The organism is Streptomyces herbicida, from assembly GCF_032656585.1.
Taxonomy (GTDB): domain Bacteria; phylum Actinomycetota; class Actinomycetes; order Streptomycetales; family Streptomycetaceae; genus Streptomyces; species Streptomyces herbicida.
Genome location: NZ_JAUYWJ010000008.1, coordinates 112,768 through 169,188 on the forward strand (window position 1 = coordinate 112,768; position 56,421 = coordinate 169,188).

The 56,421-nt window shown below is 70.7% G+C and carries 49 protein-coding genes and 1 pseudogene (2 of these 50 cut by a window edge); 25 read left to right on the plus strand and 25 right to left on the minus strand.

Going from position 1 to position 56,421, the window contains the following annotated elements; genetic code table 11:
- Positions 1–399, plus strand: partial view of a methylated-DNA--[protein]-cysteine S-methyltransferase gene (locus tag Q8A52_RS18370; RefSeq protein WP_316753482.1) — the 3' portion only. Its footprint begins 156 nt before the window's first position; 399 of the gene's 555 nt are visible here — the last part of the coding sequence; its start codon lies off the left edge, out of view; the stop codon is at positions 397–399.
- Positions 400–416: 17 nt separating this feature from the next.
- On the opposite strand, the gene Q8A52_RS18375 is transcribed toward Q8A52_RS18370, so the two are convergent.
- On the minus strand, positions 417–845 hold the full coding sequence (locus tag Q8A52_RS18375) for a VOC family protein (protein ID WP_316753484.1): 429 nt from the start codon (positions 843–845) through the stop codon (positions 417–419).
- 102 nt (positions 846–947) lie between these two features.
- Between Q8A52_RS18375 and Q8A52_RS18380 the strand changes: the two genes are divergently transcribed.
- Together Q8A52_RS18380 and Q8A52_RS18385 are read left to right on the plus strand one after the other, a co-directional pair.
- Positions 948–1,853 (plus strand): pseudouridine-5'-phosphate glycosidase, encoded by a 906-nt coding sequence (locus Q8A52_RS18380; protein WP_316753920.1) that lies wholly within the window; start codon positions 948–950, stop codon positions 1,851–1,853.
- 47 nt (positions 1,854–1,900) lie between these two features.
- Positions 1,901–2,815 (plus strand): carbohydrate kinase family protein, encoded by a 915-nt coding sequence (locus Q8A52_RS18385; protein WP_316753486.1) that lies wholly within the window; start codon positions 1,901–1,903, stop codon positions 2,813–2,815.
- A 54-nt stretch (positions 2,816–2,869) separates the two neighbouring features.
- Here the strand turns inward: Q8A52_RS18385 and Q8A52_RS18390 are convergent, their stop codons facing one another.
- The gene (locus tag Q8A52_RS18390; RefSeq protein WP_316753488.1) at positions 2,870–3,664 is read right to left on the minus strand and encodes a methyltransferase; all 795 of its coding nucleotides are present in this window, start codon (positions 3,662–3,664) and stop codon (positions 2,870–2,872) included.
- 209 nt (positions 3,665–3,873) lie between these two features.
- Between Q8A52_RS18390 and Q8A52_RS18395 the strand changes: the two genes are divergently transcribed.
- Positions 3,874–5,001, plus strand: coding sequence for a magnesium and cobalt transport protein CorA (locus tag Q8A52_RS18395; protein WP_316753490.1), 1,128 nt, complete (start codon positions 3,874–3,876; stop codon positions 4,999–5,001).
- A 50-nt stretch (positions 5,002–5,051) separates the two neighbouring features.
- Here Q8A52_RS18395 and Q8A52_RS18400 read toward each other — a convergent pair whose 3' ends face one another.
- The 3 genes from Q8A52_RS18400 to Q8A52_RS18410 all read right to left on the minus strand — a co-directional run bounded on the left by Q8A52_RS18400 (position 5,052) and on the right by Q8A52_RS18410 (position 6,748).
- Complete coding sequence (locus Q8A52_RS18400; protein ID WP_316753492.1) at positions 5,052–5,486, minus strand: CBS domain-containing protein; 435 nt, start codon at positions 5,484–5,486, stop codon at positions 5,052–5,054.
- Between the two features lie 97 nt (positions 5,487–5,583).
- Positions 5,584–6,042, minus strand: a complete 459-nt coding sequence (locus tag Q8A52_RS18405) for a PPOX class F420-dependent oxidoreductase (protein ID WP_316753494.1) — start codon at positions 6,040–6,042, stop codon at positions 5,584–5,586.
- Positions 6,043–6,106: 64 nt separating this feature from the next.
- Positions 6,107–6,748: a nucleoside/nucleotide kinase family protein gene (locus Q8A52_RS18410; RefSeq protein WP_316753496.1), complete on the minus strand. Its 642-nt coding sequence runs from the start codon at positions 6,746–6,748 to the stop codon at positions 6,107–6,109.
- A 177-nt stretch (positions 6,749–6,925) separates the two neighbouring features.
- On the opposite strand from Q8A52_RS18410, the gene Q8A52_RS18415 reads away from it, so the two are divergent.
- The 3 genes from Q8A52_RS18415 (at position 6,926) to Q8A52_RS18425 (ending at position 9,973) form a co-directional block, all read left to right on the plus strand.
- Positions 6,926–7,624, plus strand: a complete 699-nt coding sequence (locus Q8A52_RS18415) for a DUF2293 domain-containing protein (protein ID WP_316753498.1) — start codon at positions 6,926–6,928, stop codon at positions 7,622–7,624.
- A 217-nt stretch (positions 7,625–7,841) separates the two neighbouring features.
- Positions 7,842–8,321 carry an anthrone oxygenase family protein gene (locus tag Q8A52_RS18420; RefSeq protein WP_316753500.1) on the plus strand — a complete coding sequence of 160 codons (480 nt, stop codon included), beginning with the start codon at positions 7,842–7,844 and terminating at the stop codon, positions 8,319–8,321.
- A 164-nt stretch (positions 8,322–8,485) separates the two neighbouring features.
- On the plus strand, positions 8,486–9,973 hold the full coding sequence (locus tag Q8A52_RS18425) for a glutamate synthase subunit beta (RefSeq protein ID WP_316753501.1): 1,488 nt from the start codon (positions 8,486–8,488) through the stop codon (positions 9,971–9,973).
- 59 nt (positions 9,974–10,032) lie between these two features.
- Here the strand turns inward: Q8A52_RS18425 and Q8A52_RS18430 are convergent, their stop codons facing one another.
- A complete protein-coding gene (locus Q8A52_RS18430; RefSeq protein WP_316753504.1) occupies positions 10,033–10,539 on the minus strand; it encodes a carboxymuconolactone decarboxylase family protein in 507 nt (168 codons plus the stop codon).
- Positions 10,540–10,586: 47 nt separating this feature from the next.
- On the opposite strand from Q8A52_RS18430, the gene pdxR reads away from it, so the two are divergent.
- Positions 10,587–12,023, plus strand: coding sequence for a MocR-like pyridoxine biosynthesis transcription factor PdxR (gene pdxR, locus Q8A52_RS18435; RefSeq protein ID WP_316753506.1), 1,437 nt, complete (start codon positions 10,587–10,589; stop codon positions 12,021–12,023).
- A 65-nt stretch (positions 12,024–12,088) separates the two neighbouring features.
- Here pdxR and Q8A52_RS18440 read toward each other — a convergent pair whose 3' ends face one another.
- The 3 genes from Q8A52_RS18440 to Q8A52_RS18450 form a co-directional block, all read right to left on the minus strand.
- Positions 12,089–12,829 (minus strand): SAM-dependent methyltransferase, encoded by a 741-nt coding sequence (locus Q8A52_RS18440; protein ID WP_408649214.1) that lies wholly within the window; start codon positions 12,827–12,829, stop codon positions 12,089–12,091.
- A gap of 81 nt (positions 12,830–12,910) precedes the next feature.
- Positions 12,911–13,186 carry a DUF397 domain-containing protein gene (locus Q8A52_RS18445; RefSeq protein ID WP_316753508.1) on the minus strand — a complete coding sequence of 92 codons (276 nt, stop codon included), beginning with the start codon at positions 13,184–13,186 and terminating at the stop codon, positions 12,911–12,913.
- On the minus strand, positions 13,187–14,047 hold the full coding sequence (locus Q8A52_RS18450) for a helix-turn-helix domain-containing protein (RefSeq protein ID WP_316753510.1): 861 nt from the start codon (positions 14,045–14,047) through the stop codon (positions 13,187–13,189).
- Between the two features lie 203 nt (positions 14,048–14,250).
- Between Q8A52_RS18450 and Q8A52_RS18455 the strand changes: the two genes are divergently transcribed.
- From Q8A52_RS18455 to Q8A52_RS18465, 3 genes are all read left to right on the plus strand, one after another.
- Complete coding sequence (locus tag Q8A52_RS18455; protein ID WP_316753512.1) at positions 14,251–14,901, plus strand: ATP-binding protein; 651 nt, start codon at positions 14,251–14,253, stop codon at positions 14,899–14,901.
- Positions 14,892–15,326, plus strand: a complete 435-nt coding sequence (locus Q8A52_RS18460) for a hypothetical protein (RefSeq protein ID WP_316753514.1) — start codon at positions 14,892–14,894, stop codon at positions 15,324–15,326. Before Q8A52_RS18455 ends, Q8A52_RS18460 begins: the two co-directional genes overlap by 10 nt.
- A gap of 239 nt (positions 15,327–15,565) precedes the next feature.
- A complete protein-coding gene (locus Q8A52_RS18465; RefSeq protein WP_316753921.1) occupies positions 15,566–17,428 on the plus strand; it encodes an ABC transporter ATP-binding protein in 1,863 nt (620 codons plus the stop codon).
- Positions 17,429–17,441: 13 nt separating this feature from the next.
- Here the strand turns inward: Q8A52_RS18465 and Q8A52_RS18470 are convergent, their stop codons facing one another.
- From Q8A52_RS18470 to Q8A52_RS18480, 3 genes are all read right to left on the minus strand, one after another.
- Complete coding sequence (locus Q8A52_RS18470; RefSeq protein WP_316753515.1) at positions 17,442–17,618, minus strand: hypothetical protein; 177 nt, start codon at positions 17,616–17,618, stop codon at positions 17,442–17,444.
- 164 nt (positions 17,619–17,782) lie between these two features.
- Positions 17,783–18,949 (minus strand): cytochrome P450 family protein, encoded by a 1,167-nt coding sequence (locus Q8A52_RS18475; RefSeq protein WP_316753517.1) that lies wholly within the window; start codon positions 18,947–18,949, stop codon positions 17,783–17,785.
- 21 nt (positions 18,950–18,970) lie between these two features.
- On the minus strand, positions 18,971–20,323 hold the full coding sequence (locus Q8A52_RS18480; RefSeq protein WP_316753519.1) for an amidohydrolase: 1,353 nt from the start codon (positions 20,321–20,323) through the stop codon (positions 18,971–18,973).
- Between the two features lie 136 nt (positions 20,324–20,459).
- Between Q8A52_RS18480 and Q8A52_RS18485 the strand changes: the two genes are divergently transcribed.
- On the plus strand, positions 20,460–21,410 hold the full coding sequence (locus tag Q8A52_RS18485) for an endonuclease/exonuclease/phosphatase family protein (RefSeq protein WP_316753521.1): 951 nt from the start codon (positions 20,460–20,462) through the stop codon (positions 21,408–21,410).
- Between the two features lie 87 nt (positions 21,411–21,497).
- On the opposite strand, the gene Q8A52_RS18490 is transcribed toward Q8A52_RS18485, so the two are convergent.
- From Q8A52_RS18490 to Q8A52_RS18500, 3 genes and pseudogenes are all read right to left on the minus strand, one after another.
- Positions 21,498–23,405: an FUSC family protein gene (locus Q8A52_RS18490; RefSeq protein WP_316753523.1), complete on the minus strand. Its 1,908-nt coding sequence runs from the start codon at positions 23,403–23,405 to the stop codon at positions 21,498–21,500.
- A gap of 634 nt (positions 23,406–24,039) precedes the next feature.
- Positions 24,040–24,771 (minus strand): DUF7873 family protein, encoded by a 732-nt coding sequence (locus Q8A52_RS18495; RefSeq protein ID WP_316753525.1) that lies wholly within the window; start codon positions 24,769–24,771, stop codon positions 24,040–24,042.
- Between the two features lie 41 nt (positions 24,772–24,812).
- Positions 24,813–25,055 (minus strand): annotated as a pseudogene (locus Q8A52_RS18500) (hypothetical protein); the annotation flags it as partial.
- Between the two features lie 253 nt (positions 25,056–25,308).
- On the opposite strand from Q8A52_RS18500, the gene Q8A52_RS18505 reads away from it, so the two are divergent.
- From Q8A52_RS18505 to Q8A52_RS18515, 3 genes are all read left to right on the plus strand, one after another.
- Positions 25,309–26,544, plus strand: a complete 1,236-nt coding sequence (locus Q8A52_RS18505; RefSeq protein WP_316753527.1) for a serine/threonine-protein kinase — start codon at positions 25,309–25,311, stop codon at positions 26,542–26,544.
- A gap of 83 nt (positions 26,545–26,627) precedes the next feature.
- Positions 26,628–29,474 (plus strand): DEAD/DEAH box helicase, encoded by a 2,847-nt coding sequence (locus Q8A52_RS18510; protein ID WP_316753529.1) that lies wholly within the window; start codon positions 26,628–26,630, stop codon positions 29,472–29,474.
- A gap of 29 nt (positions 29,475–29,503) precedes the next feature.
- A complete protein-coding gene (locus Q8A52_RS18515; protein ID WP_316753530.1) occupies positions 29,504–34,522 on the plus strand; it encodes a class I SAM-dependent DNA methyltransferase in 5,019 nt (1,672 codons plus the stop codon).
- 51 nt (positions 34,523–34,573) lie between these two features.
- Here the strand turns inward: Q8A52_RS18515 and Q8A52_RS18520 are convergent, their stop codons facing one another.
- Together Q8A52_RS18520 and Q8A52_RS18525 are read right to left on the minus strand one after the other, a co-directional pair.
- Positions 34,574–34,756, minus strand: a complete 183-nt coding sequence (locus Q8A52_RS18520; protein WP_316753531.1) for a DUF397 domain-containing protein — start codon at positions 34,754–34,756, stop codon at positions 34,574–34,576.
- Positions 34,753–35,601, minus strand: coding sequence for a helix-turn-helix domain-containing protein (locus tag Q8A52_RS18525; RefSeq protein WP_316753532.1), 849 nt, complete (start codon positions 35,599–35,601; stop codon positions 34,753–34,755). The genes Q8A52_RS18520 and Q8A52_RS18525 overlap by 4 nt, the downstream gene beginning before the upstream one ends.
- 131 nt (positions 35,602–35,732) lie before the next feature.
- Between Q8A52_RS18525 and Q8A52_RS18530 the strand changes: the two genes are divergently transcribed.
- The 3 genes from Q8A52_RS18530 (at position 35,733) to Q8A52_RS18540 (ending at position 38,207) form a co-directional block, all read left to right on the plus strand.
- Complete coding sequence (locus tag Q8A52_RS18530; RefSeq protein WP_316753533.1) at positions 35,733–36,203, plus strand: ATP-binding protein; 471 nt, start codon at positions 35,733–35,735, stop codon at positions 36,201–36,203.
- Between the two features lie 160 nt (positions 36,204–36,363).
- On the plus strand, positions 36,364–37,551 hold the full coding sequence (locus Q8A52_RS18535; protein WP_316753534.1) for an AAA family ATPase: 1,188 nt from the start codon (positions 36,364–36,366) through the stop codon (positions 37,549–37,551).
- Positions 37,548–38,207, plus strand: a complete 660-nt coding sequence (locus Q8A52_RS18540; protein ID WP_316753536.1) for a hypothetical protein — start codon at positions 37,548–37,550, stop codon at positions 38,205–38,207. Before Q8A52_RS18535 ends, Q8A52_RS18540 begins: the two co-directional genes overlap by 4 nt.
- Positions 38,208–38,297: 90 nt before the next feature.
- On the opposite strand, the gene Q8A52_RS18545 is transcribed toward Q8A52_RS18540, so the two are convergent.
- Positions 38,298–38,801: a hypothetical protein gene (locus tag Q8A52_RS18545; protein ID WP_316753538.1), complete on the minus strand. Its 504-nt coding sequence runs from the start codon at positions 38,799–38,801 to the stop codon at positions 38,298–38,300.
- Between the two features lie 214 nt (positions 38,802–39,015).
- Between Q8A52_RS18545 and Q8A52_RS18550 the strand changes: the two genes are divergently transcribed.
- The 5 genes from Q8A52_RS18550 to Q8A52_RS18570 all read left to right on the plus strand — a co-directional run bounded on the left by Q8A52_RS18550 (position 39,016) and on the right by Q8A52_RS18570 (position 50,622).
- Positions 39,016–45,924 carry a DEAD/DEAH box helicase gene (locus Q8A52_RS18550; protein WP_316753540.1) on the plus strand — a complete coding sequence of 2,303 codons (6,909 nt, stop codon included), beginning with the start codon at positions 39,016–39,018 and terminating at the stop codon, positions 45,922–45,924.
- Positions 45,921–48,164 carry a UvrD-helicase domain-containing protein gene (locus Q8A52_RS18555; RefSeq protein WP_316753541.1) on the plus strand — a complete coding sequence of 748 codons (2,244 nt, stop codon included), beginning with the start codon at positions 45,921–45,923 and terminating at the stop codon, positions 48,162–48,164. Before Q8A52_RS18550 ends, Q8A52_RS18555 begins: the two co-directional genes overlap by 4 nt.
- Before the next feature lie 84 nt (positions 48,165–48,248).
- Positions 48,249–48,662: a RidA family protein gene (locus tag Q8A52_RS18560; RefSeq protein ID WP_316753543.1), complete on the plus strand. Its 414-nt coding sequence runs from the start codon at positions 48,249–48,251 to the stop codon at positions 48,660–48,662.
- Positions 48,659–49,129 (plus strand): GNAT family N-acetyltransferase, encoded by a 471-nt coding sequence (locus Q8A52_RS18565; RefSeq protein WP_316753545.1) that lies wholly within the window; start codon positions 48,659–48,661, stop codon positions 49,127–49,129. Before Q8A52_RS18560 ends, Q8A52_RS18565 begins: the two co-directional genes overlap by 4 nt.
- 8 nt (positions 49,130–49,137) lie before the next feature.
- Positions 49,138–50,622, plus strand: coding sequence for a LamG domain-containing protein (locus Q8A52_RS18570; RefSeq protein ID WP_316753547.1), 1,485 nt, complete (start codon positions 49,138–49,140; stop codon positions 50,620–50,622).
- A 38-nt stretch (positions 50,623–50,660) separates the two neighbouring features.
- Here the strand turns inward: Q8A52_RS18570 and Q8A52_RS18575 are convergent, their stop codons facing one another.
- Positions 50,661–51,395 (minus strand): uracil-DNA glycosylase, encoded by a 735-nt coding sequence (locus Q8A52_RS18575; protein WP_316753549.1) that lies wholly within the window; start codon positions 51,393–51,395, stop codon positions 50,661–50,663.
- Between the two features lie 412 nt (positions 51,396–51,807).
- Here Q8A52_RS18575 and Q8A52_RS18580 point away from each other — a divergent pair, with 412 nt between their 5' ends.
- Positions 51,808–52,326: an RNA-binding S4 domain-containing protein gene (locus Q8A52_RS18580; RefSeq protein WP_316753922.1), complete on the plus strand. Its 519-nt coding sequence runs from the start codon at positions 51,808–51,810 to the stop codon at positions 52,324–52,326.
- A 78-nt stretch (positions 52,327–52,404) separates the two neighbouring features.
- Here the strand turns inward: Q8A52_RS18580 and Q8A52_RS18585 are convergent, their stop codons facing one another.
- From Q8A52_RS18585 to Q8A52_RS18595, 3 genes are all read right to left on the minus strand, one after another.
- Entirely contained in the window at positions 52,405–52,833 is a 429-nt protein-coding gene (locus Q8A52_RS18585; protein WP_316753551.1) for a DoxX family protein, read from the minus strand.
- Between the two features lie 113 nt (positions 52,834–52,946).
- Complete coding sequence (locus Q8A52_RS18590; RefSeq protein ID WP_316753553.1) at positions 52,947–53,642, minus strand: class I SAM-dependent methyltransferase; 696 nt, start codon at positions 53,640–53,642, stop codon at positions 52,947–52,949.
- Between the two features lie 68 nt (positions 53,643–53,710).
- Complete coding sequence (locus Q8A52_RS18595; protein WP_316753555.1) at positions 53,711–54,622, minus strand: acyltransferase domain-containing protein; 912 nt, start codon at positions 54,620–54,622, stop codon at positions 53,711–53,713.
- Between the two features lie 66 nt (positions 54,623–54,688).
- Between Q8A52_RS18595 and Q8A52_RS18600 the strand changes: the two genes are divergently transcribed.
- Complete coding sequence (locus Q8A52_RS18600) at positions 54,689–54,985, plus strand: DUF6343 family protein (protein ID WP_316753557.1); 297 nt, start codon at positions 54,689–54,691, stop codon at positions 54,983–54,985.
- 55 nt (positions 54,986–55,040) lie between these two features.
- Here the strand turns inward: Q8A52_RS18600 and Q8A52_RS18605 are convergent, their stop codons facing one another.
- The 3 genes in view from Q8A52_RS18605 to Q8A52_RS18615 are tightly spaced (at most 51 nt apart) and all read right to left on the minus strand, a layout consistent with a single transcriptional unit that may run on beyond the window.
- Positions 55,041–55,421, minus strand: a complete 381-nt coding sequence (locus Q8A52_RS18605) for a tetratricopeptide repeat protein (RefSeq protein WP_316753559.1) — start codon at positions 55,419–55,421, stop codon at positions 55,041–55,043.
- A gap of 50 nt (positions 55,422–55,471) precedes the next feature.
- Positions 55,472–56,071, minus strand: coding sequence for a dephospho-CoA kinase (coaE, locus tag Q8A52_RS18610; RefSeq protein ID WP_316753561.1), 600 nt, complete (start codon positions 56,069–56,071; stop codon positions 55,472–55,474).
- A gap of 51 nt (positions 56,072–56,122) precedes the next feature.
- On the minus strand, positions 56,123–56,421 hold the 3' end of the coding sequence (locus Q8A52_RS18615) for a PAC2 family protein (RefSeq protein WP_316753563.1). The gene runs 640 nt beyond the window's last position; the window shows 299 of its 939 coding nt (coding positions 641–939); its start codon lies off the right edge, out of view — the gene reads right to left on this strand; the stop codon is at positions 56,123–56,125.

Consider the following 56,421-nt stretch of genomic DNA (forward strand, 5'->3'; position numbering starts at 1 on the left):
GCCCGGCTGGGCTCCGAGCCCGTCGAGGCGCCCGGGTCGCCGCTGCTGGCCGAGGCGATACGCCAGGTCGAGGCGTACTTCGCGGGCGAGCGGCACGACTTCGAGCTGCCCCTGGACTGGTCGCTGATCTCCGGCTTCAACCGGCAGGTGCTGCGCGAGCTGGCGAGCGGCGTCCCGTACGGCTCGGTCGTCGGGTACGGCGATCTGGCCGGTCGGGTCGGCCAGCCGGGCGCCGCGCAGGCGGTGGGGGCGGCGATGGGCGCCAACCCGCTGCCCGTCGTCGTGCCATGTCACCGGGTTGTGGAGAGCGACGGCGGCATCGGCGGGTTCGGGGGCGGGCTGGAGACCAAGCGGAAGCTGCTCGCCCTGGAGGGAGTGCTGCCCGAGCCGTTGTTCTGACGGCGCGGGTGCGCCGGCTACTCGTAGTGCCGTGCCTCGAAGACGTTGCCGTCCGGGTCTCGGAAGTAGAAGCTGCGGGTTGCCTTTCCACGCGCTCCGTACGCGTCGTGGGCGATGTCGGAGACGGGGACGGCGTTTTCCTGCAGGCGGGCGCGCAGGGCGTCGAACCGGTCGGACGGCAGGGCCAGGCAGACGTGGTTGACGGGGTGGCCCGCGCTCTCCGCGGAGCCGGGGAGCATCTTCATGCGCTCGGCCATGGTGAGCGGGGCCAGGTCGAGGATGGTCTCGTCGTTGAGGCGTACGGAGGGGAAGGACATCTTTCCCTCGGCGAATTCGGTGACCCGCAGGGGCTCCAGACCGAGCGCCTTCTCATAGAAGTCGGCCGCGGCAACCGGGTCGTCGACCCACAGGACGACATGGTCGAGACGTGTCGTGTTGTTCGTCATACCGCCCAGGCTGGTGGCGGCCCCCACAGGCCGCAAGCGTTTAACGGAGTGTGCGGCCCGCCAGAGATGAGGGAGAACCGACCGACAGGAGGCAGGCGCGTGGTGCTGGTGGTGTCCGAAGAAGTACGGGAGGCGATCGACGCGCGTCGGCCCGTGGTGGCCCTGGAGTCCACGATCATCGCGCACGGGCTGCCGCGCCCGCGCAATCTGCGGGTGGCGCTGGAGCTGGAGGAGGCGGTACGGCGGGAGGGTGCCGTCCCCGCGACGATCGCAGTGCTGGACGGACGGCCGCACGTCGGCCTGGACAAGGAGCAGCTGGAACGGGTCGCCAACGAGGACGGGATCCGCAAGCTGGGCCACCGCGATCTGCCGCTCGCCGTGTCGGCGGGGGTCAGCGGTGCGACCACTGTGTCGGCGACCGCGCTGCTGGCGGCGCTGGCGGGTGTCCGGGTGTTCGCGACGGGTGGGCTGGGCGGTGTGCACCGGGAGTGGACGGTGACGCAGGACGAGTCCGCCGACCTGGGGCTGCTGGCGCGCACGCGGATCACGGTGGTGTGCGCGGGGGTGAAGTCGATCCTGGACGTGCCGGCCACGTTGCAGCGCCTGGAGACGCTGGGTGTGGCCGTCGCCGGATACGGCACGGACCGGTTCCCCGGCTTCTATCTGTCCGACTCCGGGCACCCGGTCGACTGGACGCTGGAGAGCCCGGAGGAGGTGGCGGAGGTCATGCGGGCGCAGGACTCGCTCGGCGTGCCCGAGTCTGCGCTGATCGTCGCCAACCCCGTCCCCGAGGAGGAGCAGCTCGATCCCGCTCTGCACGCGCGTGTGCTCGAGGATGCGCTGCGCGCGTGCGAGGAGGAGGGCGTCGCCGGGCAGGCCGTCACGCCGTTCCTGCTCGACTACCTGGTCCGGCACACGGACGGAGCCTCACTGAGCGCCAACCTGGCGGCGGTCCGGGGCAACGTACGTCTGGCGGCACGGATCGCGGCGGCGTGGTCCCGGGGGTGACGGGGGGCCCAGCGGCATCGGGGCTGCGGGATACGTCCGGCCAAGCCGTGGCGGCTGGGCGGGACCGGGCGCTGCTGGTCGTCGGGGACGTGGTCACCGATGTCGTCGCCCGGCACCAGGGGCCGCTCGCGGGCGGTACCGACACGGCGGCCGTGATCCGGACGGTGCCCGGCGGTGCGGGTGCCAACGTGGCCTGCTGGGCCGCTCACGCGGGCTGTGCGGACGTACGGCTGCTGGGACGGGTCGGCGCGGACGCGGCGGCGTGGCACGAGAGGGAGCTGGCCGCGGCCGGGGTGCGGCCGCGGCTGGTGGTCGACCCGCAGGCGGCCACCGGGACGGTGATCTGTCTCGTCGACACCGGCGCTTCGGCCGAGCGCACGTTTCTGACGGACAGCGGCGCGTCCCTGCGGCTGGAACCCGCCGACTGGTCGGATGCCTCGCTGGACGGGGTCGCCCGGCTTCATCTGTCGGGTTACCTGCTGTTCGCCGAGCCGAGCCGGGCTCTCGCCGCGGTGGCGCTGGCGGCGGCACGCGCGCGTGGCGTACCGGTGAGTCTGGATCCCGCGTCGGCGGGCTTCCTCCGGGAGCTGGGGGTGGACCGCTTCCTGGCGTTCGCCGAGGGGCTGGACATGTTGCTGCCCAGCCGTGACGAGGCCTACCTGCTGACGGGGCTGCCGGATCCGGCGGACGCGGCGGCCAAGCTGAGCCACCACGTCCCGCTGGTGGTGGCCAAGCTGGGCGCGGAGGGCGCGCTGGTGGCCCGGGCCGGCACCGTGCTGGCCCGCGTGCCGGCCGCACCGGCGACGCCCCGGGACACCACGGGCGCGGGCGACGCCTTCACCGGTGCGTTCCTGGCCGCTCTCGTCGCGGGCGCGGATCCCGCGGCCGCGGCGGCGCAGGGATGCCGGGCGGGTGCGCTGGCGGTGGAAGGAGTGGGCGGCAGGCCTCCGGTGCCGGCCTGACGGCGAGGTGCCGGGCCCGGCGCGCCGGTGTCCGGCCCCCGCCCGCCGGTCACCTCACCCCTTGCGCCCCCACGCCGAGATCATCGGCGCGGTGGCCAGGTCCATGCTGCCCGAGGCGACATTGGCCAGATGCCGGTCGACGTCCTCGTCGGTGGCCAGGCCCGCGGCGACGAGCTGGTCGCGGATCTGCTGGACGGTGGCGGACTCCAGCTCGGCGCAGGCCGGCGAGGTGACGGGGAAGTACGCATCGGCCTCCACCTGCCGCAGTCCGGCCTCGCGGAGCAGGCGCGGAAGCTTGCGGCCGTAGGACAGGTCGGCGCCGCGGTCGGCGAGCAGCTTGCGGAAGCCCTGCCGGAGCCGGTTGGCCAGCCGCTGCTCGGGGCCGTGCTCGTCGGGACAGATCAGCGGCTGAAGGGCGGGGTCGGCGTCCTCGACCAGAAGCCGTCCGCCGGGACGCAGTGCCGCGACCATCGACCGCAACGCCCTTTCGCGGTCGGGCACATGCACGAGGACGAGCCGGGCATGCACCAGGTCGAAGCCCTCCCCCGGCGGCTCCTCGGAGCCGACGTCGTGGACACGCACCTCGACGGGCGGGCGACCGGCCGCGGTGAGGAGCGTGGTGTCGATGTCGGTCGCGACCACCTTGCCGGTCGGACCGACCTTCTTGGCCAGCCAGGCCACCACGGAGGTGCCGCCGGCGCCGACCTCCCAGCAGCGCCAGCCGGGTCCGAGGCCGAGGCTCTCGAGGCGCCGGAAGGTGGTGGGGTCGAAGAGGGTGGCGAAGGCGTCGAAGCGCCGGCCCGCCTCGGTCTGCCGGTTGTCGAGGAGATACCCGTCGGTTCGCGTCATGCCATGATCATCCCATTTGCGCTGCTTGTCCGGAACCGTCGACGCTCCGGTACGCCGAGCCGGCTCGGCGGGGAATGCCTTGTCCACAGCCGGGAACATAGCGGAATCACCTGTTCCCACAGGCTTACCCGCACCTCACGCCGACCTGGCAGACTTTCCCGCCAAGGCACGGCAGCACGGCGCGAGAAGAGCCACGCAAGGAGAGCCAGATGTCGATGGCAGGGAATCTGCGGAAGGTCCGCGACCTGGGCAGGGTCAGCGGCCTGCGCAAGGTGGCGCGGCTGGCCCGGCGGCGGCCGCGGGTCGACCTGAGCCACCCCGCCCGGTCACCGCTCGGCTCGTCGGTGGTCAACTGTGTGACGTACCGGGACGGGGTCCGGATCCCCGGGTGCAGCGACCTGGTGGATGCCGTGGAGACGGTGCGCAAGCACGGTGACGGATTCGTGTGGCTGGGCCTGCACGAGCCGACCGACCGCGAGTTCGCGGGCATCGCCGAGCTGTTCGACCTGCACCCGCTGGCGGTGGAGGACGCGGTCGAGGCCCATCAGCGCCCGAAGCTGGAGCGGTACGGCGAGACACTGTTCGCGGTGTTCAAGACGGTCTGCTACGTCGAACACGAACAGCTGACGGCGACCAGCGAGGTCGTGAACACCGGTGAGATCATGGTGTTTGTCGGCCAGGACTTCGTGATCACGGTACGGCACGGGCGGCACGGCTCACTGGGTCCGCTGCGCGAGGAGCTGGAGTCGGACCCGCAGCAGCTCGTCAAGGGGCCGGCGGCGGTGCTGCACGCGATCGCGGACCATGTGGTCGACGACTATCTGAATGTCACGGACGCGGTGCAGGCCGACATCGACCAGGTCGAGATGGACGTGTTCGCGGAGAACGGCGCGCGGGCCGACCCCGGGCGGATCTACCAGCTCAAGCGTGAACTCCTCGAGCTGAAGCGGGCCGTGGTGCCGCTCGCCCGCCCCGTCGAGGATCTGGCCACCCGGCCGATACGGGTGGTCGCCCCGGAGATACAGGCCTACTTCAGGGACGTCCTCGACCATCTGATGCGGGCCAAGGAACAGATCGCGGCCTTCGACGAACTGCTCAACTCGATCCTGCAGGCACACCTGGCGCAGGTGACGGTCGCACAGAACGAGGACATGCGAAAAATCACGGCCTGGGCCGCGGTGATCGCCGTGCCGACCATGGTGTGCGGGGTCTACGGCATGAACTTCGATCACATGCCGGAGCTGCACTGGCGGTTCGGCTATCCGCTGGTCATCGTCGTCATATCCGTGGCCTGCCTGGCGCTGTACCGGGGATTCCGGCGCAACGGCTGGCTCTGACCGGCGCGGGGCGGGCCCACGGCACCGGGCCCACGGCACCGGGCGTGGGGTCAGTGGGCGCTCGGGGCGGTCCTTGCGTAGACGCTCTCGGCGAAGGCGGCGATCTGGCCCTCGTCCAGGCTCCGCGCGAGATCGGCCTCGCTGATCATGCCGACGAGGCGCTTGTTTTCGATGACAGGGAGCCGGCGGATCTGGTGCTCCTTCATCTCCCGGAGCACATCGCGCACGTCGGCGCTCGCCTCGATCCAGCGGGGCGTGCCCTGCGCCAGCTCGCCTGCGGTGACCTTGGCCGGGTCGTGCCCCAGGGCCACGCAGCCGACGACTATGTCCCGGTCGGTCAGAATGCCGCAGAGCCGTTCGTTCTGGTCACTGATGGGAAGCGCACCGACGCCCAGTTCTCGCATCAACTGGGCGGCGCGGTCCAGGGTCTCGTGGGCGGGGATCCACTGGGCGCCACGGTGCATGATCTCTCCGGCGGTGGTCATGGTGTACCTCCCGGTGCCGGACGGGCCGGCGCGGCGCGGGACGCACCGCAGGTCCCGGCGCCCTTCATTGTCTCGCGCCCGGTCCGGTGGCCGCACCTCAGACCGAGAAGGCCACGATCTTCCGCGGGACGATCCTGACGATCACGCGGACCTCGTCGTCCTTCTCGCTGGGCGGGTCGATGCCCAGGTACTTGTGCGAGAGCTCGTACGGGAGCCGCTTGCCCTCGTCCGGGAGGATCTCGGCGGTGCCGCGGATCTCGGCCGACGCATAGGGGTTGGCCAGGTCGAAGACCGACAGGCTGATCCGCGGGTCACGGCGGAGGTTGCGCACCTTCTGGCGGTTGTCGACGCAGGAGAAGAGCACGGTGTCGCCCTCGCGTTTGATCCAGACCACGGAGTTCTGCGGGGCGCCGTCGGGGCCGAGGGTGGCGACGCTGGCGAAGTTCTTGCCGTCGAGGAGGGCACGGACGGAGCCACCGAAGGAAACGGAGTCGCCGGAGTCGCCGGAGGAAACGGAGTCGCCGGATGAAACGGGATCGCTCGAGGAGATCGTCATGAACACCAGACTAATTAAATGCACACGCATATAAAAGTGGTTTCGGGGATGGCCGGTCCGCCGATCAGCCGTTCCACGCCGGGTGGCGGGGGTCGTCGGCCCGCACCAGGACGTCCGCCGCCGTGGCGGGGTCGATCTCGTGCGCATAGCGCTCGAAGGCGGGCAGGGTCCAGTGCTCGGCCTCGGGCGTGCGGCGGCGCAGGGCGCCCGGCGAGAGGAGGAGATGGACGCTCAGATCGAAGGGGAACCAGTGACGCAGAAGGAGAGGCCCGTGCAGCAACAGGATTCCCCCGGGCGGGAGTTGGACGTAGGAGCTGCGGGTGGCCCGGTCGGTCGCCGGGTCCCACAGGTCGGGCAGGACACGGCCGTCCCCGCCGGGTTCGAGCGGACCGAAGACCTCGCGCCACAGGGCGGCGGTGTCGAACCAGCCGCTGTAGTACGACTCCATGTCCCGGCGGCCGTGCTCCAGCCGGAGCGAGGCCGGGCGCAGAAAGCCCTCGGCGCCCACGACCAGCGAGGGCCGACCGCGCACACGCAGCTCCTCCGCGACACGCTCCGCGAGGTCACCCGGGCGGGCCGCCGGCGCACCGTCGAAGGCGACACGCGGCCAGGGGCCGTCGTCGGCGGGCTTCAGGTCCAGCAGCCGCTCGGCCAGCAGCTCGCCGAGCCTGTCCCAGGTGATCGCTTCGAGTCGCACAGTCGCCATGATGCCGGGTGGTGCCGGATTCGCGGGCGGGCGGGGGATCAGCGGGCGGGCGGGGGATCAGGAGAGCCGGTCGTTGATGACGACGCCGGCCGGGCTCCTGAAGCACGGGGCGAGGGCGGATGCGCAGCCGCACTGGATCCACGGGAATTCCCGGGCCGCGCGGGGAAGGAACCGGCTATGGCGCGCCTCGCAACTCACCCGTACCGCGATGGACTTCTCGTCGTCCAGCCGCTCCGGCGCAAGCAGTGCGCCGCCTGCCGCCGCGGGCCGTTGTCGCTGCTCGTGCTGGAGGACGGCGCACCGCGCTGCCTCGACTGCGCCGACCTCGGGCATCTGGTGTTCCTGCCGCGTGGTGACACGGCGCTGACCCGCAGGTCGCGAGAGGAGAGCGGGCTGTCGGCGGTGGTGGTGCGGTTCAACCGGCGCAAGGGCCGCTACGAGCGGCAGGGCATTCTCGTCGAGGAGGCGGCCCTCGCCCGGGCCGAGGAGCGGTGCCTGGCCGACGCGGAGGCGCGGCGGCGGCGCCGGGCGCGGGACGCGCGGCACAGGGCGGCGGAGGACGCGCGGTTCGCGGAGGCGTTCGCGGCGGAGATCCTGCGGCTGTATCCCGGCTGCCCGGCCGACCGGGCGCGCGCGATAGCCGGGCACGCTTCGGCGCGGGGCAGTGGCAGGGTCGGGCGGAGTGCGGCGGGGCGGGCGCTGTCCGAGAGCGCGGTGATCTCGGCGGTCGTGGCGTCCGTACGGCACGTGGACACGCCGTACGACCAGCTGCTGATGAGCGGGGTGGCCCGGCACGAGGCGCGGCGGCGGATCGCCGCGGGAGTGGAGACGGTGCTGCGGGGGTGGCAGGACGCCGGCGCGGAGGACGTGGGCTGAGATCCACGGGCCCGGGGACTTCCACGGCTCCGAGACCTCCACGAACCGGGGACACCTGTACGTCCCGGAGACCTGTACGTCCCGGAGAGCTCTTTCTGGACGCTCGCGCATGTCACCGCGTTTCTCAGCCATGGGAACCGTTCCCGGGTGGGAATTCACTTGAGGTGATGACGGTGCCGGGCCTGGCCCGGTTCGGAGGTGGGAGTGGGCGTTGGTCATGATCGACGGGCCGTTTTTCGTACTGATTCTGCTGGGCGTTCTCGGGACCGGGCTGGTCGCCGGAGTCTTCTGCGGGTTCTCGACATTCGTGATGAGGGGACTGGCCTCGCTGCCGCCCGCGCAGGGCGTCGCCGCGATGAACGCGATCAACGTGGCCGCCGTGACACCCGCTTTCATGCTGGTGTTCGCCGGGTCGGCGGTGCTGTGCGCGATGATCGCGGTGGTGACGTTCGTGGTGTGGCCGGACGAGGGGAAGGTGGAGCTGCTGCTGGGCAGCGCGCTGTATCTGTTCGGCTCGTTCGGGCTGACCGTGGTGGCGAACGTGCCCCGCAACGACGCCCTGCTCAAGCTGGACCCGGGCGCCCCGGAGGCCGCCGCGTACTGGCCGACGTATGTGCGCGAGTGGACCGGGTGGAACCACGTCCGGACGGCCGCCTCGGCCGCCGCCGCGATGGTGTACGTGCTGGCACTCACCTGAGGGCGGCCCCGGAGGCGCCCACCCCGGCCGGCCCACGCCTGAGAAAAGCCCCGCAGAAAGCGCTGTCCACCACTCTGCGCGTGTGGCCGGGGGGACGTATCGTGGCCGAAAGAGTGCGCCCGATGCCGCACGGCCCGTCGTATGTGCACGCAAGGAAGACGACCATGGCCGATCCCAAGGGTTTCATGACGACGCCGCGCCAGGAGTGGCCGCGCAGGCCCGTCGAGGAGCGGGTCAGGGACTGGGACGAGGTCTACGTCCCAGGGGCACTGCTGCCCATCATCAGCAAGCAGGCCGACCGCTGTATGGACTGCGGTGTCCCGTTCTGCCACAGCGCCTGCCCGCTGGGCAATCTGATCCCCGAGTGGAACGACCTGGTGTCGCGGGAGGACTGGCGGGCGGCCAGTGACCGGCTGCATGCCACGAACAACTTCCCCGAGTTCACGGGGCGCTTGTGTCCGGCGCCGTGCGAGGCGGGGTGCGTGCTCGCGATCAACCAGCCGGCCGTCACCATCAAGAACGTCGAGTGCGCGATCGGCGACCGGGCCTGGGAGCAGGGGTTCGTGCCGCCCAGGCCGCCGGACCGGCTGTCCGGGCGGACGGTCGCGGTGATCGGTTCGGGGCCCACGGGGCTGGCCGCGGCCCAGCAGCTGACCCGGGCCGGACACACCGTCGCCGTGTACGAGAAGGACGACCGGCTCGGCGGGCTGATGCGGTACGGCATCCCCGAGTTCAAGATGGAGAAGCGGCATCTGGAACGGCGGCTGGAACAGATGCGCGCCGAGGGCACCAAGTTCCGTACGTCGACGGCGATCGGGCGGGACATCGGGGCGGCCGAGCTGAGATCACGCTACGACGCCGTCGTCATCGCCACCGGAGCCACCGCCTGGCGCGAACTGGCCGTGCCGGGGCGCGAACTCACCGGGATACACCAGGCGATGGAGTATCTGCCGCTGTCCAACCGGGTGTGCGAGGGGGACCTGGAGGCCTCGCCGATGTCCGCCGCCGGCAAACACGTCGTCATCGTGGGCGGCGGCGACACCGGGGCGGACTGTCTGGGGACCGCGGTGCGGGAAGGTGCCGCGTCCGTGACCCAGCTGGACATCTACGCCCAGCCGGGTGCCGAGCGGGACGAGGACGTCGAGCCCTGGCCCACGTACCCGAAGATCTACCGGCTGTCGGCCGCGCACGAGGAGGCACGCGATCTGGAGACGGCGCCCGCCGCGGACGCCGACGCGCGGCTGTTCGCGGCGTCGACGCTCCGCTTCACCGGGGACGGGACGGGGCACGTGCAGTCGCTGCACCTGGTCGAGGTGGATGCCACACGGCAGCCCGTGCCGGGCACCGGGCGGACGCTCCCCGTCGACCTCGTGCTGCTCGCCCTCGGCTTCTCCGGGCCCGACCGGGAGGACGGGCTCATCGACCAGCTGGGTCTGGAGTTGGAGCCCCGCGGCACGCTCGCAAGGGACGCCGGGTTCGCAACCAACGTCCCCGGCGTGTTCGCCGCCGGGGACGCCGCGCGCGGACAGTCGCTGATCGTGTGGGCGATTGCGGAAGGGCGGGCGGTGGCGGCGGCGGTCGACCGGTATCTGACGGGCAGCTCTCGGCTGCCGGCTCCGATATCGCCGCACGACCGGCCCATGCACGTGTAGCCGAGCCACGCGACCGCCGGCCAACCCCGTACCCGCGCCCGTGCTTGAGCGTGCAACGGCTAGCGGCGCTCGTCCGTCCCCGCCACCTTCGCCGTCGTCAGGGCGACCCTGTTCCAGGTGTTGATGGTGAGGATCAGGGCGATGACGTGGGCGAGTTCCTCCTCGGTGAAGCGGGCGGCGGCCTCGGCGTAGACGTCGTCGGGGACGCCGGCGTCGGCCACCAGGGTCACCGCCTCGGTCAGGGCGAGCGCGGCCTGCTCCTGCTCGGTGAAGAAGTGACGGGCCTCGCGCCACACGGCGACCATGTGCAGCCGGTCCTCGCTCTCGCCGGCCTTGCGAGCGTCGTTGGTGTGCATGTGCAGGCAGTACGCGCAGTGGTTGAGGTGCGAGGCGCGGATCTGGATCAGTTCGACGAGGGCCGGGTCGAGGCCTGCGCGGGCGGCGGCGTCGAAGCCGATGAGGGCGCGGAAGACCTTCGGTGCGGCCTTCGCGAAGTCGAGGCGGGACCGCTCGGCAACGGCGGTGGCGGAGGCGGCGTCGGTCGAGTTCGTCGTGTTCGTCGTCATGTCCTTCAACCTACGGGCCGGAAAGACCCTCTATAGGGTGCACTTTCATGACGGAATCATGGGTCAATTCGGCGGAGCGGATCGGTGCCGACCTGCATCTGGAGCTGTCCGGGCCGGGCGGGCGGCGGGCCGCGTTGATCCGGGCGCTGCGCGAGGCCGTGCGCGGCGGGCGACTGGCCCCCGGCACCCGTCTGCCGCCGTACCGCTCGCTCGCGGCCGACCTCGGCGTGGCCCGCAACACGGTCGCCGACGCGTATGCGGAGCTGGTCGCGGAGGGGTGGCTGACCGCCCGGCAGGGCTCCGGCACCCGGGTGGCCGAGCGGGCCGAGCCGCTGCGACACGCCGTACACGTGCCCGGAAAGGCACCTCCACGCGCGCGTGGGCCGCGGCACGACCTCAGGCAGGGCACTCCGGACGCGTCGGCGTTCCCGCGGACGGCCTGGGCGGCGTCCTACCGGCGGGCGCTCCAGGCTGCGCCCAGCGAGGCGTTCGGGCCGGGCGATCCCGCCGGGCGTCCCGAACTGCGGGAAGCCCTCGCGGAGTACCTGGCACGCGCGCGTGGCGTACGCACCGAGCCCGGCAGGATCGTGATCTGCTCCGGCTTCGCGCACGCGCTGCGGCTGCTGTTCGGACAGCGCGGGCAGGGCAACCCGGACGGCGGTGTGCTGCGCGGCCCGCTGGCCGTGGAGGCGTACGGGCTGGGGTTCCACCGCGATCTGCTCACGGCGGCCGGTGTGCGGACGGTGCCGCTCCCGCTGGACGAGCACGGCGCGCGGGTGGACCGGCTGGGACGTGAGCGGGCCGTGCTGCTCACGCCCGCGCACCAGTTCCCCACCGGCGGCCCGCTGCACGCCGAGCGCCGGGCCGCCGTGATCGACTGGGCACGCGCGCGTGGCGCAGTGGTGCTGGAGGACGACTACGACGGGGAGTTCCGCTACGACCGCAAGCCGGTCGGCGCGGTGCAGGGTCTCGACCCCGAGCGGGTGATCCACATCGGCTCGGTCAGCAAGAGCCTGTCGCCCGCGCTGCGGCTGGGATGGATGGTCCTGCCGGAGCGGTTCGTCGACGCGGTGCTGGCGGCCAAGGGCGAGCGCGAGGCATGGGCGAGCGTCCTGGACCAGCTGGCCCTCGCGGACTTCGTGGTCTCCGGGTCGTACGACCGTCATGTGCGACGCATGCGGCAGCGCTACCGGCGCCGCCGTGACCGGCTGGTCGAGGCGCTCGCCGAGCGGGCGCCCCACGTCGAGGTCACCGGCGTGGCGGCCGGGCTGCACGCGGTGCTCCGGCTGCCGTCCGGCACCGAGCGGTCCGCCGTCAAGGCGGCGGCCTGGCACGGCGTCGCCCTCGACGGGCTGTCCGCCTTCCGGCACCCGGAGGCCGAGGAGCAGGCCGGCGACGGTGTGGTGGTCGGGTACGCGACGCCCTCGGAACACGCCTACGGGGCGGCGCTGGAGGCGCTGTGCGCCGTGCTGCCGCCCGGATGACGGTTCGGGGACCGGATACCCGCGAAACGGTCCGCGGTGCGACGGGAGGGAACCGCCCGGCGGAACTACCCCTTTCGCCCCATCGCCCCGTACCCCGCAATCACCCCGTCGTCCTGTCCGGGCACCGGCTCACCCAGCTCGGGGTGCCACTCGTGCACGATCTCGACACCGGGGTCCACCAGTTCCAGCCCGTCGAAGAAGCGGGTGAACTCCTCGCGGGAGCGCAGTGCCAGGGTCACGCCCGCCGCCTTGAGCTTGGCGGTGGCCGCCGCCGACTCCTCCGGGGTGAAGTCGGCGGTGGCGTGGGTCATCACCAGGTGGCTGCCGGGGGCCAGTTCGGACAGCAGCCGCTCGACAAGCTCATGGGCACCGTCCTCGTCCGGGACGAAGTGGAGCAGGGCGACGAGCGAGAGCGCGACCGGCCGGCCGAAGTCCAGGGTGCGCTTGGCGCCCTCGACGATGGCGGCCGGATCGCGCACGTCGGCCTGCAGATACTCGGTCGCGCCCTCGGGTGTGCTGCGCAGCAGGGCCCCCGCGTGGGCCAGCACGATCGGGTCGTTGTCGCAGTAGACGACACGGGCGTCGGGGGCGAGCGACTGGGCGATCCGGTGCAGGTTGGGCTCGGTCGGGATGCCGGTGCCGATGTCCAGGAACTGGCGCACCCCGTTGCGGGCCAGCCGGCGCGTGGCGCGGTGCATGAACGCGCGGTTGACCCGGGCCATCACCGGCACCCGGGGGTCGAGGGGTGCGGCCTGCTGGTGTCGATCCGGATGGCGGCCGTGGGGTCCTGCCCGGTCATGCGGCACTCCGTAAGTGGCCGTACGCGGTTGATGATCAAGTCATTACCAAGATAGGAAAGTTGAGCAACGATCAAAAACAATGGGTGATCACGACAGCAGGAAGTCCGCCTCCCCCGCCTTCGCGCCCTCGATGAAGGCGGTCATCTCGTCCGAGGTGTAGATCAGCGCCGGTCCGTCCGGATCGGTCGACTGGCGGACGGCGATCCGGCCGTCGGCCAGCTTCATCGCCTCCAGGCAGTTGCCTCCGTTCCCGCCGCTCCACGGCTTGTGCCAGCCCTCGCTGCCCAACTCCCGTGCGGGCATGCCGTTGTAGATCCGCTCGTCGCGGTTGCGCGGCCCGGACTGGGACTTGATGCGATCCATTCACAACTCCTTGCGGAGATCCCGGAGGATCTCCTTCGTGCGATGTGCCGTAGCGGCCTGCGCCGCCATGCGGTCCATGACCTCCAGGTGGGTCGCCACCTCGGAGCGCGCGTCCAGGTAGACGGCGCCGGTCAGGTACTCGCTGTAGACCATGTCCGGCAGTTCTGACATGGCAAATCGGAACAGCACGAAGGGCCCGTACGTGCCCGGATGCGGCCCGTTGGCGAACGGGGCGATCTGGAGCGTCACATTGGGCAGCTTCGTGGCCTCGAGCAGCTTGTCGATCTGTGCGCGCATCACCTCCGGGCCGCCGACCGGGCGGCGCAGGGCGGTCTCGTCCATCACCGCCCAGAAACGCGGGGCGTCGGGACGGGTGAGCAGTTCCTGGCGCTGCATGCGCAGCGCGACATGACGCTCGATGTCCTCGGGCTTGGTCTGGCCGATGGCTCCCGACTTCAGCACCCCGCGCGCGTAGTCCTCGGTCTGCAGCAGCCCGGGCACGAAGTGCGGCTCGTACGAGCGGATGAGACCGGCGGCGCCCTCGAGGCTGACGTACATCGAGAACCAGCCCGGCAGGATGTCGTGGAACCGCTGCCACCACCCGGGCCTGTTGGCCTCCTCGGCCAACTGGACGAAGAGGTCGGCCTCTTCGTCGGCGACGCCGTAGGCCTTCAGGAGCAGCTGCAGGTACGGAATTTTGAGGGCGACCTCGGCCATCTCCATACGACGGACGGTGGCGGGGGCGACACGGAGGATGCGGGCGGCTTCCTCGCGCTTGAGCCCGGCGCGTTCGCGCAGGTCCAGCAGGCGCCGTCCCAGGACGACCTGCCCCACCGTCGGCGCGGACCGCGGTTCGCTCACGCTCCCACCTCCACGAACGAATGCTGACAGCCCTGCGGCGCCATTCGAAGACTCATTCGAAGGATCCGACGGATCCCCGATTGATCCCAACTGGCGCCGCCCGAGGTGCTGTTGCGAGCAGTGTGCCACGGCCCTTCACCGCGTCATACAGCACTCTGCATTTTTCAGAGTGACACTTGCCAAGTGTTCACGGCGGGGAGATAGTGGCAAGCGTGATTCCGTCCGCGCCCTTAGGAACAGACGCCGCCGCAGACCGTTCCGGTCTCGGCGCCGATGCGGGAGTCGCCCCAGGCGGGGCCGCTGCCGCGCGCCGGTTCCGGTTCGAGCTGGCCGCACATCCGGGTTCTCCCGCGCAGGCGAGACGCCTGACGCGCGCCCGGCTGACCGGCTGGTCGGTCTGCGCGGACACCTGCGACACGGCGGCTCTGGTCATATCCGAGCTGGTCACCAACGCGATCGTGCACACCGCGAGCAGCCGTGTGGTGTGCGAACTGCACGACCACGACGACACGGTGCGCATAGCCGTGCGCGACGAGGGTTGCGCCCCGGGTGAGCCCCACCCGTCGCCGCAGCGGCCCGAGGAGGAGCACGGGAGGGGATTGCTCCTCGTCGACGCCGTCTGTCAGGCCTGGGGAGCCCAGGAGCACGGTCCCGGGCTGCTGGTCTGGGCCGAACTGCCGCGCCAGACCGACGCCGCCCGCGACATGCCCGAGCCGCGCAACGACCTGGGCTGGGGCGCGCCACGCCCCAAGCCGGGCCAGTCCAACGGCTCGGACGAGGAGGAGGCCCGGACACGGCACCGCGTGGGGTCCCAGGCCGAAGCCCGGCGCCGTACGCTGCCGGAATGGCCGTGAGCGGCGCCCCCAGGTACGGACAGGTGTTCGGTCTGGACACCTTGGTCCGGCTGAGGCGCGAGCAGGTCACTTCGGGCGCGACCGGACGCCTGCCACTGCCCGCGGGCATGACGGCGCCGCTGGGCTGCGACGCGGTGGCCATACCGGCCCGCTTCGGGCCCCTGATCGTGCCCCGGTTGCCTCGCGTGGGTTGCGTGTACGCCGACGAGGCGCACTGGTGGTGGATCGTCCCGTCCGACTCCGACTACGCCCTGCCCTGGCCCTTCCCCGCCCACTACGCCCCCGGCGCCCCGATCCCCGAGGCGGCCCGCCTTCTCAACCGGCCGGACGGCACGGTTCCGTACACCCCGCCGATCCCGCTGTACCTGACGCTGTGCCGGGTGACCGGGACGACCCCGGACTGGTCACGACCGATCAGCGCATGAGCGGTGCGCCTGCCCGGCAGGCGTGGCCGGCCTCCGGAAGCCGACGGCTCCGGGCAGGGCGCACGCCCGCGTGCTCGCGTCGTCGCGCCGCGCGCCCTGCCCCCGAAAGGTCCGCCCCGCGATAGTGGCCGTCCGTCCACGTCCGGGGGAGGTCAACAGTGGGTAGGAGGCACGGCGGGGTCACACCCGAGGTGTCCGAGTCGGAACGGCTGCTGTTCGGGGGGCCGTTGCGGTACGACATGGGATGGAACCAGCACCGGGACGCCTTCCTGGAGCTGGACTTCCGGGCCATGGTGACACGGTTGCCCGGCATGCTGGCGTCGAGTTTCCGGCTGGCCCGGCAGGCCGACGCCCGGGCCGCGCGGACCGTGCTGGCCGCCGAGGCGGGCCGGGGCGCGGCTCAGGCGGTGAGCCTGCTGGCGGTGAACAGCGTGCTGGGGCGGCTGATCGGCGCCGGCCCGATCGAGGAGCGGCTGCGCGGCGCCGCGCCCGCCCTGGTCGCCATGGCCGCGGTGATGCTGGTGGGCGCCCTGCTGCGGGCCGCGTCGACCTACGCCACCGGCCGCCTGGAGCCCAAGGTGGAGCGGGTGGCGACCGAGCTGTATCTGGAGCGCGCGGCAGCCGTGGAGCTCTCCGCGATCGAGGACCACGCCTTCCACAAGCTGCTGGACACCGCGCAGTACGGCGCCCAGTCCGCCCGCCGCATGATCAGTTACGGCACCCGGGTGATCAACGCGGTGATCTCGCTCGCCGCCGCGGCGGGCGTACTGACCGTGCTGCACCCGGCCCTGCTGCCGCTGCTGGTGACCATGACCCTGCCGAGCGCCTGGGGCGCGCTGACCAACGCCCGGCGCCGCTACGAGTCCTTCCACACCTGGGTGCAGCACGCCCGCGCCGGGCACCTGATCAGCGCCCTGCTCACCGAACCGGAGGCCGCCCCGGAGATCCGTGTGCACGGCGTCGGCCCGTTCCTGCTGCGGCACTTCCGCGCGATGTCGGAGACGGCGGAGGCGGAGCAGGCCCGGCTGGCCCGGCTCGCGGCGCGCACGGGCCTGATCGCGGCGGCCTGGACGGGCCTGGCGACCGCCGCGACGTACGCGACCCTGGGCGCGCTGCTGTTGTCCGGGGCGATGGCGCTGTCCGTGGCCGGTACGGCGGTCATCGCCATCCGCACCGGCTCCGCGAGCCTCGACACGCTCGTCCTGGAGATCAACCAACTCCATGAGGAAGCCCTGTTCGTGGGCGATCTGCAACGGCTGTACGTCGAGGCGGCCGAGCGGGCGATCCCGATCGGCGGGGAGCCGTTGCCCGAGGATCCGAGGGAGATCCGGTTCGAGAACGTCACCTTCGCCTATCCGGGTGAGGCCGCCCGGCCCGCCCTGGACAACGTCTCGCTCGCTCTCCCGCTGGGCCGGATCGTGGCGCTGGTCGGCGAGAACGGCTCGGGCAAGACCACTCTGGTCAAGCTGCTGGCGGGCCTCTACAAGCCGGACCGCGGCCGGATCATGTGGGACGGCGTCGACGCGGCCACCGCCGATCGGCACGAGCTGGCCGAGCGCATCGCGATGGTCGCCCAGGACTTCAAGCGCTGGCCCTTCACCGCGAAGGTCAATGTCGCCGTCGGCCGTTCCGCGGCGCCGCTCACCGAGGAGCGCCTGGCCTCGTCGGTCGCCGAGGCGGGTGCCCAGGACGTGGTCGCGGATCTGCCGCGTGGTCTGGACACCTTGCTGGCACGGAACTTCAGCGGCGGGCACGAGTTGTCCGGCGGCCAGTGGCAGCGCCTCGGCATCGCCCGCGCCGCGTACCGGCGCGGGCGCATCCTGATCGTGGACGAGCCGACGGCGGCCCTGGACGCCAGGGCCGAGCTGGAGGTCTTCGAGAAGATCCGGGCGCTGGCGGGCAACGGTCAGACGGTCGTGCTGATCACCCACCGGCTGGCGTCGGTGCGCCACGCCGATCTGGTGCACGTCCTCGAACAGGGCCGCGTGGTGGAGTCCGGCACCCCCGACGAACTCCTCGCCGGCGGCGGTGTCTACGCGGAGCTGTACGGACTCCAGGCCGACCAGTTCACCGCGAAACTCCCCGCCCCGAAGGCCGGTTGACCGGCACCGGTCGCTAGTCCGCGCTCTCGCCGCCGCGGACGATCACCAGGAACGTGTCCGTCGCGAGGTCCATCACGACCTCGGCGGGCAGCCCTTCCAGACGTCGCGCGTGAGCGAACTCCTCGGCCGGCCACGAGCCTCGCGGTCCGCCGGCGGGAAAGCGTTCGAGCACTGTTCGCCCGTTCACCATCCTGCACCTCCAGAAAGCGTCGTACTTGTAGGAGTTAACGCTCCGGAGGGGAGAAACGCCTCGCCCGGTAACGTGACTGAGACCTACTTGACACCGGCTCAACGCGGACGGTGAGGATCCGTTGACTTTACGGCATTACGGACACCGTCCGTGCGTGGGTCCTCTCAGTACGTCACCGGCAGTGCGAGCAGCCCACGGGCCCGCAGGGAGGGGCGCCACCGGAGCTCCTCGTCGGCGAGGGCGAGGTCCGGGAACCGTTCCAGCAGGGCACCCACCGCGATCTCGGTCTCGGCGCGGGCCAGTGGCGCACCCAGGCAGTAGTGGATGCCGTGCCCGAGGGCGAGATGGCCGGAGGCGTCGCGGCCGAGGTCGAGGCGGTCGGGGTCCGGGAAGCGGGCGGGGTCGCGGTTGGCCGCGGACAGCGACACCCAGACCGTCTCGCCGGCCGGGACGGTGACACCGCCGATGGTCACGTCCTCGGTCGGGAAGCGCCTGATGGCGAACAGGGCGGGGCCCTCGTAGCGGGCAAACTCCTCGACAGCGGACGGGAGCTGCGCCGGGTCCTTGCGCAGCGCGGCGAGTTGCTCGGGGTGCCGCAGCAGGGCGAGCACCGCGTTGCCGATGAGCTGGACGGTGTTCTCGTACCCGGCGAAGAGGATGAGGAAGGCGAGCGACATCAGCTCGTCCTCGGTGAGCCGGTCACCCTCGTCGCGAACGGCGATCAGGTCGGAGAGCAGATCGTCGGCGGGCTCCGCACGCTTGTCGGCGAGAAGCCGGGTCAAGTAGCCGACCATGGCGACGACCGCTTCCCGGCCTGCCTCGGGCCGTGCCGGGTCGGGAGCGACCAGGGTGTCCGTCCAGATGCGGAAGTCCAGACGGTGCTCGTCCGGGACGCCGAGCAGATCGCAGATGACGGTGATGGGCAGGGGCGCCGCATAGGCGGCGACCAGGTCGATGGTGCCGTGCGGCCCGAATCCGTCGAGGAGCCGGTCGGCGGTGCGCCGGATCGGCTCGCGCAGGTGGTCGACACGGCGCGGGGTGAAGGCCCGGGCGACCAGGCGGCGGATGCGGGTGTGGTCGGGCGGGTCCATGTTGAGGAGGTTGGCGTCCAGGGCGGGCGGCAGGGCGAACCCCTTGTAGGTGCCCGCCGTGGCATGCGTCTTGTCCAGGGACAGACGCTGGTCGCCGAGGGCCGCCCGGACGTCCTCGTAGCGGGTGACGAGCCAGGCGGGGGTGCCGTCCGGCCCGGTGATGCGGTGCACGGGCGCGCTGTCGCGCAGTCGCGCGTAAACGTCGTAGGGGTGGTCGATGAGGCCGTCCGCAAGATCCATGGGACCCACCCTAGGGAACCGTCAGGTGGTGTATTCCTGGATGCGCTTCCCGTGGCTGCGGTCCACGAGCGCCGGCAGCCGCTCCGCCAACTCCCCCACCACCGTGGGCACATCGATGGTGAGCAGCTCGCGGTCACGCATCAGGATCCGTCCGTCGACGACGGTGGTGCGGACGTCGGAGGAACGTGCGCTGTGCACGAGGGTGGCGGCGAGGTCGTGGACGGGCTGGGTGTGCGGTCCGGTGAGGTCGACGAGGACGATGTCGGCCCGGCGGCCCGGCGCGAGGGCGCCGACGCGGTCGCCCAGACCGACCGCCCGTGCGCTCTGGAGGGTTGCGTGGTGCAGGGCTTGACGGGATGTCAGCCAACGCGCGTCACCCTCGGCGGACTTCTGCATCAGGGACGTCAGGGTCATCGACTCCCACACGTCGAGGGAGTTGTTGGAGGCGGCTCCGTCCGTGGCGAGTCCGACCGGGACGCCGACGGAACGCAGCGCCCGTACCGGTGTGGTGGTGGGCCAGCCGAACCTGAGGTAGCCGCGGGGCGCGGTGGCCACCGCCGTACGGCCCTGCGTGCGCTCCAGCAGGGGCAGGTCGCCTTCGACGATGCCGGTGCCGTGGGCGATGAGCAGGCCGGTGTCGAGGAGGCCGGTGCGTTCCAGGACCCCGATCGGGGTCATTCCGTGCCGGGCGAGGCTGGTCTCGGTCTGGTCGCGGTTCTCGGCGGCATGGATGTGGACGGGCAGGCCGTGGGTGCGGGCGAGTTCGGCGGTGGCGGCGAGGTCGTCGTCAGTGACGGTGTAGGGGGCGTGCGGGGCAAGGGCGGTGGTGATGCGGCCGTCGGCGCCGCCCCGGTGCCGCAGCGCGAACTCCAGCGACTTCTCCCGCCCTTCGGTTCCCTGCGAGGAGAAGTAGGCCTCCCCCAGATGAGCCCTGATCCCGCACTCGGCGACGACGGCGGCGACCGCGTCCATGGCGAAGTAGTGGTCGGCGAAGCAGGTGACACCGCCCCGGATCATCTCCGCGCAGGCCAGCCGCGCGGCCGGCGCCACGTCCTGCTCGGTCAGGTTGGACTCGACGGGCCACACGACGTCGTTGAACCACTCCTCGGTCGGCAGATCCTCGGCCAGGCCCCGCAGGGCCACCATCGGAGCGTGCGTGTGGCAGTTGATCAGGCCGGGCATCGCGACCTGGCCGCGGGCATCCAAGCGCTCGGCGGCGGGCAGGCCGCGCACGGCCGCGGAGCCGGTCACCGTGTCGATGACCCGGTCCCGTACGACGATCGCGGCGTCCTCCCGGAACCCGATCCGTTCTTGATCGTCGTGCACGAGTGCGGTGCATCCGGTGATGATGAGGTCGGCGGGCGCGGGACTCATTGCGCCAACGTACGGCAGGGTCATCGGGTCGGGTGAGCCGAAGCGCGGATCCGGTCCTGGCCCTGTCCCCGGTGCGGCCCGGGCGAGCACGCTGGCCGCACCACAGCCCGCCTCCGGCTTCTGGAAGGAGCCCGGCATGCTCCTAGGCACCTGGAACCTAGAGAACCTCTATCGTCCCGGCGGCCCGTACGGCCCCAAGGACAAGGCCGCGTACGAGACGAAGCTCGCCGCCCTCACCGCCGTGATCACGGAGCTCGACCCGGCCCTGCTCGGCGTACAGGAGGTCGGCGAACCCGGCGCCCTGGAGGACCTGGCCGGGATGCTGGACGGCGACTGGCACCTGGCGCTCTCCGAGCACGCCGACGGCCGTGGCATACGGGTCGGTTTCCTCGCCCGCACGGAACTGCGGGTGGTGGCCGACACGGCCGCGTTCCCGGCGAAGCTGCGCCCGGTGCAGGAGGACGACTCGGGCGTGGGGGTGTCCCAGGCGGGGCGCGGCTTCCTGGCGGTGGCCACGGAGACCGAGGCCGGGCCGCTGACGGTGGCGGTGTCCCACCTCAAGTCGAAGCTGCTGTCGTACCCGCGGGGCCGCTTCGTCCCGGAGGACGAGGGCGAGCGGGCGCGCTACGGGGCGTACGCCCTGTACCGGCGTGCCGCCGAGGCGGCGGCCCTGCGGGCGCTGGCGGACGAACTGCTGGCCGGTGAGGGCCGTACCCGCGATGTGGCCGTCCTCGGCGACCTGAACGACGAGGTGCAGGCCGCGACCACCCAGATCCTGCTCGGCCCGCCCGGCTCCGAGTTCCGCACGCCCGGCTTCGACCGCCCCGACAACGGCGACGCGGTACGGCTGTGGGACGTGGCCCCGCTGATACCGGCCGACCGGCGCTACTCCCGCATCAACGCCGACCGCCGCGAGCTGATCGACCACATCCTGGTCAGCCACCACCTGGCCCACCGGATCACGGAGGCGGGCACCGGGCTGCCCGGCGCCGATGCCCTGCAGCTGCCGTCGGTGGGCCCGGATCCGGCGCGGCGCCGGGACGAACCGGGCTCGGACCACGCGCCGGTGTGGGTACGGATCGGCTGACCGGGGCGGTCACACGGGGCTGAGCCGGTCACCGTGCGGCTGAGCCGCTCACCGGACGGCCGAGCCGGTCACATCCGGCCGAACCGGTCACACGGCGACGGGCGTCCTCGGCCGCCGCGGAGCCGCCGGAAACCCCAGCCGCTCCCACCCCAGCTCCAGCTCGGCCAGCAGCTCGTCGAGGCGCTCGGTGTGGTGCGGCGTGAGCCGTCCCGTGTCGTCGAGGTGCACGGCGCACGCCGTGGTCGTGTCGACCAGCCGTTCGAGGACGGCCGCGACGGCGTCCGTGCCCTCGGTGTGCCGGGCGAGGGCGGGCAGCTCCGCGGCGGCGAGGGCGATGGCCGTACGGGCCTCGGACAGGGTGCGGTAGGCCTCCCGCCGCAGGGCCCACCGCTCCGTCCGGTCGTCGGACTCGCCCAGGACGTGGTCGAGATAGGCGTCCGCGGCGCTCCCGGCCGCCGCGAGCCGCGCACGCACGCCGCCGCCCCGCTCCCCCGCCATCGGCAGATGCCCGACGATCAGCACGATCGCGCAGGCCAGCAGCGTCTCGCCGATCCGGCTGACGGAGGCCTGCGGCTCCCCGCCGACCATGACCAGGGCGAGGACGAGCACGGTGACGACGGCGGTCAGGGCGGCGAAGTGCCGGATGGCGACGGGGATGAGCGCCCCGCTGACCGCCACCAGCGCGACAAGCCCCTCGGGCCGCGGCAGCACGGCGGCAAAGCCCGCGAAGACGAGGGCGCCGAGGACGGTCCCCGCCGCCCGGCACAGCACCCGGGAGGCAAGCGGCCCGAGGTCGGGCTTGACGAGGAAGACGGCGGTGACGGGCAGCCAGTACCAGTGCTGGTGCTGTCCGTACCAGCGGGCGTGGTGCAGGGCCTGGGCGATGGCCGCGGCGGCGCCGAGGCAGAGGGCCACGCGCAGGCCGTACTCGCGTCCGCCGGTGCCGAGCGCGGCCCGGACGAGGTCCCGCGCACGGCGACGGCGGGTGAGCACCCGGTGTTCTGCGCCCTCGGCCCGGTCGAAGGCCTCGGCGGCGCGCAGGAGGGCGTCGTCCAGGGCCCGGAGGGCGGGCGCGACGGGGGTCCCCCCGCGCGAGTGAAGGCGAGCGTGGGGGAGGCCGGGCGCGGGCAGCGGCCCGGTGCCACGGTTGCCCATCACGGCGGCGGCGAGGAGCCGCGGCCCTGCCGAGGCCCGTTCACCGACGGCCTCCCCCGCCCAGGCCAGGGCGGTCGCGGCCTCGGCGAGCGGCAGAGCGGCGGCGTACTGCGCATGCAGTCGGCGTTCGGCCGTGGAGCCGGCGTACCGCCGCAGCCGGGGCCCGGCGAGGGCGTCCTGCGCATGGTCGAGGGCGCCTGTGAGCGCGGCCCGCCGGGCGACGGCTTCCTCGGTCCCGACGGCATCCAGCAGCTCGGCGACGGCGTCGTACACCCCGGCGACGGCGTCCCGCTCCCCGTCGAACCGGTAGTCGCCCGCGATCGCACCGGGCGTGGGCAGGGCCAGCCGCAGCGCGAGCAGCCATCCGGCCCCGGCGAGGAAGGCCAGAGCCCGCTGCCACCCCGGCTCGGGCAGCGGCATCCCGGCCCCGATGGCGGAGGCGACGAGCAGCTGCGTACCGGCGCCGGAGGCGACGGGCCCGACGGCGCTCATGCCTCCGGCGAGGAGTCCGAGCCCGGTGAGGACGAGGGTCAGCGGCACGGCTCCGACGTGCTGTCCGGCGTACGTCCCCACGAGCAGCCCCGCGGCCCCGGCCAGCGCGGGCACCCCGAGCCATCTGACAGCCGCCCGCCGGCTGCCGGGCCGGTCGTTGATCCCGGCGAGCATGGCGGCGATGGCGGCGACGACGCCGAGGGAGGTGCGGTCGGTGAGGACGGCGGCGAGCAGCAGCGGTCCGGCGGCCAGCGCACCCCGGGTGACCGCGCTCCAGGGGACGGGCCCGCGCTGGGCGCGGAGGGCATGGGCGAGCCAGGGCGGCAGTGCGGGAACGGGGCGGGACACGGGGCTCCTGTCCGGACGAGGGCTGGGTGAGCCTTCGGGCGACGGTGGCCGAGTGGTGGGCTGTGGTGCCCACGGTAGATCGTGTTCCCGGAGCAAATGGGACGATCAGGTTTCCGGGGCGTGACGGATGACCGGAGAGCCGAGTTCTTTATGAACTCAATGTCATCGCGAACGCAGGTGGGCTCGGGGCGTGAAGCGGGTGGATCCGGGGGGAACGCAGAGGGAGCCGGGGCGTGAACGGAGGTGGACCCGGGGGCGTAGCCTGCCCCCGGGCCCTCGAAGGCCGCCCATCGTCACACGCCGGCACGCTTGAGGACTCGGGTCAGTCGTTATGTCGTCGCGTCCTGCCTTTGGACCACCGCGCATCGAGCTGCGCGGGCAGGACTTGAACCTGCATTTCGACGTGCTGGGGCCCGGGCCCGGTCGATCCGGCGATCGGCGGCGAATGCTGAGTCTGGAGCGAGAGTCTGAGATTGATCGCGGTCTGCCTCTGCCATTTGGGCTACCGCGGCACGGGATGAATGCCGCGGGGAGGGCTCGAACCTCCACTGGAACCGCTTCGTCACGACAAGCTTCAGCTTCAGCTTGCGCTCCTCGCGCACCCCGGTCTCAAGGGACCGGGGATTCTCGAAGGCTACCCGAACAGGTAGCCGAACACGGCGTCACCCACCCGCTGGTCGACGACGTCGGTGCCGTTCGCCTCTTCCCGGGCGAACTTCACGGCCTGCTGCAACTTCTCGACGCGGTCGAGGAGTTCGTTGACGCGCCGGGCGGGAAGGGCACCGGAGAACTTCACCGTGGTCCAGTACCCGACGGGAACGTCCTCGTAGTACACCTCGACCTGAGCCGGGTGCTTCTCGGTGGCCTCGGCCTTGACGTGGTTCCTGGGCACCTTCTTGGTCCGCAGCGTCCGCACGGGCTCCGTCTTCCACGCGTCGGTGGACGGGTCCTGCGCCCAGGACTCGGAGGCGTCGAGGACGGGCAGCTTCCGCACGAAGGTGTTGAGATCGACGAGCTGCTTCTCCAGGAACAGCAGGTAGGCCACGGGCACATCGGCGACGAGTACCCGCCCGTCCACCTTCACATCCGCCCGTGCGCTGCAGTTGGCCCAGTCCTTGGTGGCGGTCACGTCGAAGAGCCGCGTCAGCGTCGCCGCGGTCTCGCGCAGCACGTCCTCGGCCTTCACCTGCACCCGCGTGGACTCGGGCGGCAGCTGCTCGCCCTCCTCGTCCTTGGGCTGGTAGGTCCGCGAGATACCGGCCAGCAACGCGGGCTTCTGCAGGCCGTGGTGCGCGGACGTCAGGTCCTGGTGCGCCTTGGACTTGATGCCCTTCTCCACTGCGATGATCTGATTGAGTTTCGCCACGCGGGTGACGTTAGCAACGACAACGCCTCTGTTTCGAAGGATTATTCGGCGTCTTGGGCCGGGGCGACTGCGGCCTCGAAGAGAAACTCGGCCCGCTCGACGGCGCCGACGAGCCCGCCGCCACCGCCGCCGAAACCCCCGCGGCTGCCGTCACCGCCGTGCCCCAGCGTCGAGACGATCCCGTCGACCGCCCGCAGCCCGGCCCGCTCCAGCAACCGCTTCTCGTTCGTCACCCACTCACCGCGCGCCGCGAGCACCGCGTGACCGGTCTGCGCGGCGTCGGTAGGGGCGGGCATGGGGCGGCTCCGAGGGCCTGCGGGCAACGAAGGTCGCCCGGAGCGTACGTGGGCGCTGTCACCCCCGGGAGACATTTCGAGCGCACCGCCATGCCTGAAAGCGTGCGCCTGGCGCTTCCCGGAGCACCCGAGACGATCTCTCCCCGCCGCATCTGCACGACCCGACACGATCTTCCCCCCATGTGGACTACCGTTGCTCTCTGCACATACCGGCTGACCAGGGCGAAGGGACGAGACTCAGGTGAACGCGGCGCCGCTGAGCCCCGAGGACCCGACCATGCTCGGCGACTTCGAGCTACTCGGTCGCATCGGTCACGGCGGCATGGGCCAGGTGTATCTCGGTGAGTCGCAGGGCGGGGAGCCCGCCGCGGTCAAGGTCATCAAGCCTTCCGTGGTCGATTCGGAGACGCGGCTGCGCTTCGCCCAGGAGGTCGAGGTCCTGAAGACGGTCTGGGGGCCGCGCATCGCCGCCTTCATGGACGCGGACCCGGAAGCGGACCAGCCGTGGCTCGCCACCGAGTACGTCGACGGTCCGGATCTCCGCAAGCACGTGAGCAGCTGCGGCCCGCTGTCCGCCGTGCTCGTCGCCGCTCTCGGCGCGACGCTCGCGGAGGCCCTCTCCGGCGTCCACAAGCAGGGCCTGCTGCATCGCGACCTCAAGCCCGCGAACATCCTGCTCGGCCCGAACGGCCCGAAGATCATCGACTTCGGTCTCGCGGTGTTCACGGAGTCCAGCGCGTCGCTCACCGCCCCGAACACGGTGCTGGGGACTCCGGCCTGTATGGCGCCGGAGCAGGCGAACGGCGTCAAGCCCCTGCTGGCGCCCGTCGACGTCTACGCGCTCGGGGCCGTTCTTCTCTATGCGGCGACCGGCCACTATCCCTTCCAGGCGGAGAACATCCACGCCCTCTTCCATCTGATCACCAAGCCCGAGAAGCAGCCGGACCTGACCGGTGCTCCGGACCAGCTGGTCCCCCTGCTGACGGCGATGCTCGCTCACGATCCGAGTGCCCGTCCCACCCTCCAGAGCGTGGTCCAGCGGTGCCGTGGCGTGATCGAGAGCGAGGGGCTCACGGTCGCCCAGGCCCGGCGTCGGCTGACCACGTACACCGCCGCGACCGCGGCAGCGCCCCAGGACAAGCCGACGACGCGGGCCTCGTCCGGCTCCCCTGGCGCAGCCGCCGGAGCGGACCTGCCCACGGCACCGGCACCCCAGCAGCTGGAGACCGCCGACCCCGCGATGCCGCTTGCGCAGGATGCTGCCCCGCCTGCCGCGTACACGCCCACGGTGAAGGCCACGCCCACCGGCGTCGAGCCTCCGTCGGCGCAACCGGCTCCCGACACCCCGCCCGTCGCGCACCGCGCTCAGAAGCGGACGGGCCCCGGGCGCGGTGCACCACAGATCAGGCATTCCGCACAGGCCAGGCGCGTAGCCCAACAGCTGCGCGAGACCTACGCTCAGCGTGCGAAGTTCTGACATCAGGCAAGAGCACACCAAGTGGCCCAGAACATCGCCACCATGAGAGACACCAGAGTTCCGTCCGCACAGGAGGCAGCCCCGTGACCGTCGAGCAGGCCGGCGTTGCCGAGACCGCCCCCCTCAGCGGTGAGCAAGGGGACGCCAAGTACCCGCCCGGCTCGCAGATCGAGGTCCGCGACGAGGAGTGGCTCGTACGGAACGTGCGGCGCACCACGCACGACGGCGACCGTATCGAGGCGGTCGGTGTCTCCGAGTTCGTGCGAGACCAGGAAGCGGTCTTCTTCACGAAACTCGACGACGTGCAGCTGATGGATCCGCGCAGGACCACGCTGACGTTCGACGACTCCCCGAACTTCCGGCGCAGCCGCCTCTTCCTGGAAGCCATTCTGCGCAAGACCCCTCTCCCGCAGTCCGAGCGCGGTCTGGCACTCGCGAACAGCTTCCTCCTCGACCCGCTCCCGTATCAGCACCGGCCCGCGCAGTTGGCGCTGTCGGGCAAGAACCTGCGCCCCCGCCTGCTCATCGCGGACGTGGTCGGCCTGGGCAAGACCCTTGAAATCGGTCTGACGCTGGCGGAGCTGATCCGCCGCGGCCGAGGCGAGCGCATCCTGGTCGTCACGCCGCAGCACGTCCTGGAGCAGTTCCAGCACGAACTGTGGACGCGTTTCGCGATTCCGCTGATCCGTCTCGACTCGGTCGGCATCGAACGCATCCAGCGCGAGATCCCCGCCGGCCGTAACCCGTTCACGTACTTCAAGCGTGTCATCGTCTCCATCGACACCTTGAAGAACACCGACCAGTACAAGCACCACCTGGAGCGCATCACCTGGGACGCGGTCGTCATCGACGAGTCCCACAACCTCATCAACCGCGGATCGCTGCGCAACCAGCTGGCCCGGCTCCTCGCCCCGCAGACCGACGCGCTCATCCTGGCCTCCGCCACCCCGCACAACGGTGACGCCCGCTCCTTCGCCGAGCTGATCTCCCTCCTCGACCCGGCCGCGATCCGCGATCCGGAACGGTACGAGGCGGAGGACATCAAGCACCTCTTCATCCGGCGTACGAAGATCAGCACCGAGGTCCGCGAGCAGATGAAGGGCCAGTGGGCGGACCGGGGCCCGAGCACGTCGGTGCACTGCGCGGCCACGCCCGCCGAGGAGAAGATCTTCGAGGAACTGGCGCAGGTGTGGCTCCCCCAGGACCCGGACACACCCTCGGTGAGCGAGAGCCGCCTCTTCCCGTACACACTGCTGAAGTCCTTTCTCTCCTCCCACATGGCCCTGGCCTCGACGGTCGACACCCGCATCAGGACTCTGAAGGCCAAGGAGGGCGGCGCGGCCGAGGCCGAACTGGCCGCGCTCCAGCGCCTCAACGAGCTCACGTTCGACATGTCGGAGGCGGACTCGGCGAAGTTCCGGGCCCTGGTGGAGCACCTGCGCGCCATCGGGGTCGGCCCGCAGAGCGACACCCGGGTCGTCGTGTTCTCCGAGCGCGTCCAGACTCTGGAGTGGCTGCGCAAGGCGATCCCGGCCGCCCTCGGCTTCAAGGGCAGAGCGCTTCAGGAAGCCGCGCGCGTGATGCACGGTGGTCTCTCCGACGAGCAGCAGATGCAGTGCGTAGAGGACTTCGGGCTCGCGGACACCCCGGTGCGCCTGCTGTTCACGGGTGACGTGGCCTCCGAGGGCGTCAACCTGCACCGTCAGTGCCACCAGCTCGTCCACTACGACGTGCCCTGGTCGCTGATCCGTATCGAGCAGCGCAACGGCCGTATCGACCGTTACGGCCAGGCCCACCAGCCCCAGTTCCGCGCGCTGATCCTCACCAGCGAGGTGGAAGGCGCGAAGGACGACCGCACGGTCGCCGAGCGCCTCCTGGAGCGCGAGGACGAAGCGCACCGCAGCCTGGGCACGGCGGAGGCGGTGTCCGGTCTCTACCGTGCGGAGGCCGAGGAGAAGTCCCTGATCCAGGATCTGCTGCGCGGCCGCACGGTGGACGAGTCCCTGGACGCGACGGCGCGCGAAGCCGCGGCCGAGGACTCCGGCACGGACTTCCTGGCGGACTTCTTCGGCGCGGTGGGCGACGAGCCCGCGGAGGTGGACGGGGACGCGCCGCCCGCCCCCGCCGACGTACCGCGCCTGTTCACCGGCACCCGCGAGTTCGTCGACGAGTCGATCCGCGAGGTCTTCCCGGACGCGCAGCGGCAGCTGGAGCTGGACGAGGACCCGGAGACGGGCCTGATCTCGTTCCGGCCGCCGTCGGACCTGACCCACCGCATGAGGTCCCTGCCGCCGGACTACCGCCGCGAACAGCGCCTGCACGAGCGTCTGTTGGTGACCTTGAACCGCAAGCTGGCCGACCTCTCCCTGGTCCGGGCGAGGGAATCGTCTTCCTCCAGCTGGCCGGAGATCTCGCTCCTCACCGACCTCCATCCGGTCGTGGAGTGGCTGACGGACAAGGTGCTGGTACGGCTGGGCCGCCAGGAGGCGCCGGTCATCACCGCGGATGTCGACGCGCCCGTCTATCTGGTCCAGGGCATCTTCTCCAACGCGCTGGGCCGCCCGACGGTCGTGAAGTGGATGGCGGTAAAGGGAGGGGAGGTCACCGACGACATGGTGGGCATACTGCGCCGCGCGGGCGTCGGCCCGACCATGGCCAACCCGCTGCACGGCCACGACCTGGATCTGCTGAGCTCCGGCATCCCGGGCGCCCTGGAGGCGGCCGAACGGTTCCTGCGCCGGCACAGCGACGAGTGGGACAGGGCGCTGGCCGACCCGATCGAGAAGTACAAGCGGCGGCTCGGCGACTGGGAGCAGCCGACCCTGGCGGGTGAGCGCACCAAGTCCGACCTGGCCGGCCTGGCCGACTCGCTCCTGACCACCGGCCGCCCGATGCTCCGGGTCCTCGCCGTCCTCGACTCCACCGCCTGATCGCCCGATCCCCCGAGGTCCTTTCCGTCATGTCGTACGACTCTCTCGTCAACCGCGGCGACTACTTCTCCGCGCACTACCTGGCCGAGGTCTTCCCCAAGGACCTCAAGTCGGGGCTGCTCGCGACCTGGAAGGAGCGGGAGGAGTCGGCCGCCCGCGCGGCTGAGGGCAAGGACGCCGAGGACTCCTTCCCCGTGACTCCGCGTCTGGGGCTGCGCGAACTGCGCCGCCCCTACTTCCGGGCGCGTGCGTTCTTCGCTGACGCGGCGGCCGAGCCCGACGACGCGACGACGTACGACGCCCCGGCCTGGCGCGAGCGGGCGGCGGCGCTGAACGGGGAGGTGTTGCGGGCACTCGGTTACGACGCGAAGCCGCAGACGCTGACGGTCGAGCGCGCCGACCACACGTACGAGGTACGGGTCGCCCATGCCGAGCCGGGCCTGATGGCCCTGGACTGCGGCTGGGCGGCCGAACCGGACGCGGCGCTGGACCCGGACGGCCCCGGCCGTCTCCTCCATCCGCTGCCACTGGACGGCTCGAACGAGGTCACGACGGGCTCGAAGCTGGCGTCGTTCCTGTTCGCCTGCGAGGAGCCGCCGCGGTACGTGCTGCTGCTGGTCGGCGGCGTCGTGGTGCTGGCCGACCGGGCGACGTGGGGTGAGGGCCGGTACCTGGCCGCCTCGCTCGACGCGGCCCTGGAACGCAACGACACCCGCGCGGGCGGCGAGCTGGACACCCTCGCCGCCCTGTTCGGCGCGGACTCGCTGCGCACGCCGGAGGAGGGCGGAGAGAACCCCCTGGCGGGTCTGGTCGACAAGTCGACGAAGCACGCGGTGGGCGTGTCGAGCGACCTGCGCGACGGTCTGCGCCTGTCGGTGGAGCTGATCGCCAACGAGGTGCTGAACCGGTTGCGGGCGGCGGGCGTCCGCCCGGACGAGGTCGCGGAACTCCCGGAGCTGTCGAAGCAGCTGACGCGCGAGTCGCTGCGCTACCTCTACCGCATACTGTTCCTGCTGTACGCCGAGGCCCGCCCCGAGCTGGGCATCCTGCCGTCGGACTACCCCGAGTACCACCAGGGCTACGGCCTCGGTCGGCTGGGTGAGCTGGTGGCGGAGCGGGACCTGGTGGGCGAGAAGGCCCGTGAGGGAACGTACCTGTACGACTCCCTCGACCTGCTCTTCCGCATGGTGCAGGAGGGATACCGCTCGCGCCGGACGCACGGCGAGGCTGCCGAGACCGTCAGGTCGGAGGACATCGGCCTGCGCTTCGAGCCCCTGCACTCCAAGCTCTTCGAACCGGAGTCGATCCGTCTGATCGGGCGCCGCTCGGTGGCCGACCCGCGCTTCGACGAGGACGAGACCGGCGAGCCGGTGTACGTGGACACGCGACTGCGGAACGCGACCCTGTACCGCGTCCTGCGCCTGCTGATGCTCACGCGCGGCAAGCGGGGTGAGCGCGGCGGGTTCATCTCGTATGCCCAGCTCGGCATCAACCAGCTCGGTGCCGTGTACGAGGGCCTGATGTCGTACTCCGGCTTCGTGGCGGGCGAGGAGCTGTACGAGGTCGCCAAGGGCGGCTACTCGAAGGACGGCTCCTGGCTGGTGCCGGCGTCGAAGGCGGACGAGTATCCCGACTCGGTCTTCGTACGGCGGCGGGACGAGGAGACGGGCGAGGAGGTACGGGTCCGGTACCGGCCGGGTTCGTTCGTCTACCGCCTGTCCGGCCGTGACCGGCAGACCTCGGCGTCGTACTACACGCCGGAGTCGCTGACCAAGGTGACCGTGCAGTTGGCCTTGCAGCACCGCCTCACTGAGGAGACGGAAGCACGGGAACTGCTGGACTGGAAGATCTGCGAGCCGGCGCTGGGCTCGGGCGCGTTCTTGAACGAGGCCATCAACCAGGTGGCGGCGGAGTACCTCCGGCGGCGGCAGGACGAGCTGGGCGTCGCCATCGACACGGAGCGCTACGCGGTCGAGCTGCAGAAGGCGAAGGCGTACATCGCGCTCCACAACTCCTATGGCGTGGACCTCAATTCGACGGCCGTGGAGCTGGCGGAGGTCTCGCTGTGGCTGAACACGATGCACCCCGGGATGGAAGCGCCGTGGTTCGGTCTGCACCTGCGGCGGGGCAACTCGCTGATCGGCGGCCGGAGGGAGGTCTACGCCGCCGAGAGGCTGAAGAAGGGGGGCTGGCTGGGGGCGACCCCGGAGCGTTTCCCGCTGACGGAGGCGGCGGAGGGGCTGCCGGAGGGGGCGGTCCATCACTTCCTGCTGCCTGCCAAGGAGTGGGGGGCGGTTGCGGGTGAGAAAGAGGCCAAGGCGCTGGCTCCGGAGGAGTCGAAGGCGCTGGGTGCCTGGCGGAAGGCCATCACCAAGTCGCCGTCCAAGAAGCAGACGGAGCGGTTGCAGGGGCTGGCTCGGCGGGCCGAGTACCTGTGGGGGCTCGTGGTGCGCCGCCTGGAGATCTCCGAGCGGGACATCTCGCGGCGGATCGACGTGTGGGGCGCGGAGGGTGGCTGGCTGCGGGCGCCTGAGGTCGCCGTGCAGCGGGATGAGGTGCTGGCGGATCTTGAGGCTGTCGACACGCCTTACTGGCGGCTGAAGACGCTGATGGACGCGTGGTGCGCGCTGTGGTTCTGGCCGGTGCAGGGGGCTGGGCTGCTTGACGGCACCGCTGAGCGGTACCAGCGGGTGGCTGAGCTGGAGGAGTCGGGGGCGTTCGAGGCCATCGACGAGGACTCGGGTGTCCTCATGACGTGGGAAGAGGATGCGCTGCCCGGCTTCGGCGTCGATCCCAAGCAGCTTGCGCTTACCCGGGAGAACCTCGACAAGCGGCGCAGTGGGCGGCGGAAGGAAGCGGTCGGCGAGCAACGGCGGGCGGTGATTCCGCTGGCCGAGCTGGATGACTGGTTGGACTTCGCGGAGTCGTTGCTGGGGCGGCGGGAGGTTCCTCCGGATTCGCTGGTTTCGGAGTTCGAGCGGCTGGATGAGCTTGAGCCTTATGAGGATGCGCTGCCAGATTTGATGGGGATGGATCCTGCTCTTCATTTGGAGGAGCGGTATCCGTGGGCTGCGGTGGTGCGGGATGTTGCTGGGCAGCAGGGGTTCTTTCACTGGGAGTTGGAGTTCGCGCAGGTGTTTGCGCGGACGGGTGGGTTTGATTTGCAGGTGGGGAATCCCCCTTGGGTACAGCCGCACTGGCGCGAGGACCAGGTACTCGCGGAGCGGGAGCCCTGGTTCGTGCTAGCGGAGAAGCCGAGTGCGGAGGAGTGGCGCCTGCGCAAGCGGGAGGTACTTGGTGCCACTGGCGACAACAGAACTTACTTCCTAGGAGAGTCGGCCGCCCATGCCGGGATCGCAGCGGTACTGAGCAGTCCGGTTAGCTATCCACTCCTCCTCGGCACGAAAAGCGACCTATACCGGGCCTTCATGGCCCAGGTGTGGCGGCACATCGCACCGCACGGCAGTGCGGGCCTGATCCATCCGGACACTCACTTCGGCGGGGTACGGGACGGCGCTATCCGGGCTGCCGCATATCGACATCTCCGAGTTCATGGACATTTCGTCAACTCGGCGAACTGGGCGTTCGAAGACCTCAACCGTTCTGCAGAATTCGGGATGCACGTCTACGGCACGCCGCGAGAGCCCGATTTCCTGCATCTCAGCGAACTCCGCGGCGCCGATGTTCTGCCCGATTCGCTGGCACACAACGGACAAGGTGCCACACCCGGCATCAAGCACAACGGCTTGTGGGACATCCGGCCGCACCGAGAGCGCGTGGTGCATGTGGACACTGCGCTGCTCGCCAGTTGGCGGGATCTGAAGGGGGCAACGGGCGAAGTAGCAGAAACCGCCCTTTTGTACCCGGTCCTCGTCAGCGAGCAAGGCGCTATCCAGGCTCTGGCCGCCCACAGCAACAAACTGGCCGACTTTAACCCCTTGATCACAACGGGATACGACGAAGGCGCTGCCAAGAAAGACGGACTAATCCGCTGGGGCAACCAGGCCGTCTCCGAGTTCGCGGGCGTCATCCTCCAAGGACCGCACTTCGCATCGGCGCTTCCCTTCTCGAAGGAGCCGAAGATCCCGTGCCGGAGCAACCGGGACTGGGACTTGCTTTCGCCCACGGACCTAACGGAGACATACGTACCCGTGACCAACTATGTGCGGGCCTCCGACGAAGCAACGTATATGGCGGCCCAGAGCCGCTGGCTCGGGGAACCGTTCACCGCGTTCTTCCGCCTGGCCTGGCGACGCATGATCCCCTTTGACAGTAGCCGTTGCCTGCACGCCGCCCTCATCCCACCTGGCCCTGCCCATGTGCACACCGTGCAGTCCATGGCCTTTGCAGACAACCGCCTCACCGTCCTTAACGGAGGATTCTGGGCAGCGCTTCCGCTGGACTATCTACTGCGCATCACGGGCCGCTCTGACCTCCAGACCAGCGAGGCCCGCAAGATGCCTGCCCCCGACCTCAAGCACCCCCTCGCTCCTGCCCTACTCCTACGCTCCCTCCGCCTGAACGCTCTAACCACCCACTACGCCCCTCTCTGGACGGAACTGTTCGACGCCCGCTGGGCGGGCTACGAGGACTGGGCCAACCCCGACTGGCCCGGGCTGACGCCTCTCGCGGCCGGCCTCAAGCCGACCTGGGAGTACGACACGCCCCTCCGCACAGAGCACGAGCGCCGAGCCGCCCAGGTCGAAGTCGACGCCCTCGTATCCGTTTGGCTCGGCATCACCGCCGACCAACTCGCCGCGATCTTCAAGTCCCGCTACCCCCAGCTGTACGACTACGAGTCAGCGACTTGGTTCGACGCCAACGGCCGCAAGATCGCCGCCGACTTCAACACCTACGGTCACGGCCAGACCAAGCAGGACTACCTCGACCTCATGGCCCACCTGGAAAACCCTGTGCGCACCCCACCCCCGGACGGCTACACGGCCCCCTTCTACAAGGCCGACCGCGAAGCCGAGATGCGGGCCGCGCACGCCCACTTCCAGGCCCGCCTGGACGAGGAGATCGCCCTCGGTCGCTGGCCTCGCTGAGACACACCGGAGCCCTCGGCACGTACGTACGCGCCGAGGGCTCCGTCGTCGTCACACCGCCGCGTACTCGACGAACGCGGCCCAGGCGGCGGGCTCCACGGTCAGCGCAGGCCGACTCGTGTCCTTCGAGTCACGGACGTGCACCGCGCCCGAGGCGACGGCGACCTCGACGCACTCACCGCCTTCGCCGCTGCTATAGCTGCTCTTGACCCAGGTCAGCGCTTCGCCGCTCATGTCTCCCCTAGCAACTTCTCAATGAAGGCCAGCGATTCTCGCGGAGTGAGTGCCTCGGCCCGCAGGATCCCGTACTGCTCCTCGAACGCCCGGACCGACTTCCGCTCCGTGTAGAGGCGGCTGTCCTTGTGCGCCTCCACGCACGCGATCCTCCGCCCATCCCTCGTCTCGATCAAGGTGAACGGACCGGCCAGTCCAGCGTGCTCCTCCCTCTCGGTCGGCATGATCTGGATCTCGACGTTGCGCCGCTGGCCGATCAGGAGCATCTGCTCCAGCTGTCCCCGCATCACCGACCAGCCGCCCAGCGGCCGCCGTAGGACCGACTCCTCGATGACGAAGCTAATGGTGGGCATCGGCACCCGAGAGAAGATGTCCTGCCGGGCCAGTCGTGCCGCGACACGCTGCTCGACCGTCTCCTCGTCCAGCAACGGGCGCCGCATGGTGAACACGGCCCGTGCGTACTCCTCCGTCTGCAAGAGCCCAGACATCGCTTGGGTGGCGTACACGTGGAGCTCAACCGCTTCGCCCTCCAACTTGGCCGCATCCCGAAAAAACGCCGGATACTGAGCCCGCCCCACCTCCTCCTTCCCCGCGCTCAACACCCCACCCGCCCCCAACACTTCATCCGCCCGCTCGATGAACTTCGGCGGCGGAATCCGCCTCCCCTGCTCGAACGAGGCGATCGTCGACGCCGAGTACCCGGCCAGCGCCCCGAACTCCGACCGGTCCAGCCCCGCCCGCTCCCGGAACAGCTTCAGTTGCCGCCCGAAGACGTGCAGCATGCCCGTACCGGACTCAGGCTCCTGCTCATGCTCACGCTCCGGTCCTTGGACCTCGTCACTCATGCCGCAACTCCTCCCGCCAAGAACCGTCACGCCCCGCATCGCGTACAAGCGCGCCCCCGACGCGTACAGCCCGCACACGTCAGCGCGTCACTCCTGGTCAAGATTACTCACCGTGCACAACGGTTGACCGCATGAAGTCGGCAACTCCCCCACATAAGACCGGGCAACAACACGGGCACCCCGCCCACGAGTTCGCCATGCGGTTCACCTCCACCCCACGCGGCGCACGCCTCGCCCGCCGTCTCGTCTCGCACCGTCTGAACGACTGGGGCCACCCGTACACGGCCCCCCTGAACGAGACGCTCACCCTCATCGCGGCCGAACTCACGGCGAACGCCGTCCGGCACGGCCACGTCCCCGGCCGGGACTTCGACCTCCGGCTGACTCTGACCGACAGCACCATCCGCATCGAGGTGACGGACACCAAGAACGAGAAGTACCCCTCCCTCACCCGCTCGGCGGCGGAGCCGGCCGCCGAATCCGGCCGCGGACTCCTCCTCGTCGCCGCGCTAGCCGACAAGTGGGGCGTCACCCCTCGCCCCTCCGCCCCGGGGAAGACCGTATGGGCGGAGCTCCTGACACCCACCCCCGGCGTCAGCTGAGGCTCACTCAAACCCCGGATCAATCAGGGGATTTCGTGAAGGCCAGGGATCTTCGAGGACTATCCTTGCCCTCAATTCAGCCCCTTGCCATGAGGCCGCATCGCAAGGCCTCCGATCCGGATTGGCGCGCCGCTTGAACAGCCGATTTCTTCGACTCAGCGTGGAGAACTTCCGCACCCTGACCCGGATGGAGCTGCGACTGGGGCCCCTCACCGTCCTCGTGGGCCCCAACGCGGCCGGCAAGTCGAACGTGCTGAGGGTCTTCGAGTTCCTCGCCGACGTGGCGCGGGCGGGGATCGAACCCACGGTGGACGCGCGGGGCGGGTACGAGGAGATCGCCTACCGGGGCGGCAGCCACACCCGCTCGGGGATGCGCGTCAGCCTCGAAGGGGTCTGGAGCGAGCACGCCTCCGAGTCATCACCGGACGAGTACACCCTCAACCTGCTCCGGCGGCGGAAGGCGGGGGACAGACGCGGGCAGTACGACTTCTCACGGCGGGAGCGGTTCGTCCTGCACACCGAGCCCGACGCGACGTCGTCCGTCGAGCTGTTCCGCGACACGGCGAGCGTCGCAAGCCCACTGCCCGGCGAGCAGCCACAGCGCACGCCGGTCGTCGGTCGCATGGCCACCGGTCTCCAGGAAGGGCATCTTCCCCTGCCACCGGACGGCCCGACCGCCACCGCCATACAGGGGCTGGCCAAGCACCTCACGGACGTGCGGGTGTTCGACGCCGACGTCCGGGCGGCCAGGCGTCCGGCGCCGGTGGGTTTCCCCGGCCAGCTCCTCGCCGACGACGCGCACAACCTCGCCGACTTCCTCCTTGAGCTCCGCAAGGACCAGAACGCCTGGAAGCGGCTGTTGAAGGACGTCACGACGCTCGTGCCGTCCGTCGAGGACATCGACGTGCAGCCGGCTCCCGGGCACTCCGACCGGGTGAGCGTCCAGCTCAAGGAGCGGAACCTGCGCGGCCGTACCAACCTCGCCGACGCCTCCTTCGGCACCGTACGCATCCTGTGTCTGTTCGCCCTGCTCCATGATCCGCATCCGCCTGTCCTGACCTGCATCGAGGAGGTCGACCACGGGCTGCATCCGCACGCCCTGGAGCTGGTCGCCGAACGGATGCGCGAGGCCAGCGAGCGGACCCAGCTCCTCGTCACCACACACGCCCCGGTGCTCGTCGACCAGCTCGAACCGGAGGAGGTCGTCATCTGCGAGCGCGACGAGGACGGCGCCTCGCTCATCCCGGCGACGAGCACCGAGCTGATCCGCGAGGTGGTCGAGGCATCCGAGGGGCTGCCGCTGGGTGAGCTGTGGTTCTCCGGCGCGCTGGGCGGGGGGCGGGTATGAGCGGCAAGAAACAGGCGGGCGCCGCCGGCGGCAAGTCGATCGTCGTGATCGCCGGTGAGGGGCAGAACGACAGAGACGTGCTCCGGCATCTCGTTCCCGCCCTCCGCTGCTGGCCCGCGACGAAGCGCCCGAAGATCGTCGAGATAGGGAAGCCGATGCGGCTCAACAAGGCGCAGTACCAGCTGGAGCCGCGCGTGGACGAACTGCGCCGACTCGCCCAGGCCCAGGCCAAGCGCGCACAGGCCCGGCTGGTCGGCGTAGTCGTGCACGTGGACCTCGATCATGTCATCGACGACCGGTACGAAGCCCGCCGTAAGCAGCTCACGAAAGCGCTCCACGAGGCCTTCGACTGCGACACGGCCCTCGCTCTGGCCGCCGACGAGATGGAAGCCTGGCTGATGCTGTTCCCCGGCGCCTTCCCCAAGACGAACGCGGCGTGGCGGCTCTCCGGAGTGGATCTGAAGCGAGACCTCGGCCTCATAGCCGGTGGCGCGAAGGAGCGCCTGAAGTCCCAGCTCAAGCAGCCGCAGTACGAGGAGAGGGACGCTCCCGAGGTCATGCGCCGCGCCGTCGAGAACAAGCTCGTCACCACCTGCGACCGCAACAGAAACCGCTCGTACGCCGACTTCGCCGCCGAACTCGACCAGTGGAAGTGACCGGGCAGGCCCTGGGTGGGCACGGCCCCGCACCGACATGCCCGTTGGCTCCAAGCCCGGCAGCGACAGGCTGTCCTGACCGTTCGGAGGTCAGGCGTAGGTCCAACGCCACGCGCCCGAACTGTAGCTGCACCTGATGCTCGTACCGCCGGCAGTCGTCGTGACAGCGCCGTGGTCGCTGTTCCGGCAGTACTGGCCGGCCTGATAGCAGTTGCCCGCGTTGGAGGTGATCGAGCAGGTGCCGGTGCCGCTGCTCCCGCTGTTGCTGTGATCTGCTCCGGAGACGTTCTGCGCGGCCTTCGTGACGGTGACGGTCGGGCCGGGCTTCTTCACCGTCCTGGTCTTGGTGACCGTGGGCGCGGGCGCGGCCTTCGGCAGCTCGGTCACGGTCGCCGTGGCCGTCACCGTGATCGTCGGCCGGGGCTTGGCGGCGGCGGCCTTCGCCGCGTTCACCTCGTCCTGCGCGCTCTGGTTGCCGCCCATGGCTCCCAGGCCGAACACCACCACGCTGGCTGCCCACACACGCTTGCGCTTGTACCACGGCCGGGTGTTGGCGGAGCGCGGAGCAGTCGGCGTTGAGTACGGGTTGTTCATGTCGCCCCCTGAGGTTCTTTCAGCGGGGACGACGATAGTTGCCTGTAGACACCATGCAAAAGAGCTGTGAAGGTTCAGCAATCATTCTGTGATCGTCCATGGCGGCTGCCTTGCCGAGGTCTCGTTCCAGGGGTTGAACGGGGAACCGGCAGACGCTGTCCGGCCTCCGCTATACGGTTGACCCGTACACCGACCTGGGACGAAGGAGCACGTCGTGCGGCCGACCCTGGCCGCCGCGCAGGTGCGCGGCAGTCTGACGCAATACCTCACGACGACCTACGCCCTGACCGACTCGGACACCCGCCTCGCCCTGGAGCGTTTCCTCGGCCACCCCGAGACCGGGATCTTCCGCGGGCCGTATCTGCGCATCCGGACGCCGTTCCACACGGCCGACGACGGATGGCGGCAGCACCTCGAATGGGCTCCCGGTTTCCCTCCGTACCGGCACCAGGCCAAGGCGTGGGAGCGGCTCAGCACGCTGCGGGGACCGGCGCTCCCGTCTTTGATCACCACGGGCACGGGATCCGGCAAGACCGAGTCCTTCCTCGTCCCCGTCCTCGATCACTGCCGACGGCAGAAGGCCGACGGGCGGGCCGGAATCAAGGCCGTGCTCCTCTATCCGATGAACGCCCTCGCCACCGACCAGGCCGGCCGTATCGGCGAGTATCTGGCGCAGCCTGAGCTGGCCCAAGTCACCGCAGGTCTCTACATCGGCGACCGGCCCGACACCGACTTCCGGCGGGTGATGACCCGCCGCGAGGAGATGCGGGTCACCCCGCCCGACGTGCTGATCACCAACTACAAGATGCTCGACCTGCTGTTGCAGCGTGGCGAGGACCAGCCCCTGTGGGAGGGTGCCGACATCACATACGTGGTCCTCGACGAGTTCCACACGTACGACGGGGCCCAGGGCACGGACGTGGCGATGCTGCTGCGCCGTCTGGCGAGAGCCACGGGCAAGAGCCGGCCGGGGCGACCGCTCGGCGCGATCTGCCCGGTGGCCACGTCGGCGACCCTCGGCGAGGGTTCCTCTGCCGGGCAGGAGGGCGGAATCCTGGCCGTGGCGTCCCAGGTCTTCGGCATGCCCTTCCCGGCGGACGCGGTCATCGGTGAGGAACGGATGTCGGCGGGGCAGTTCACCGGCGAGGTCGACTACGAACTGCCCGAACCACCGTCGCCGAAAGAAGTGATCGAGTGCTCCGGCGGTCCCGGCGTCGAAGCCCGGCCGGACCTGCTCGACCTCGACGCGCTCGCGGAGCGACTGCTCGCGCGGCGCGGACTCGACGCGTTCCAGCTCGGCAGGCTGCTGAAGCGGCACGACTTCACGCACGGTGTCCTGTCGCTGCTGGACGGCGAGCCGCTCAGCGAGTGGGAACTGCGGGACCGCATGAGCCGGTTCGGCTACGCATGGGGACGAACCGCGCGGGAGAACCCCCGGCTGACGCTTCAGGCGCTCGCCCGGTTCGTGGCCCTGCTCTCCGCCGCCCGGGACCCGGACTCCGACGAGAAGCGACCGCGCCCGCTGCTGCACGTCGAGGCCCATCTGTGGGTGCGTCCCGTCACGCGGGTGCTGCGGGGCCTGGGACCGACCCCGGAGTTCCGCTGGTACGAGGACGACCGCACCGCCGCCCGTCGTGCCGCGCTCGCCGCGGCGCCCGCCGGCACGGACGGCGAGGACGGCGAACGGTCATCGGGCGGGTGGCCGTCCGGCGATGCCCGGCGGGCCCTGGCACAGCCGGGAGCGGACACGGCGGTCCGTCCCGCCGCCGTGCACCTGCCCGCCGTCTACTGCCGCAACTGCGGCCGGTCGGGATGGGCGGCCCTTTCCCCGGAGGCCGATCCGCAGCGGCTGGTCATGGCGCAGGACAGGGTGTGGCGCGCCGGCGTGGGACGTGACAAGCGGCGCATCCGCTACTTCATCGCGGCCACCCCCGCCGAGCGGGACGAGGCACTCGGCGCGTTGACCGGCGCCCGGCCGTCCGCAGGACGTGCAAGCGGCGTCGATCCGCTCTCCGTCGTCGTCCTGGACGGCGCACAGGGCACCTACCGCCTGCCGACACCGGCCGACCGCGAGGAACTGCAGGACGGTTGGTTCGCACTGGCCATCACCGACAAGAAGTCGGCCGACAAGGCGGCTGTCGACGACCGGTGTCCGGCCTGCAACACCGACAACGGCATCCGCTTTCTCGGTACGTCACTGGCGGCTCTCGCCTCCGCGACCATCACGCAGCTGTTCACCGGCGGGGACATCGCGCTCGTGCCGGAAGAGCGCAAGGCGCTGCTGTTCAACGACTCCACCCAGGACGCCGCCCACCGTGCGGGGTACGTGGCCAACGCCTCGTACAAGTTCTCCCTGCGGTCACTGCTCGCCCACACCCTCGCCGACTCTCCGGAATCTCTGCCGCTCAACGACCTGATCGGCAACGTGCTCGACGCCGTCGACGACACCCAGGCGCTGGCCGCCGTCGTACCGCCCGACCTGCACGACGAGCCGGGGGTGGACCGGCTGCTGTCCGGGCGGGGCACGGGTGATGCCCGTACCTGGAAGCTCATCGGCGAGCGGCTGGCGTTCGCCACGGTGATGGAGTTCGGTCTGCGGTCGCGGCAGGGACGCACGCTGGAGCTGACCCGTACGGCGGCGGCCGAGGTCGCGCTCCAAGATCCGGATCGCGTGTCCGCTCTGGCCCGCGATCTTCATCTCACCCTGCCGGGGCAGCTGCTGGCGGTTGGGGGCCTGCCCACCCCTGACCGCTATCTGGCCTTCGTCCGCGGGCTGTTGGAGCGGATCAGGCTGCGAGGCGGAGTAAGGCACCGGTGGCTGGAGCCGTGGATGCGGGACGCCGGAGTCACCCGGTTCAAGGTGTGGGGCGGACGCCCCGACGGCATGCCCGCGTTCCCCGACGGAGTGGCCGCGCCCCGGTTCCTGCTGGACTCTCCCAAGGAGAGGTCCACCTTCGACGCGGCAACCGGCCGGCTCGGCTGGTACCAGGACTGGACCCGGCGCTGCCTCGGCCTGGACACCGTGGGCGCCAACGAGTACCTGCGGCGGCTCCTGCCCGTGCTCGCGGAGGAGAACGTCCTCGCGGTCCGCACGGCACAGGACCGGACGACGAAGGTGTACGGGCTGCAGCCGGGACACGTAGAGGTGCGGCTGCTGGACGACACCGTGGTCAACAAGGCCTTCGTGAGCTGCCCGGACTGCGGCTGGGAGCAGGTCGTCCTGCCGGAGCGCCGGACTCGCTGGTACGGACACCCCTGCCCCCGTTACCGGTGCAAGGGAGTACTGAGACCGCCCCAGGAGGACGTCTCGGTGAGCGCCACCAGCACCTCGGGGAGCTTCGGCGGATCCCGCGAGCGCGACTACCAGAACGACTACTACCGGAGGCTGTATCTGACCGGCGGTACCTTCCGCGTCGTCACGGCCGAGCACACGGGCATGCTCACCCGGCCGCAGCGCGAGCGCGTGGAGCGCACCTTCCGCGACGGTACGCACTACACCGACCCCAACGTGCTGTCCTGCACGCCCACGCTCGAACTCGGCATCGACATCGGTGACCTGTCGGCCGTGCTCCTCGGGTCACTGCCGAAGGGGCCCGCCAACTACGTGCAACGGGCGGGACGCGCCGGGCGCCGGACCGGCAACGCCCTCGTCGTCGCCTTCGGCGGGCGGCGCGCACGTGACCTGTACTACCTGGACGAGCCACGCGAGATGATCGCGGGCGACATCGTCCCGCCCGGCTGCTACCTGTCCGCGGTCGAGATCCTGCGCCGCCAGTACACGGCGCACCTCCTCGATCTGGCCGCGCGAGGAGAGCTGACCACCGCGGACGACGAGCGGCTCCAGCCCGCTCCCCGGCTGGTGTCCGCACTGTTCGGCACCACGGGCTGGTGCCAGGACCTCGCGGACGCCGCGCTCACGCATGGCGCGAAGCTGGCCGAGGACTTCCTGGCCCTGTTCCCCAGTGCGGACGCGGAGGGTACAGGTGTCACCGGGCACGCCGCCGATGAGCTGCGGGCCTACGCGAACGGGGGGATCGTCCGCACCCTCCAGGAGGCCGAGGAGGACTGGACGGCACGGCGTGAGGAACTGCGAAGGCGGTTGGCGGCCATCGACTCCGCGATGGACGGCCTCGTGCGCTCCGACCCCGAACAAGACAGGGAACACCGGGAGTTGCTGGCCGAACGCCGCGCGACCGGCGAGCTTCTGCGCGAACTCAGCCAGACCAGCGCCCACGGAGCGCTCGTCGACCTGGGCCTGCTGCCGAACTACAGCCTCACGGACGCGACGACGCAGCTGGAGGCCACTCTCTACTGGACCGAGGAACAGCCCGACGCTGCCGGCGACGCTGCCGGCACGAAGAAGACGTACCGCAGCGAAGTACGCGACTACGAGCGCTCGCGGCGGCTCTCACTCGCCGAACTCGCCCCCGGCAACAGCTTCTACGTCAACGGCTACAGGCACGTCGTACGCGCCCTGGACATCGGCAGCCCGGAGCGCCGTGCCTGGTCCGTGTGGCGGCTGTGCCCGGCATGCGGCTACACGCGCACGGAGAACGCCAAAGCGGACACGTCTCCCTGCCCCCGGTGCGGCGGCCGGGAGATCGCCGATGCCGGTTGTGTCCAGCATGTGCTGGAACCGCGGCGGGTGATCGCCCGGGACAAACGCGACGACGCCCGCGTCCGGGACGACAAGGACGAGCGGGACCGACGCCGCTACTCGATGCTCACGACGGTCGACATCGATCCGGTGCATCTCGCGGCCGGCTCCTGGCGGCACGACACCGCCGTGTTCGGCGTCGACTTCACACGGCGCGCCGTCATCAGGACGCTCAACCTGGGACTGGACCGTCAGGACGGCAGCAGCACCGTCCCCGTCGCCGGCGACGACGTGCGGCTCAACCCGTTCTACGTCTGCACCAGTTGCGGTGGCGCGACCGCCGACGGACGTCCTGTCGTGGACCAGGCCCACGACGCCCTCACGGAGTCGCTGGCGGCTTCCAGCAAAGCCAGTGCCCACCATCTGCTGTGGTGCCCGCGTCGCAAGACGCGGGCAAACGGCGACGGACAGGGCAAGGGACAGGACATCCCCCTGTTGCTCGCCCACGAGCTGGTCACCGAAGCGGTGCGCATTCTGCTCCCCGCATCCGTGGCCCGCGCCAAGGAACGGCTCGCCTCTTTCACCGCGGCCCTGTTCGTGGGAATCGCGGCCCGCTACGGCGGAGACCCTGACCACATCGACATCGCCGCCGCCGCCATGCCGGACGGAGGTGACGCCGACTGGCCCCGGCGCTTCCTCGTCGTGTACGACCGGCTGCCCGGCGGCACGGGCTATCTGCACCGCCTCGCCTCCGCCGACGGATTCCGGGAGGTTCTGCTCAAGGCCAGGGAAGCCATCGAGAACTGCACGTGCATCGAGAAGGGCCTGGACGGCTGTCACCGTTGCCTGCTGCGCCGCGTCCCCGCAACCGACTACGACCGGGTCAGCCGCAACGAAGTACGGCAGATGCTGGACGAACTGCTCGGCAAGGGCGGAGAAGGCTGGAAGACCTCACCGGTGGCGGCGACCCACACGATTCCGTTGGAGCGCCAGGCCGAGAGTGACCTCGAGGTCATGTTCATCGACACGCTCAGGGAGTGGGCAAGGCAGCCCGCGGCCCAGGCCAGTGCCGACGCGTACACGACCACAGCGGGTACGTACTCGCTCGATCTGCGGCTGACGAACCAGGCCGGCACCACACTGAGTTGGCGGGTGTCGCAACAGCGCGTCCTCGACGGCACGCGTCCGGACGTACTGTTCGAGCGGCTCGACGCACCCGGGCCGCGTCTCGCGCTTTATCTCGACGGATACGAGTTCCACGCCTCGGCCGCGCACAACCGTCTCGCCGACGACGCCACGAAGCGCACCAGGCTGCGGGCGGAGGGGCTGCGGGTCTTCCAGCTCACCTACTACGACGTCAAGGAGTGGCGCACCCGGGTGCGCGACACCGGTCACGCAGCCGCAGGACAGCCCGACGCGGTATGGCGTCCCTACGGTGACCAAGGGCAACGGCAGGCACGCGACTACTACGCCAAAGTACGGGGCGGGCTGCCCGGCGAGCTGGCCGAGACCGTGTGGATCAACCCGGCCGAGATGCTGCTCGCCTACCTCCGTTGCCCTGAGGCGGATGTCTGGCTGGCGCGAGCGGAGGCCGCCGTTGCCGGCCTGACCGGAACACGACCGCAGTCGGCGGCCGTGTCCGGCGAGGCCGTCGGAGCGCAGCTCACCGCAGCTCTGCACGGCGCGCCGTTGACGGGTCGAAGCGGCCCTCTTCGTGTCCTCGGGGCGGTGGACCGGTCGGAATGCCGCGTAGTCGCGGTCGCCGACGGCCGGCAGAAGCCTCCGGCCTGGACGGCTGTCACCGTGCTGGACGACAGCCACGCCGCTGTCGCGGACTCCAAGGTGCACAAGGAGCGCTGGCGGGCCTGGTTGTACTGGAGCAACCTCCTGCAGTTCCTGGAGCGCGGAGGCGGCGACAGCGCGCAGCTGACCAGCAGCCGACTCGACAGCTTCTCACCGGACACCCTCGCCGTCACCGGCGGCTCCGGTTGGCTGGCGTCCACCCGGATGGATCTCAGTGCGGTCATCGGCCTCGACGGAGCGGGCGACGAGCCCGCCGTGCCCCGGCCGGAGGGCTGGGAGCCCACACGAGCCGCCGCCGACACCGATTCCGGAGTGGGGACCGCGACGGCGGTGGTGGCGCGAGGCTCAGGCTGGGACAGCGTTCTTGAGTATCTGGATCCGGATGAACCGGGTCTGCAACTCCTCGCGGTCTCGCTCGCCACCCGGGGGGTACCCGCGCCGGTCGACGGGTTCGAGCTCGACGAACACGGCTGGATGGCCGAACTCGCCTGGCCCGGCATCAAGATCGGCGTGGTTCTGGCACCCCGGCCCTCCGAGTCCGAACCGGACTACGAGGCACAGGACCGCGACCGAGCCTTCGCGACCGCAGGCTGGGACGTTCGACCGGCGAGTGAATGGACGGCGGAGGAGCTCGCAAGTCGGCTCGGCATACAACCATCCGCACCCGGCAAGCATCGTGATCAGCGGAACGACGGAACGACTCAGGGGGAGCCCCACCGATGAACACCGCGAGTGTGACTCTGCGTCTGCTCGACAAGGCTGACAAGGAGATCCTGAAACTCCCCCGCGCGGTCAAGGGCGCCCTCTACGACTTCCAGCACAAGTTCAAGGCGAACCCGCAGGCCACCGGCCTCCAGCTGAAGCAGCTGAAGGGCGACAGCAGGCTCTGGTCCGCTCGAGTCAACGACGACTACCGCGCGCTGCTGCTGCGTCTCGCCGACGACGACTGGCTGATCGTCTCCGTCAAGCACCGCAAAGAGGTCTACGAGAACCTCGACCGTCTCTCCTACGGCATCAACCAGGTCACTGGTGCCATTGAGTACGTCGACCTGCAGGTCGTCGAAGAAAGCGTGCTGCGCCGAGTATCACCATCGCGGCCGACTGCCCCTGCGCACCCCGAACAGCACGTCACACCGGTACAACCTCAGCCCCTCTTCGCGCACTTCACGGACGAGCAACTCACCGATCTTGGCGTCGCAGAGCCGCTGGTACCCGTGGTCCGGAGCCTCACCACGGAGGATCAGCTCCTCGGGCTCGTCGAGTTCGCGCCCCAGCTCACCGGCGAGATCCTGCTCTCGCTGTTCGACGGCAAGACCTACGACGAAGTCCTGGAGCAGGTAACGGCTCCTGTCGCCGCACCCGAGCCGGTCGACACGGAAGACTTCCAGGCTGCCGCCGAGCGCCCCGCGACGATGGTCACGACCACGGACGAGGCGCTTCGTGAGGCGCTTGAGGGCGAGGATTTCGGGCGTTGGAAGGTCTTCCTGCACCCCGCTCAGTCCAAGCTCGTGGAACGCGACTATTCCGGCCCCGCCCGAGTAGGAGGCGGCCCCGGCACGGGAAAGACCATCGTCGCGCTCCACAGGGTCAGACATCTCGTCGAGCAGCTTCCCCCGGGACGCAACAAGCCGGTTCTCCTCACGACATACAACAAGAATCTCGCCGCCGACCTCCGCGCACGTCTGGTGGAGCTGGGAGGCGAAGAGCTGGTCTCTCGCGTGGAAATCAGCCACGTCGACCAGCTGGCGCTGCGCGTGGTTCGGGAAGCCGAGCCCGGGAACGCCAAGCAGACCATCGACGACAACCAGGTGCTGCGTGAGTGGCGCGCCATGCTCGAAGAACTCGGTGAGACGAGCTGGGACGGCGAGTTCCTCCACGACGAGTGGACACAGGTCATCCTCGGTCAGGCCGTGGCGTCCCGCACCGAGTACTTCCGGGCCCGCCGAGCCGGACGGGGGCGCAACCTCACACGGGCCGAGCGGGCGGATGTCTGGCAGCTGGCCGACAAGTTCGCACAACGTCTGGAACGCCTCGGCCGTCAGTCGTGGGCCCAGGTGGCCGAGCGGGCCGCACGGCTGGAGATGGAGCGCGAGCAACGGATCCAGGCGGTGGAGCGGCAACGCGACGAGGCCAACGGCCTTGACAACATACACCTCCAAGACGGTTCGGCCGGGTGGCTGCGTCATCGCTACCGACACATCGTCGTGGACGAGGCCCAGGACCTACGGCCGGGTCACTGGAAGATGCTGCGCGCCATGGTCGCGCGAGACCGGAACGACATTTTCCTGGTCGGTGACACGCACCAGCGGATCTACAACAACCAGGTGACCCTGGGCAGCCTCGGAGTCAACATCCGCGGCCGGTCGGCCAAACTCACTCTCAGCTACCGGACGACGCGGCAGATTCTGGGATCTGCCCTCGGTGTGCTGGAAGGCGAATCGTTCGACGATCTCGACGGCAGTCAGGAGTCCCTCGCCGGGTACCGCTCCGTTCTCAGCGGCGGACGTCCGACGCTGCACCCCAGCCCGGACTGGGAGTCCGAGCGCGACGCGATCGCGGAGCTGGTCTCGGAGTGGAACGACATCCCCTTGGAACAGATCGCGATCTGCGTGCCCACCAACGCAATGGCACAGGAGACCGCGGTCACACTGGCTCGATCGGGTCTCCGGGCTGTCGAGATCGGCCCCGATGGGCCCCGAGGCGATGAAGGAGTCCATATCGGGACCATGTACCGATTCAAGGGGCTCGAGTATCAGCGCATGATCATCGCGGGAGTGACCGACGGCCTGGTGCCACGCGACGCAGTGCTGCAGATGCAGCGCTCCGACGCCCTGCGGTATCGGCGGGAACTCCAGCGCGCACGCTCCCTGCTCTTCGTCGCCGCGACCCGCTCACGCGACGCTCTCGCCATCTTCTGGCACGGGAAGCCCAGCCGCTTCCTCGACCCACTGCTCGACGGGTAGGCGGGAAACCGAAAATTCGGATGCGGTCACCAACCCGGCTGCGGATGATCGGTAGGTTGTCCTTCGTCCACCCCAGGAGCCCGCATGATCCGGCGCGTCACCGCACCCGGTCTGTTTCCGCCGCCCACCTACGCGCATGCGTCCATAGTCGAGGCCGGTACGAAGCTCGCGTTCCTCGCCGGGGCCGTGCCGCTCGATGCGCGGGGGGAAGTGGTCGGTGCGGGGGATCCCGTGCGGCAGGCCGAGCAGGTGATCGCGAATCTGGGCGAGCAACTGAAGGCCGTGGGCAGCGGCTTGGAGCATGTCGTGGCGACCGATGTGTACGTGGTGAGCAGTGACCCCTCGGTGCTCTCCGAGGTGTGGGAGGTGGTCGAGGCGTCGGGGCTGAGCAGCGGGCCGCACTCGTCGACCCTGCTCGGCGTGGCCTGCCTCGGATACACCGGGCAACTGGTGGAGATCACGGCCACTGCCGTCGTCCCCGAGGACGCGCGCCCGTGAGCGGCGAAACCGCGGTCCTCCTGCGCCGGGCGGCCGAGTCCGATGCCCTCGCCGCCGCCGACGTCTGGCTGCGCTCCTTCGCGGCCGCGCTGCCGACGGTCGTCCGGGCGCGCACCGACGACGAGGTCCGCGACTACTTCCGGGACGTGGTCGTGCCGTTGCGGGAGACCTGGGTGGCCGAGGCGGGTGGCGCGGTCGTCGGCGTGATGGTGCTCGACGAGGGTCTGCTGTCCCAGCTGTATCTCGCCCCGGGCTGGCGGGGGCGCGGCCTCGGCGACCGGTTCATGGCCGTTGCCAAGGAGCGCCGTCCACAGGGCCTCACGCTGTGGACCTTCCAGGTCAACAAGCCGGCCCATCGCTTCTACGAACGGCACGGCTTCGTCGCCGCCGAGTTCACGGACGGCAGTGACAACGAAGAGCGGGAGCCGGACGTCCGGTACGTGTGGCGCCCTGAGGGAAGACGATGAGGGAGACAATGATCAGCAGACGCGGGCTGTTGGGCGGAGCGGCGATGGTGGGTGCCGGTGCGATGGCGGGAGTGGGGGCCGGTGCGGGCACCGCCGCAGCCGACGCGCCGTTGGACACCCCGTTCACCCCCGTCGCTACGCCGCATCTGGCAGAGGCCGAGCGCATGGTCCAGTACCAGCGGCTGCTGGCGGCCGGGTATCTGACGGATGGCCTCGTCGGGCACTGGCCGCTGGACGGTTCCGCGGGCGACCGCAGCGGACGGGAGCACCCCGTGACGCTCGGCCCGGGCGCGACCTGGACGACACTGCGGTCCGGCGGCGAGCTGAGCCTGGACGGGACCTCCGGGGCGTACGCGGCCACCGGCTCCGTCCTCGACACCACGGCTCCGTTCACGGTCTCGGCGTGGGTTCGCCTGTCCGACGACCCCGCCGGTCCGGCCGATCTGACCAGCATGTACACCGCCGTCAGCCAGGACGGCGGCTCCGCCAGCCGCTTCCTGCTCCAGTACGACAACACGGCTGGGACATGGGCGTTCAAGGTGCGCAGCGAGGACCAGAGCACCAAGGTGTCCGCCGTCTCCACCACCCCGGTCACCAAGACCGGCGTCTGGACGCATCTGGCCGGCGTATGGGACGGCGCGCGCATCCATCTGTATGTGAACGGCACGCTGGAAAGCAGTGCCGACACCACGCTCTCGTGGGCCGCGACGCAGGGCTTCAACATAGGGCGGGCCCGGTGGGACGGCGCCTATGCCAACCGGTTCAAGGGCGCGGTGGACGACGTACGGGCGTACTCCCGCGCACTCACCGCCGCTGAGATCGCCCTGGTCGGCGGCCGTACGGCCGAGGAGAACAACGTCTATCTGATCGGCTCCCCCGCCACCGTCGCCTGGGGTCGCCCCGACGACCTCGCGAGCTGGGTGGCTCGCGCCCGCTGCTCGTCGTTCATGACCGCCGTCCTCAAGCACACCTACGGCTGGGCGAGCGACGCCTATTACCTGCAGTACTTCCAGGAGAAGGTCCCGGAGGCCGCCGACTACTGCTCGGCGTTCACCAACGGCACAGCCGGCCCTCGCTTCCAGCGCATCCGCAAACCCACCGAACTGCGGCCGGGCGACCTGATCGCGATCGACTACAAGCCGGAGCCCGGCACCGACCCCACGACCGTCAACACCGGGCACATCGTGATGGTCCGCGAGGTCAGGGGCGTCTACACCGGCAACTCGACCGTCGACGGCGAGACGCAGTACGCCGTCGAGATCCTCGACTGCACGTCGGATCCGCACGGGGTATATGGCAAGGCCAGCTACGCCAACTACCCCGACACCCGGATGGTCGACGACGTGAAGAACCACCAGGGCGTCGGCATCGGTCACATGATGGTCTATGCCGACAACACCTCCGGCGAGTTCTCCCGGTACCGGTGGAGCGTCAACAGCAGCGTTTCGTACGCCCGCGACAAGCGGCCGATCGCGGCGGCCCGCATCGTCTGAGGAGTCCACGGAACCGCCTCATCGGCGGGCGCACGGGCTCACCTCGATCTCCGGGCCACCGGGTCACCGAGCCCCGCCGCGTCCGCCGCCGTGCGCAGCACCTCCCGCAGCATCTCCGGCGTGAGCCGGCCGGTGAAGGTGTTGCGCTGGCTGACGTGGAAGCAGCCGAAGAGATCCAGCCCTTCCGACCCGTCCGGTCCGTCGAGCTTCACGCGGGTGCCGTGTCCGAAGGCGGGCCGCGGGCGGGGTACGGTCCAGCCCGCCTCGGCGAACGCGGGCAGCGCGGCCTGCCAGCCGAAGGCACCGAGCACGAGGGCGGCCCTGAGCGTCGGCCGCAGCAGGCCCAGCTCCCGCACCAGCCAGTGTCGGCAGGTGTCACGCTCCTGGGGGGTCGGCCTGTTGGCGGGCGGAGCGCAGTGCACGGGCGAGGTGACGCGTACGCCGTACAGCTCCAGTCCGTCGTCCGCGCTGACGGACATGGGCTGCGAGGCCAGGCCGACGTCGTACATCGCCCGGTACAGCACATCCCCGGAGCGGTCCCCGGTGAACATACGGCCGGTGCGGTTGCCGCCGTGCGCCGCCGGGGCGAGCCCTATGATCAGCAGCCGGGCATCGTGCGGGCCGAAGCCGGGCACCGGGCGGCCCCAGTAGGTCCAGTCGGCGAAGGCGGCGCGCTTGGTCCGCGCCACCTCCTCCCGCCAGGCGACCAGCCGCGGGCACGCCCGGCAGTCGGCAATGTGCCGGTCGAGGTCGGGCAAGCCGCGGATGTCCATGCCACAACCGTATGCCCGGGTGGGTTGGGCGGGTGGACGCCGCAAGAGACGTGGACGCCGCAAGAGACGAGGAGCGAGGGGGCGCGCTCCGCCGCCGCTCGGAAAAACACCTCCGGCTCACGAGGCTCGTGGAGCTAAGGTCGAGGACATGGCTTTGCAGGATGCGGACGAGAGCAAGAGCCGCGGAACCGGCGGGACCGGGACGCGAGCGACAGGCCGCACGCCCGACACGCGCCGGGGACGGGCGGCCGAGCGGCGCGGCCCGGCTGTGCCGGAGACCGGCGGTGACGGCGGCCACGCTCACCCGCGGACCGACGACGGGACCCGGACCGACGCGGTGGCCGGGACGCCCCTAGCGGCCGACGCTGCCCGCGCCCCCGCCGAGACCACCAGCGGAACCGCCGAGGCCGCAATCGGAACCGGCGGGGCCACCGGAAGCTCAGGTGCCGCCGACGCGCCGGCCGTCGACCCGAAGATCGCCGCCGCGGTGGCCGCCGCCGAGGCCGCAGGGCCCGCCAGCGGCGAGACCGTCCGCATCGACAGCTGGATCTGGGCCGTACGTCTGATCAAGACCCGCTCCCAGGGAGCCACCGCCTGCCGTGGCGGACACGTCCATGTGAACGGCGAGCGCGTCAAGCCCGCCTATTCCGTGCGCGTCGGCGACGAGGTGCGCCTGCGGCACGAGGGCCGGGAGCGGATCGTCGTCGTCAAACGCCTGATCCGCAAGCGCGTTGGCGCCCCCGTGGCAGCCCAGTGCTACATCGACAACTCCCCGCCGCCCCCGCCCCGCGAGGCCACGGCACCCATCGGTATCCGCGACCGCGGTGCCGGCCGCCCCACCAAGCGGGACCGCCGCGAGCTGGAACGACTGCGGGGAGCGGGTGGCGCCGACGGCATCGGCAATCCCGGGGGCCGTCCGAAGGGACGGTGATTCCGCCCGGCCGAGCACGGCGGTGACGCCCGGCCGGGCCCCCGAGGCCCGCCGGACGTGGCCGCCCGCGTGGACGGATCATGCCCGCCGTCGTACCAGCCGCAGCAGTTCCTCGTTGTGCCCTCGTCGGACCCAGGCGATGAGGGCCAAGGGCACGATCAGGATGAGCGGGGTCGCCGCGTACTGACCGTCGAACACCGTGAGCTGGACGATGAACGCACCCACCATGAGCGCGCTCAGCGCGATGGCCGCCACCGACTGCAGGACCGGGATCAACAGGGCGACCGCGCCAGCCAGTTCGAGCACGCCGATGGTGTACATGCCCGCGCTGCCCCAGCCGATCTTGTCGAAGGACGCGACGGCCGACGGGTGCGCGATGAGCTTGGGCAGTGCGCTGGCGACGGCGTAGAACAGGGCGAGCAGCACCTGCACCGTGCGCAGGGCGATCCGGGCGCGGTGGCCGCGGGTGGTCGGGGCGGAGGTGACGGAAGCGGTGGTCTGGGTCATGGGTGTCTCCTGGGGGAAGCGGTCCCTGTTGCTGTCACAGAGGTAGACCGGCCCCTGCCCGAGAACTCATCGCCGTCCGCGGGAAATTCGGCACCTCCCGGCGCTCCGACGCCCTATGCCGTCCGCACCACCGCCCGCACCCACACCCGGTCCGGGGTCAGATACTCGTCCACCTCCAGCCCCGCCTCCGCCAGCGCCTCCTCGAACTCCTCCTTGGTCAGCGGCCGGGCCCGAAACGTCTGCGTCCAGACCGCGTCCGCGAACACATACTCCGCGCGCACCGAGTTCACCCCGTCCCCGACCGGCTCGGACGACAGCATCCGCACGGTGAAGCCGCTGGGGTCGACCCGCTCCCGCGGCAGGTTGGTGTGGTAGTCCTCGCCCTCCCGCTGGATGAGGACACAGCCTCCCTCCGCCAGGTGCCGGGCGCAGGTACGCAGCATTCCTCGTCGCACCTCGACGTCCCCGGTGTGCACCAGGAACGACGCGAGCATCACCACGTCGAATGCCTCGCGCAGGTCGAGGCTCTCGATGGGGCTGCATATCGTGCGCGCCCCTTGGACGCGCTCCAGCATCTCGGCGGACTCGTCCACCGCCGTGACCGTGAACCCGCGCTCCAGCAGCGGATGGGTCATCCGGCCCACTCCGCTGCCCAGCTCCAGGATGCGCGCACCGGGCGGCACGGCCGCGGCGATGATGTCCGGCTCGTGCCCCACCGGCAGCCGTGAGTAGAGCTCCACCGCGCAGCCGTCCGGTGTGATCGCACCGGGTCCCGTTCCCTCGTACCCCTCACGCATTTCCACCGTCATGCCCGAACAACGGCCCGCCTCCGCAGGCCCGTTCCCTCATGACAGCAGTTCACTCGTTCGAGTATTTCTCATTGCAGCGGGAACCATCCGTGCCCGATGTACCAGTGGCCGCCCGCCCGCAGATGGTCCCCCACGGCCCGCTCCACGGACGTCCGGCGGGGCAGGTCCCGCACCGGCAGGTCCGGATCCCCGAACACGAACTGCACGGGATCGCCGTCGGCCGGCTCCGTGTCCTTGCGGCCCGCCCGGAACCGCTCCTGGAAACGGACGATGTTGGAGTCCTCCGCGAGATACCGCCTCAGCTGCGGATCGAGCAGCCAGGAATGGCAGACCACGACCCGAGATCTCTCCTCGGGGAAGTGCCGGGCGAAGAAGTCCCGGGCCAGCGCCACGGACCGGTCGCACGCGGCCGGTGTCAGCGGACCGTGGAAGTCGGGGATGTGCAGGTTCAGACAGGGCACGCCGGGGGCCATGTCCGGTTCGGCGGCCGAGATCACCTGCGCCGTACGCTCACCGAGCCGCGCACGCTCGAACTGCAGTCGGCCCAGCTGGTACAGCTCACCGCGGAAGTGGTGGGCCAGCCAGCGCGCCTGCCGTGGGTGCAGCCCTCCCCCGCCGGTCCGTCTGCGGTGGATCGCCATATGACGCCCCAGGTCGGCGAGGGTGCGCCGACTGACGTCGGCCGGGATGCCGCGCTCGCGGTGGTACGCGCGCGTGTGGGGAAGCCCGGCGAGAAGGACGTACACCACGAAGTACGGGCCGAGCCCGGCCGGAGCCGCCGCGAGCCGCTCGTCCAGCCCCGGTACCCCGCCCGTCTCCCCCAGGTCCCGGACCAGGTCCTCGACGCACTCCGCAAGGAGCCGCAGGGCGTCCGGGTCGCCGGTCACCGCGCGGCGCTGTGCGACCAGTTCGTTGACGTCCTCGTGGGGGACGCAGAGGTCGAGGAGCAGTTCGGGCAGGTCGTCGGCGGCCGGCAGCACGGTGCGGTTCCCCCTTTGGTGAACGTCCCCTCGAAGAGTACGTTGCAAGGAGGAGTGGTGATCCCGATGCGTACGGGCAGTGAGCCGGCGACCGCGCGCAGTGCTCTGCGGGCGCGGTTGTGGCTGAGCGTGTGGGGGCTGGTCTGGGCGATCTTCGGCACGGTGGCCTTTGTGCTCGTCGGGCGACCCGGCTGGGCTGCCGCCTGCGGGGTGCTGTGGGTGGTGGCCACCGTCGATATGACCATGATCCTCAAGCACATGAGGGAGGGCCCGCACTATCAGCCGGGCCGTGACGTCCCGCCGTACCAACCGGTGGACGACCGTCCGCCGTTCCGTCGGCCTCCGCAGCACCGGCATCCGTGACGGGCGCACGCGTGGCGCCGCGACACCGCCGCCCGCGCCCCGCCGCCGACCGGTGTCAGGAATCGAACCGCGCGGCCTTCAGATACTCCGGGTTAGGGTCCAGCGCGGCAGCCAGCCGGAAGTGGCGCTTGGCCTGGTCCGGGCGCCCCAGCCGCTCATAGGTGCGGGCAAGGGCGAAGTGCGCGAACGCGTTGTCCGGCTCGCGCTCCAGGACGATGGTGAACTCCAGCTCAGCAGGCCGCAGTTGGGCGGCGGCGAAGAAGGCACGTGCACGCAGCAGCCGCGCGGCCGTGTTCTCGGGATGGGCCGCGATGACTCCGTCGAGCAGTTTCACCGCGCCCCGCGGGTCCCGTGCGTTGAGCAGTTGCTCGGCGGCACGGAAGTCGATGACATGCGTCTCCGGCGTACGTCCGGTCGAACCGCTGGTCTCGGGCACGACAAAGTCCTTCCCTTGCTGGAGGCGTTCAACGCCCGGCCGGCGGGCCGCTATTCCCGCGCGCGGCGGACCAGCTCGCTCCACACCTCGTCCACGCGCCGCTCCAAGGCCTCGAGCGGTACGTCGTTGTCGATGACGACGTCCGCGATCTCCAGGCGCTTCTCGCGCGTCGCCTGCGCAGCCATACGCGCACGTGCGTCCTCCTCGGTCATGCCCCGCAGCCGGACGAGCCGGTCGAGCTGGGTCTCGGGGCTCGCGTCGACGACGACCACGAGGTCGTACAGCGGCGCGAGGCCGTTCTCCGCCAGGAGCGGGACGTCGTGGATCACCACCGCGTCGTCCGCCGCCGCGCTCTCCAGCTCGCGGGAGCGGGCGCCCACCAGGGGATGCACGATCGAGTTCAGGACGGCCAGCTTCTCCGGGTCGGCGAAGACGATGGAGCCCAGCCGGGGCCGGTCCAGGCTGCCGTCCACGGCGAGCACCTCCTTGCCGAAGGCCTCGACGACCGCCGCGAGGCCGGCAGTCCCGGGCGCGACGACCTCGCGTGCGATGCGGTCCGCGTCGATCAGTACGGCACCCCGCGCGACGAGCAGCCGCGACACCTCGCTCTTGCCGGCGCCGATCCCGCCGGTGAGGCCAACTTTCAGCATGAGCGGAAGCTTAGGCCCTGCCACCGACAGGGCACCCACCGGCCGCACCGCCTAGTTGTCGCCCTCCCGCTCGGCCAGGAACTTCTCGAATTCCCGGCCGATCTCGTCCGCCGACGGGATGTCCGCCGGCTCGGCGAGCATGTTGCCGCGGCTCTCGGCGCCCGCGGCGGCGTCGTACTGGTGCTCGAGGCCCTGGACGAGGGAGGTGAGCTCCTCGTCGCCCTCCTGGATCTGCCGGTCGATCTCCGTCTGCGTGCGGTGCGCCTCCGTGCGCAGGGAGTGCGCGATGCCGGGCAGGACCAGGCCGGTCGCGGCCGTGATGGCCTCCAGGACGGTCAGCGCCGCGTCAG

What these genes read in the sequence shown, in the direction of transcription:
- Q8A52_RS18470 (WP_316753515.1), bottom strand. Translation starts at nt 17,618, where the DNA reads ATGGTGAACGGGCGAACAGTGCTCGAACGCTTTCCCGCCGGCGGACCG.
- pdxR (WP_316753506.1), top strand. Translation starts at nt 10,587, where the DNA reads ATGACGGAATCATGGGTCAATTCGGCGGAGCGGATCGGTGCCGACCTG.
- Q8A52_RS18460 (WP_316753514.1), top strand. Translation starts at nt 14,892, where the DNA reads ATGGCCGTGAGCGGCGCCCCCAGGTACGGACAGGTGTTCGGTCTGGAC.
- Q8A52_RS18395 (WP_316753490.1), top strand. Translation starts at nt 3,874, where the DNA reads ATGTCGATGGCAGGGAATCTGCGGAAGGTCCGCGACCTGGGCAGGGTC.
- Q8A52_RS18530 (WP_316753533.1), top strand. Translation starts at nt 35,733, where the DNA reads ATGAAGTCGGCAACTCCCCCACATAAGACCGGGCAACAACACGGGCAC.
- Q8A52_RS18520 (WP_316753531.1), bottom strand. Translation starts at nt 34,756, where the DNA reads ATGAGCGGCGAAGCGCTGACCTGGGTCAAGAGCAGCTATAGCAGCGGC.
- Q8A52_RS18420 (WP_316753500.1), top strand. Translation starts at nt 7,842, where the DNA reads ATGATCGACGGGCCGTTTTTCGTACTGATTCTGCTGGGCGTTCTCGGG.
- Q8A52_RS18475 (WP_316753517.1), bottom strand. Translation starts at nt 18,949, where the DNA reads ATGGATCTTGCGGACGGCCTCATCGACCACCCCTACGACGTTTACGCG.
- Q8A52_RS18540 (WP_316753536.1), top strand. Translation starts at nt 37,548, where the DNA reads ATGAGCGGCAAGAAACAGGCGGGCGCCGCCGGCGGCAAGTCGATCGTC.
- Q8A52_RS18570 (WP_316753547.1), top strand. Translation starts at nt 49,138, where the DNA reads ATGATCAGCAGACGCGGGCTGTTGGGCGGAGCGGCGATGGTGGGTGCC.
- Q8A52_RS18390 (WP_316753488.1), bottom strand. Translation starts at nt 3,664, where the DNA reads ATGACGCGAACCGACGGGTATCTCCTCGACAACCGGCAGACCGAGGCG.
- Q8A52_RS18430 (WP_316753504.1), bottom strand. Translation starts at nt 10,539, where the DNA reads ATGACGACGAACACGACGAACTCGACCGACGCCGCCTCCGCCACCGCC.
- coaE (WP_316753561.1), bottom strand. Translation starts at nt 56,071, where the DNA reads ATGCTGAAAGTTGGCCTCACCGGCGGGATCGGCGCCGGCAAGAGCGAG.
- Q8A52_RS18410 (WP_316753496.1), bottom strand. Translation starts at nt 6,748, where the DNA reads ATGGCGACTGTGCGACTCGAAGCGATCACCTGGGACAGGCTCGGCGAG.
- Q8A52_RS18485 (WP_316753521.1), top strand. Translation starts at nt 20,460, where the DNA reads ATGCTCCTAGGCACCTGGAACCTAGAGAACCTCTATCGTCCCGGCGGC.
- Q8A52_RS18425 (WP_316753501.1), top strand. Translation starts at nt 8,486, where the DNA reads ATGGCCGATCCCAAGGGTTTCATGACGACGCCGCGCCAGGAGTGGCCG.
- Q8A52_RS18560 (WP_316753543.1), top strand. Translation starts at nt 48,249, where the DNA reads ATGATCCGGCGCGTCACCGCACCCGGTCTGTTTCCGCCGCCCACCTAC.
- Q8A52_RS18480 (WP_316753519.1), bottom strand. Translation starts at nt 20,323, where the DNA reads ATGAGTCCCGCGCCCGCCGACCTCATCATCACCGGATGCACCGCACTC.
- Q8A52_RS18555 (WP_316753541.1), top strand. Translation starts at nt 45,921, where the DNA reads ATGAACACCGCGAGTGTGACTCTGCGTCTGCTCGACAAGGCTGACAAG.
- Q8A52_RS18515 (WP_316753530.1), top strand. Translation starts at nt 29,504, where the DNA reads ATGTCGTACGACTCTCTCGTCAACCGCGGCGACTACTTCTCCGCGCAC.
- Q8A52_RS18405 (WP_316753494.1), bottom strand. Translation starts at nt 6,042, where the DNA reads ATGACGATCTCCTCGAGCGATCCCGTTTCATCCGGCGACTCCGTTTCC.
- Q8A52_RS18600 (WP_316753557.1), top strand. Translation starts at nt 54,689, where the DNA reads ATGCGTACGGGCAGTGAGCCGGCGACCGCGCGCAGTGCTCTGCGGGCG.
- Q8A52_RS18545 (WP_316753538.1), bottom strand. Translation starts at nt 38,801, where the DNA reads ATGAACAACCCGTACTCAACGCCGACTGCTCCGCGCTCCGCCAACACC.
- Q8A52_RS18445 (WP_316753508.1), bottom strand. Translation starts at nt 13,186, where the DNA reads ATGGATCGCATCAAGTCCCAGTCCGGGCCGCGCAACCGCGACGAGCGG.
- Q8A52_RS18590 (WP_316753553.1), bottom strand. Translation starts at nt 53,642, where the DNA reads ATGACGGTGGAAATGCGTGAGGGGTACGAGGGAACGGGACCCGGTGCG.
- Q8A52_RS18465 (WP_316753921.1), top strand. Translation starts at nt 15,566, where the DNA reads ATGGGATGGAACCAGCACCGGGACGCCTTCCTGGAGCTGGACTTCCGG.
- Q8A52_RS18375 (WP_316753484.1), bottom strand. Translation starts at nt 845, where the DNA reads ATGACGAACAACACGACACGTCTCGACCATGTCGTCCTGTGGGTCGAC.
- Q8A52_RS18525 (WP_316753532.1), bottom strand. Translation starts at nt 35,601, where the DNA reads ATGAGTGACGAGGTCCAAGGACCGGAGCGTGAGCATGAGCAGGAGCCT.
- Q8A52_RS18585 (WP_316753551.1), bottom strand. Translation starts at nt 52,833, where the DNA reads ATGACCCAGACCACCGCTTCCGTCACCTCCGCCCCGACCACCCGCGGC.
- Q8A52_RS18575 (WP_316753549.1), bottom strand. Translation starts at nt 51,395, where the DNA reads ATGGACATCCGCGGCTTGCCCGACCTCGACCGGCACATTGCCGACTGC.
- Q8A52_RS18400 (WP_316753492.1), bottom strand. Translation starts at nt 5,486, where the DNA reads ATGACCACCGCCGGAGAGATCATGCACCGTGGCGCCCAGTGGATCCCC.
- Q8A52_RS18415 (WP_316753498.1), top strand. Translation starts at nt 6,926, where the DNA reads ATGGCGCGCCTCGCAACTCACCCGTACCGCGATGGACTTCTCGTCGTC.